General features: G+C 67.0%; 45 protein-coding genes and 2 pseudogenes (1 of these 47 cut by a window edge). 34 read left to right on the top strand and 13 right to left on the bottom strand.

The features are described 5' to 3' along the window. Window positions 1-1,812 carry the 3' portion of a RelA/SpoT family protein gene (locus tag AC1PK7_RS06295; protein WP_481100212.1) on the top strand. The gene continues 345 nt to the left of window position 1, outside the view, so the window shows 1,812 of its 2,157 coding nt (coding positions 346-2,157); its start codon lies beyond the left edge, outside the window; the stop codon is at window positions 1,810-1,812. Window positions 1,813-2,039: 227 nt separating this feature from the next. Continuing rightward, window positions 2,040-3,452 (top strand): hypothetical protein, encoded by a 1,413-nt coding sequence (locus AC1PK7_RS06300; RefSeq protein WP_481100849.1) that lies wholly within the window; start codon window positions 2,040-2,042, stop codon window positions 3,450-3,452. Window positions 3,453-3,671: 219 nt separating this feature from the next. Here AC1PK7_RS06300 and AC1PK7_RS06305 read toward each other — a convergent pair whose 3' ends face one another. Next, complete coding sequence (locus AC1PK7_RS06305; protein WP_481100213.1) at window positions 3,672-5,768, bottom strand: glycosyltransferase; 2,097 nt, start codon at window positions 5,766-5,768, stop codon at window positions 3,672-3,674. Window positions 5,769-5,861: 93 nt separating this feature from the next. On the opposite strand from AC1PK7_RS06305, the gene mrcB reads away from it, so the two are divergent. From mrcB to AC1PK7_RS06330, 5 genes are all read left to right on the top strand, one after another. Further along, complete coding sequence (gene mrcB, locus AC1PK7_RS06310) at window positions 5,862-8,294, top strand: penicillin-binding protein 1B (protein ID WP_481100214.1); 2,433 nt, start codon at window positions 5,862-5,864, stop codon at window positions 8,292-8,294. A 23-nt stretch (window positions 8,295-8,317) separates the two neighbouring features. Next, complete coding sequence (locus tag AC1PK7_RS06315) at window positions 8,318-8,839, top strand: tetratricopeptide repeat protein (RefSeq protein WP_481100215.1); 522 nt, start codon at window positions 8,318-8,320, stop codon at window positions 8,837-8,839. 179 nt (window positions 8,840-9,018) lie between these two features. After that, entirely contained in the window at window positions 9,019-11,028 is a 2,010-nt protein-coding gene (yoaA, locus tag AC1PK7_RS06320; protein WP_481100216.1) for a DNA repair helicase YoaA, read from the top strand. Between the two features lie 60 nt (window positions 11,029-11,088). Beyond that, window positions 11,089-11,793: a tRNA (adenosine(37)-N6)-threonylcarbamoyltransferase complex dimerization subunit type 1 TsaB gene (gene tsaB, locus AC1PK7_RS06325; RefSeq protein ID WP_481100217.1), complete on the top strand. Its 705-nt coding sequence runs from the start codon at window positions 11,089-11,091 to the stop codon at window positions 11,791-11,793. Continuing rightward, a complete protein-coding gene (locus AC1PK7_RS06330) occupies window positions 11,790-12,710 on the top strand; it encodes an ADP-ribosylglycohydrolase family protein (protein WP_481100218.1) in 921 nt (306 codons plus the stop codon). The genes tsaB and AC1PK7_RS06330 overlap by 4 nt, the downstream gene beginning before the upstream one ends. 59 nt (window positions 12,711-12,769) lie before the next feature. Here AC1PK7_RS06330 and AC1PK7_RS06335 read toward each other — a convergent pair whose 3' ends face one another. The 3 genes from AC1PK7_RS06335 to gshB form a co-directional block, all read right to left on the bottom strand. After that, a complete protein-coding gene (locus tag AC1PK7_RS06335; RefSeq protein WP_481100219.1) occupies window positions 12,770-15,769 on the bottom strand; it encodes a TonB-dependent receptor in 3,000 nt (999 codons plus the stop codon). A gap of 389 nt (window positions 15,770-16,158) precedes the next feature. Beyond that, the gene (locus AC1PK7_RS06340; protein ID WP_481100220.1) at window positions 16,159-17,040 is read right to left on the bottom strand and encodes an energy transducer TonB family protein; all 882 of its coding nucleotides are present in this window, start codon (window positions 17,038-17,040) and stop codon (window positions 16,159-16,161) included. After that, a complete protein-coding gene (gene gshB / locus AC1PK7_RS06345) occupies window positions 17,037-17,987 on the bottom strand; it encodes a glutathione synthase (RefSeq protein ID WP_481100221.1) in 951 nt (316 codons plus the stop codon). Before gshB ends, AC1PK7_RS06340 begins: the two co-directional genes overlap by 4 nt. 242 nt (window positions 17,988-18,229) lie before the next feature. On the opposite strand from gshB, the gene pilG reads away from it, so the two are divergent. From pilG to AC1PK7_RS06400, 11 genes and pseudogenes are all read left to right on the top strand, one after another. Next, window positions 18,230-18,631 carry a twitching motility response regulator PilG gene (gene pilG, locus AC1PK7_RS06350; RefSeq protein ID WP_003472648.1) on the top strand — a complete coding sequence of 134 codons (402 nt, stop codon included), beginning with the start codon at window positions 18,230-18,232 and terminating at the stop codon, window positions 18,629-18,631. Between the two features lie 17 nt (window positions 18,632-18,648). Then, window positions 18,649-19,011, top strand: a complete 363-nt coding sequence (locus AC1PK7_RS06355) for a response regulator (RefSeq protein ID WP_209029615.1) — start codon at window positions 18,649-18,651, stop codon at window positions 19,009-19,011. A gap of 1 nt (window position 19,012) precedes the next feature. After that, a complete protein-coding gene (locus AC1PK7_RS06360) occupies window positions 19,013-19,543 on the top strand; it encodes a chemotaxis protein CheW (RefSeq protein WP_010343241.1) in 531 nt (176 codons plus the stop codon). 40 nt (window positions 19,544-19,583) lie between these two features. Continuing rightward, entirely contained in the window at window positions 19,584-21,620 is a 2,037-nt protein-coding gene (locus AC1PK7_RS06365; protein WP_420009280.1) for a methyl-accepting chemotaxis protein, read from the top strand. Window positions 21,621-21,731: 111 nt separating this feature from the next. Beyond that, window positions 21,732-28,937, top strand: coding sequence for an Hpt domain-containing protein (locus AC1PK7_RS06370; protein ID WP_481100222.1), 7,206 nt, complete (start codon window positions 21,732-21,734; stop codon window positions 28,935-28,937). Continuing rightward, window positions 28,924-30,261, top strand: a complete 1,338-nt coding sequence (locus AC1PK7_RS06375) for a chemotaxis protein CheB (RefSeq protein ID WP_481100223.1) — start codon at window positions 28,924-28,926, stop codon at window positions 30,259-30,261. Before AC1PK7_RS06370 ends, AC1PK7_RS06375 begins: the two co-directional genes overlap by 14 nt. A 73-nt stretch (window positions 30,262-30,334) precedes the next feature. Next, the gene (locus AC1PK7_RS06380) at window positions 30,335-30,811 is read left to right on the top strand and encodes a chemotaxis protein CheW (RefSeq protein WP_019799106.1); all 477 of its coding nucleotides are present in this window, start codon (window positions 30,335-30,337) and stop codon (window positions 30,809-30,811) included. 363 nt (window positions 30,812-31,174) lie between these two features. Then, on the top strand, window positions 31,175-35,779 hold the full coding sequence (locus AC1PK7_RS06385; protein ID WP_481100224.1) for an RHS repeat-associated core domain-containing protein: 4,605 nt from the start codon (window positions 31,175-31,177) through the stop codon (window positions 35,777-35,779). A gap of 426 nt (window positions 35,780-36,205) precedes the next feature. Beyond that, a pseudogene (locus AC1PK7_RS06390) lies at window positions 36,206-36,655 on the top strand (isoaspartyl peptidase/L-asparaginase); the annotation flags it as partial. Between the two features lie 113 nt (window positions 36,656-36,768). Beyond that, window positions 36,769-37,587: an RHS repeat-associated core domain-containing protein gene (locus tag AC1PK7_RS06395; protein ID WP_481100225.1), complete on the top strand. Its 819-nt coding sequence runs from the start codon at window positions 36,769-36,771 to the stop codon at window positions 37,585-37,587. Window positions 37,588-37,589: 2 nt separating this feature from the next. Further along, window positions 37,590-38,021 carry a hypothetical protein gene (locus AC1PK7_RS06400; protein ID WP_481100226.1) on the top strand — a complete coding sequence of 144 codons (432 nt, stop codon included), beginning with the start codon at window positions 37,590-37,592 and terminating at the stop codon, window positions 38,019-38,021. A gap of 70 nt (window positions 38,022-38,091) precedes the next feature. Here AC1PK7_RS06400 and AC1PK7_RS06405 read toward each other — a convergent pair. Next, window positions 38,092-38,430, bottom strand: a pseudogene (locus AC1PK7_RS06405) (transposase); the annotation flags it as partial. Window positions 38,431-38,647: 217 nt separating this feature from the next. On the opposite strand from AC1PK7_RS06405, the gene AC1PK7_RS06410 reads away from it, so the two are divergent. The 5 genes from AC1PK7_RS06410 (at window position 38,648) to AC1PK7_RS06430 (ending at window position 41,818) form a co-directional block, all read left to right on the top strand. Further along, on the top strand, window positions 38,648-39,037 hold the full coding sequence (locus AC1PK7_RS06410) for a hypothetical protein (RefSeq protein ID WP_481100227.1): 390 nt from the start codon (window positions 38,648-38,650) through the stop codon (window positions 39,035-39,037). Window positions 39,038-39,117: 80 nt separating this feature from the next. Then, window positions 39,118-39,486, top strand: a complete 369-nt coding sequence (locus AC1PK7_RS06415; RefSeq protein ID WP_481100228.1) for a hypothetical protein — start codon at window positions 39,118-39,120, stop codon at window positions 39,484-39,486. A 58-nt stretch (window positions 39,487-39,544) separates the two neighbouring features. Continuing rightward, a complete protein-coding gene (locus AC1PK7_RS06420; protein WP_481100229.1) occupies window positions 39,545-39,928 on the top strand; it encodes an ankyrin repeat domain-containing protein in 384 nt (127 codons plus the stop codon). A 94-nt stretch (window positions 39,929-40,022) separates the two neighbouring features. Further along, on the top strand, window positions 40,023-41,084 hold the full coding sequence (locus tag AC1PK7_RS06425; protein ID WP_481100230.1) for a glycosylasparaginase: 1,062 nt from the start codon (window positions 40,023-40,025) through the stop codon (window positions 41,082-41,084). Window positions 41,085-41,098: 14 nt separating this feature from the next. Beyond that, on the top strand, window positions 41,099-41,818 hold the full coding sequence (locus tag AC1PK7_RS06430) for a copper homeostasis protein CutC (protein ID WP_481100850.1): 720 nt from the start codon (window positions 41,099-41,101) through the stop codon (window positions 41,816-41,818). 167 nt (window positions 41,819-41,985) lie between these two features. On the opposite strand, the gene AC1PK7_RS06435 is transcribed toward AC1PK7_RS06430, so the two are convergent. Continuing rightward, window positions 41,986-43,074, bottom strand: coding sequence for a sialidase family protein (locus AC1PK7_RS06435; protein WP_481100231.1), 1,089 nt, complete (start codon window positions 43,072-43,074; stop codon window positions 41,986-41,988). A 399-nt stretch (window positions 43,075-43,473) separates the two neighbouring features. Between AC1PK7_RS06435 and AC1PK7_RS06440 the strand changes: the two genes are divergently transcribed. The 5 genes from AC1PK7_RS06440 (at window position 43,474) to AC1PK7_RS06460 (ending at window position 46,646) form a co-directional block, all read left to right on the top strand. Continuing rightward, window positions 43,474-43,911, top strand: coding sequence for a discoidin domain-containing protein (locus AC1PK7_RS06440; protein ID WP_481100232.1), 438 nt, complete (start codon window positions 43,474-43,476; stop codon window positions 43,909-43,911). A 310-nt stretch (window positions 43,912-44,221) separates the two neighbouring features. Further along, the gene (locus AC1PK7_RS06445) at window positions 44,222-44,545 is read left to right on the top strand and encodes a hypothetical protein (RefSeq protein WP_420009291.1); all 324 of its coding nucleotides are present in this window, start codon (window positions 44,222-44,224) and stop codon (window positions 44,543-44,545) included. 46 nt (window positions 44,546-44,591) lie between these two features. Then, window positions 44,592-44,963 carry a hypothetical protein gene (locus AC1PK7_RS06450; RefSeq protein WP_481100233.1) on the top strand — a complete coding sequence of 124 codons (372 nt, stop codon included), beginning with the start codon at window positions 44,592-44,594 and terminating at the stop codon, window positions 44,961-44,963. Window positions 44,964-45,713: 750 nt separating this feature from the next. Beyond that, on the top strand, window positions 45,714-46,253 hold the full coding sequence (locus AC1PK7_RS06455) for a sigma-70 family RNA polymerase sigma factor (RefSeq protein ID WP_481100234.1): 540 nt from the start codon (window positions 45,714-45,716) through the stop codon (window positions 46,251-46,253). Window positions 46,254-46,412: 159 nt separating this feature from the next. Next, the gene (locus AC1PK7_RS06460; RefSeq protein WP_010343225.1) at window positions 46,413-46,646 is read left to right on the top strand and encodes a RebB family R body protein; all 234 of its coding nucleotides are present in this window, start codon (window positions 46,413-46,415) and stop codon (window positions 46,644-46,646) included. Between the two features lie 52 nt (window positions 46,647-46,698). Here the strand turns inward: AC1PK7_RS06460 and AC1PK7_RS06465 are convergent, their stop codons facing one another. Then, window positions 46,699-47,118, bottom strand: a complete 420-nt coding sequence (locus AC1PK7_RS06465) for a hypothetical protein (protein WP_481100235.1) — start codon at window positions 47,116-47,118, stop codon at window positions 46,699-46,701. A gap of 7 nt (window positions 47,119-47,125) precedes the next feature. Here AC1PK7_RS06465 and AC1PK7_RS06470 point away from each other — a divergent pair, with 7 nt between their 5' ends. The 5 genes from AC1PK7_RS06470 (at window position 47,126) to AC1PK7_RS06490 (ending at window position 50,466) form a co-directional block, all read left to right on the top strand. Continuing rightward, window positions 47,126-47,575, top strand: a complete 450-nt coding sequence (locus tag AC1PK7_RS06470; protein WP_244663461.1) for a hypothetical protein — start codon at window positions 47,126-47,128, stop codon at window positions 47,573-47,575. A 43-nt stretch (window positions 47,576-47,618) separates the two neighbouring features. After that, entirely contained in the window at window positions 47,619-48,191 is a 573-nt protein-coding gene (locus tag AC1PK7_RS06475; RefSeq protein ID WP_481100236.1) for a hypothetical protein, read from the top strand. Window positions 48,192-48,654: 463 nt separating this feature from the next. Further along, on the top strand, window positions 48,655-48,981 hold the full coding sequence (locus AC1PK7_RS06480; protein WP_010343222.1) for a RebB family R body protein: 327 nt from the start codon (window positions 48,655-48,657) through the stop codon (window positions 48,979-48,981). A gap of 69 nt (window positions 48,982-49,050) precedes the next feature. Further along, on the top strand, window positions 49,051-49,392 hold the full coding sequence (locus tag AC1PK7_RS06485) for a RebB family R body protein (protein ID WP_010343221.1): 342 nt from the start codon (window positions 49,051-49,053) through the stop codon (window positions 49,390-49,392). A gap of 216 nt (window positions 49,393-49,608) precedes the next feature. After that, the gene (locus AC1PK7_RS06490) at window positions 49,609-50,466 is read left to right on the top strand and encodes a Crp/Fnr family transcriptional regulator (RefSeq protein ID WP_209229658.1); all 858 of its coding nucleotides are present in this window, start codon (window positions 49,609-49,611) and stop codon (window positions 50,464-50,466) included. A gap of 163 nt (window positions 50,467-50,629) precedes the next feature. Here AC1PK7_RS06490 and AC1PK7_RS06495 read toward each other — a convergent pair whose 3' ends face one another. Continuing rightward, the gene (locus tag AC1PK7_RS06495) at window positions 50,630-51,016 is read right to left on the bottom strand and encodes a winged helix-turn-helix transcriptional regulator (RefSeq protein ID WP_481100237.1); all 387 of its coding nucleotides are present in this window, start codon (window positions 51,014-51,016) and stop codon (window positions 50,630-50,632) included. Between the two features lie 149 nt (window positions 51,017-51,165). Between AC1PK7_RS06495 and AC1PK7_RS06500 the strand changes: the two genes are divergently transcribed. After that, complete coding sequence (locus AC1PK7_RS06500) at window positions 51,166-52,173, top strand: zinc-dependent alcohol dehydrogenase family protein (protein WP_481100238.1); 1,008 nt, start codon at window positions 51,166-51,168, stop codon at window positions 52,171-52,173. A gap of 122 nt (window positions 52,174-52,295) precedes the next feature. On the opposite strand, the gene AC1PK7_RS06505 is transcribed toward AC1PK7_RS06500, so the two are convergent. The 5 genes from AC1PK7_RS06505 to AC1PK7_RS06525 all read right to left on the bottom strand — a co-directional run bounded on the left by AC1PK7_RS06505 (window position 52,296) and on the right by AC1PK7_RS06525 (window position 57,546). Beyond that, window positions 52,296-52,691, bottom strand: coding sequence for a hypothetical protein (locus tag AC1PK7_RS06505; RefSeq protein ID WP_481100239.1), 396 nt, complete (start codon window positions 52,689-52,691; stop codon window positions 52,296-52,298). Window positions 52,692-52,711: 20 nt separating this feature from the next. Next, complete coding sequence (locus AC1PK7_RS06510) at window positions 52,712-53,068, bottom strand: hypothetical protein (RefSeq protein WP_481100240.1); 357 nt, start codon at window positions 53,066-53,068, stop codon at window positions 52,712-52,714. Between the two features lie 760 nt (window positions 53,069-53,828). Further along, complete coding sequence (locus tag AC1PK7_RS06515) at window positions 53,829-54,179, bottom strand: SymE family type I addiction module toxin (RefSeq protein WP_481100241.1); 351 nt, start codon at window positions 54,177-54,179, stop codon at window positions 53,829-53,831. A gap of 320 nt (window positions 54,180-54,499) precedes the next feature. After that, window positions 54,500-55,651 (bottom strand): Shedu immune nuclease family protein, encoded by a 1,152-nt coding sequence (locus AC1PK7_RS06520; protein WP_481100242.1) that lies wholly within the window; start codon window positions 55,649-55,651, stop codon window positions 54,500-54,502. Between the two features lie 152 nt (window positions 55,652-55,803). Further along, window positions 55,804-57,546: a hypothetical protein gene (locus tag AC1PK7_RS06525; RefSeq protein ID WP_481100243.1), complete on the bottom strand. Its 1,743-nt coding sequence runs from the start codon at window positions 57,544-57,546 to the stop codon at window positions 55,804-55,806. Between the last annotated feature and the right edge of the window lie 125 nt (window positions 57,547-57,671).

The raw sequence follows: 57,671 nt of genomic DNA on the forward strand, positions 1-57,671 counted from the left end.
GCCGGGCGCAACAGCGAAGGCCTGCGCCGGCTGCTGCTGTCGATCGTGCAGGATCTGCGGGTGGTGCCGATCCTGCTGGCGCGGCAACTGGCGCAGATGCGCGTGGCCGACAAGGCGCCGGAGGCGCAGCGCCGCGCGCTGGCGCAGTTGACCCGCGACATTCACGCGCCGCTGGCCAACCGCCTGGGCATCTGGCAGCTGAAATGGGAGCTGGAGGACCTGGCGTTCCGGCACCTGGAGCCGGACACCTACCGGCGCATCGCCCGCGAGGTCGACGAGAGCCGGGTGGCGCGCGAGCGCTACATCGAGGCGGTCAAGAAGATCCTGTCCAAGGCGCTGGCCGAGCAGGGCCTGCGCGCGGAGATCAGCGGGCGGCCCAAGCACATCTACAGCATCTGGCGGAAGATGCAGAAGAAGCGCCTGGCCTTCGACCAGCTGTACGACCTGCGCGCGGTGCGGGTGATGGTCGACGACGTCGCCGCCTGCTATGCCGCGCTGGGCGTGGTGCATGCGCTGTGGGCGCCGGTGCCCAGCGAGTTCGACGACTACATCGCCCGGCCCAAGGCCAACGACTACCGCTCGCTGCACACCGCGGTGGTCGGCCCGGAAGGGCGCACGATCGAGGTGCAGATCCGCACCCACGACATGCATGCGCAGGCCGAGCTGGGCGTGGCCGCGCACTGGAAATACAAGGAAGGCGGCAAGGGCGCGGAGAAGGCCTTCGACCGCAAGATCACCTGGATGCGGCAACTGCTGGAACAGTCGCAGGACGGCGAGCAGGGCGGGCTGGCCGGGGCGCTGGACGCCGAGCTGGTCGAGGACCGGGTGTATGCGCTGACCCCGATGGGCGAGGTGATCGACCTGCCGCAGGGCGCCACGCCGCTGGATTTCGCCTACCACGTGCACACCATGGTCGGGCACCGCTGCCGCGGCGCCAAGGTCAACAACCGCATCGTGCCGCTGACCCACAAGCTGCGCAGCGGCGACCGCGTGGAGATCCTCACCGGCAAGGAGGCCGAGCCGCGCCGCGACTGGCTGCTGCCGGCCAACGGTTACCTGGCCAGCGGGCGCTCGCGCGACAAGGTGCGCGCCTGGTTCCACAAGCTGGACCGCGCGCGCAACGTGCAGGCCGGCAAGGAACTGCTGGAGCGCGAACTCAAGCGCCTGGGGTTGCAGCAGGCCGACCTGTTGCCGGCGGCGAAGAAGTTCCATGCCGACGGCGTGGAGGAGCTGTACATCCAGGTCGCGCTGGGTGACGTCGGCCCCAGCCAGGTCGGGCGCGCGCTGCACGAGGCCGAGCGCGCCGCGGCGCAGCCGGCGGCGCCGGCCATGCCGCGGCCGACCGCCCGCCGCACCGGCCTGGGCAAGTCCAAGTTCACCGTGCAGGGCGTGGGCAATCTGCTGGTGCAACTGGCGCGCTGCTGCCAGCCGGTGGCCGGCGAGCCGATCGCCGGCTATCTCACCCGCACCCGCGGCGTCACCGTGCACCGCAGCGACTGCGCCGCGTTCGCGCGGCTGGCTGCCAGCCATCCGCAGCGGGTGCTGCCGGTGGAGTGGGGCCAGGCCGGCGGCGGCTACGAGGTCGACGTGCTGGTGCGCGCGGTGGACCGGCGCTGGCTGCTCAAGGACATCACCAACCTGATCGCCCAGGAAGAGGCGCACGTGCTGGAGATCAACAGCGAGAACGTGCGCGACAGCGGCCTGGCGCAACTGCGGCTGCGGCTGAAGGTCGGCGACTACGGGCAGCTGTCCACCTTGCTCGGCAAGCTCGACGCGCTGCCGGGCGTGCACGAGGCGCGGCGGCTGGGCTGAGGGGCGGCGGCGCGGGGTCCTGAGGCGCGCCGGCGGCGGGGTCGCCCGCCGTGGCGATGGCCGGTGCCATGCACAGCTGTTCGTCATCGGGCCGACGCTAAGCTTGCGCGGTGAGCATGCCGCCGGATCAGGTCAGGGACGAACCCACGCGCAGGCAGCGGCCGGTGCCGCTGTGGCGTGATCGGCGTGTCTGGCGCTGGGCGCTGGCGGTGCTGCTGGTGCTGGGGATGGCCGTGGTGGTGTTCCGCCGCCCGCTGGCCGATCTGATCTGGCCGGAGACGCGCATCCAGCAGTTGCTCGACCAGGGCCATGCGGCGTTGCGCGCGGGTCGGCTCAGCGCCGCCGACGGCAGCGGCGCGCGCGAGCGCTTCGAAGCCGCGCTGGCGCTGGACAGCGACCGCATGCAGGCGCGCGTCGGCTTGGCCGCGACCGGGCGTGCGGCACTGGGGCAGGCGCGTGCGGCGCTGGCCGCCGGGCGCTATCCGCAGGCGCGCGAGGCGCTGGCGCTGGCGCGCGCGCTGCAGGTGCCGCGCGCCGATGCCGACCGCATCGAGGCGGCACTGCGCGCGCGCGAGGCCGCGCACGCCGGCATCGATCAATTGCTGCAGCGGGCGGCGCAGGCGCGCCGCGACGGGCATCTGGACGATGGCCCAGACGCGGCCCTGCCGCTGTACCAGCGGGTGCTGGAGTACGCGCCGGAACGCACCGCGGCGCTGGAAGGGCGCGAGGATGCATTGTCGGAACTGCTGCAGCACGCACGCGGCGATCTGGCGCGCGGCGACCTGGCCGCCGCCGCGGCGCTGGTGGAGCGCGCGCGTGGCTACGACCCCGGCCATGTCGACCTGCCCGAGACCCAGGCGGAACTGAACCGGGCGCTGGAGCGCCTGCAGTACGACGCCGAGCAGGCCCTGCGCCGGCAGCGCCTGGACGCGGCGGCGCGCGCCTTCGCGCAGTGGCGCGCGGCGGTACCGGATGCGGCGGGCGCCAGCGACGGCCTGGAGCGGGTGGCCGCGGCCTATGCGCTGCAGGCGAGCCGTGCCGCCGCCGATTTCCGTTTCGGCGAGGCCGAGCGCGCCTTGCGCAAGGGCCAGGCCCTGGCGCCGGACAGCCGCGCGCTGGCCGATGCGAAGCAGGCGTTGCAGCGCGCCCGGCAAAGCCAGGCCACGCCGCCTTCGCGGGTGTCGCCGGCCGAGCGCGAGCGGCGCCTGCAGCGTCTGCTGGCCGATCTGCAGGCCGCCGAGGCGCGCGGCGACTGGCTGACCCCGCCCGGCGCCAGCGCCTACGACACCTTGCTGGCGGCGCAGACCCTGGCGCCGCGCGATGCGCGGGTGCGCGCGGCTGAGCAGCGCGTGCTGGCGGCGCTGCGACGCTGTTTCGACGATGCCATGCGCGGCAATCGGGTGCTGGCGGCCAGCGCCTGCTACGACGCCTGGCGTGCATTGGCGCCGGGCGGCAACGGGCTGGCCACCGCCCGGCGGCGCCTGGCGCAGCGCTGGCTGGCGGTCGGCGACGAGCGCCTGAGCGGCGGCGATGCCGCCTTCGCACGGCAGGCGCTGCAGCGCGCCCGCGCGATCGACCCGGCCACCCCGGAACTGGCCGCCTTCGAGCGCCGTTTGCGCAGCCTCAGCCCTGGGCGTTAGTGCCTGCAGTACGGGTTAGGCTTTTCTGCTGGCTGAGGCTGCAATGCGTCGGGGCTGAAGCCCCTCCCACAGGTGCACTCGGACAGCTCATGTGTCGTGAACTTTTTACGGCGCGGGCGTTATCTGCTCAGCACGGCCCCAGGCAGTGGCGATGCTCGCAGCACCGTTGTGGGAGGGACTTCAGTCCCGACGCGATAGAAAACGGCGCGCTACCGCCGCTCAGGCCAGGAACGCCTCGCGCACCGTGGCGCGGGCGGCGTCCAGGGAGAAGTGGGTTTCGATGTTGCGCAGGCCGTTGTCGGCCAGCCGCTGCCACAGCGCCGGATCGGCGTACAGCTGCGCGATGGCGTCGGCGAACGCGGCGGGGTCGTCGGCGATCAGCACGTCCTCGCCGTCGCGCAGGTGCATGCCTTCCACCGCGCAGGCGGTGGCCACCACCGGTTGGCCATGGGCCATGCTGAGGTTGACCTTGCCCTTGACCCCCGCGCCGAACCGCAGCGGCGCCACGGCGATGCGCATGCCGTCCATGTAGGCGGCGATCTCGGGGACGTGGCCGAGCAGTTCGACGCCGGCGGTGGCCTCGCCGAGGCGGCGGATGTCCTCCGGCATGTCCGCGCCGATGCAGTGGAAGCGCACCTCCGGCAGGCGCAGGCGCACCGCCGGGAACACCTCCTGCAGGAACCAGCGCACCGCGTCCACGTTGGGCGCATGGCGGAAGCCGCCGACGAACACCAGGTCGCGGCGCTGCGCCCACGGCAGGCCGGGGCCGGCGACCTCGTGCAGGTTCGAGATCAGCGCCGTGCGCACCTGCGGCGCCTCGCGCTGCAACTGTTCGCGTTCGACCGCGCTGACCAGCACGGTCACGTCCACCTGTGCCATCACCTCCAGTTCGCGCGCGCGTGTGCGCTCGGCCTCGCGCAGCAGGCGCGCGTCGCCGGCGAGTTCGGCACCGCGGCGCTCGCGCAGGTAGTGCAGGTCCACGGTGTCGAACAGGCGCCGTGCCTGCGGCGCGAACCGGCGCAGCAGCGGCAGGCAGGCATGGGCGACGTGGTGGCGCACCAGCAGCACGCTGTGGAAGCGCGCGCCGTGCTGCTGCAGGAACCAGGTCAGGTTCTTCAGATACGGCGCGTACCACACCTCCACGCCGAGCCGTTGCAGGGTCTCGCTATGGCGGCTGGCATAGCTGCGCTCGCTGGGCACGAACACCACGTGCGCGCCCTCCTCGAGCAGCAGGCGGATCAGGTTGAGCTGGCGCAGCGAGGCGGAATCGCGGTCCGGCTGCGGCAGCGCTTCGTCCAGGATCAGCACCTGACGCTGTCGGCGATGCAGCAGCGCCGGCACCGGCACCTCGCCTGGAGCGAGGTGTTGCGGCAATACCTCGGCCCACTTGGCGGCGAAGACCGCACGGTTGCGCACCTGGTAGGCCTTGATGCCGCTGCCGGTATCGGTGCCGTTGCTGGTGCCCTCGTCGTGCACCACGCGGCTGGCCGGTTGCACCAGCGTGCGCAAGCCGGCGGCGCGTACCGCGAAGGCCAGGTCGGTGTCCTCGTAGTAGGCCGGCATGTAGCGCGTGTCGAAGCCGCCCAGCGCCAGGAAGCGCGCGCGCTCGATCGCCAGCGCCGCGCCGCTGCCGTAGTCGACGTCGCGCAGGTAGGCATAGCGCGGGTCGTCGGGCGACTCGAAGCGGCCGTAGCTCCAGGCGCTGCCGTCGGCGAAGACCACGCCGCCGGCATCCTGCAGGCGGCCGTCGGGATACAGCAGTTGCGCGCTGACCAGGCCGGCCTGCGGCAGTTGCGCGAAGGTGTCCAGCAACGCGTCCAGCCAGCCCGGCTGCGGCACCGTGTCGTTGTTGAGGAACACCAGGTAGCGGCCCTGCGCGCGCGCAGCGCCGTCGTTGCAGGTGGCGATGAAGCCGCCGTTGCGTTCGCGCACATGGTAGTGCAGGCCGACCACCTGCGGCAGCCACTGTGCCGTGTCGTCGCTGCTGCCGTCGTCGATCACCAGGATCTCGCAGGGCGCGGCCGGCGGATGTGCGGCCAGCGCGCGCAGGCAGGCGAGGGTATGCGCGACGTGGTTGTAGACCGGGATCACGATGCTGACCAGCGGCGCGGGACTGTTCGGCACCGCGAACGGCGCGAACGGCGCCGCTTCCACCGCGAACAGCGCGCGCTGCGGCGGCGGCAGCGGTTGCGCATGCACGCGCAGGCGCTCCCAGGTGCTGCGCCAGCCGCGCGTGCGCAGACTGGTCAGGCCGCGCCGGACCAGGCCGGCCAGGCGGTTCAGGGCGTAGCGCGCATTCGCCCACGACATCGACATCCGGGACCACTCCAACTTAAACGAAGAGGCCGTCGCGCCGCGCTGCCCGCTGGGCTGCGCTAGACTCGGCGGAATTTACATTCTCGCATTCCCGTGCCCCGACGCTACGACGATCACGACACCGACGATCAGGACGACGCCCTGGACAGCCCCGCCGCCGTATGGCGCAGGCGCCTGCTCACCTGGGGCCTGGCCGCCGCCGCACTCGGCCTGGGCTTCCTGATTCCGTACACGGTCTATCTGAACAAACAGGTCACCCAACGTTTCGGCGAACTGCGCTGGCAGATCCCCACCCGCGTGTACGCGCGTCCGCTGGTGCTGGCGCCGGACACGGCGATGGACCCGCAGACGCTGAAGACCGAACTGGATGCGGCCAGCTATCGCGCCGACGCCGGCGCCGAGCGTCCCGGCAGCTACCAGCAGGACGGCAGCCGCTTCACCATCGCTAGCCGCGGCTACGTCGACGTCGACGGGCGGGTCGCGCCGCGGCGCATCGAGGTCGGCCTGGCCGGCGGGCGCGTGGTGGCACTGCGCGATGCGCAGACGCGCAAGGCGCTCAAGGCCGCGCGGCTGGATCCGGCGCGCATCGCCACGCTGTACGGGCAGAAGCAGGAAGAGCGGCGCTTGGTGCGCGTGGACGAGGTGCCGGAGCTGCTGGTCACCGGCTTGCAGGCGGTCGAGGACCGCGACTTCAATTCGCACCACGGCATCGACCTCAGCGGCATGGTCCGCGCGGCCTGGGTGATGGTGCGCTCCGGCGGCAAGAGCCGGCAGGGCGCCAGCACCCTGACCCAGCAGCTGGCGCGCAGCGGCCTGCTCGGCATCGGCAAGGAACAGACCGTCACCCGCAAGTTCAACGAGATCCTGTACGCGCTGATCATGGAAGCGCGCTACGACAAGCGCACCATCCTCGAGGCGTATCTGAACCAGGTGTACCTGGGCCAGCGCGGCAGCCAGGCGGTGCATGGCGTGGCCTCTGGTGCGGAGTTCTGGTTCGGCCGCGAACTCGATGCGCTGGCGCCGGAGCAGGTGGCGCTGCTGATCGGCCTGGTCAAGGGGCCGTCCTACTACGACCCGCGGCGCTATCCCGAGCGCGCGCTGGACCGGCGCAACTTCGTGCTGGGCAAGCTGCGCGAAAGCGAGCTGATCGACGAGCCCACCTACCGCAAGGCGCTGGCCGCGCCGCTGGGCGTGCCGGCCGAACCCGGCCTGGTCGCGGCCAACCGCTTCCCGGCCTATGTCGACCTGGTGCGGCGCCAACTGGCGCGCGATTATCCCGAAAGCGCGCTGCAGGGCGCCGGCCTGAGCGTGCTCACCGGCATGTCGCCGTCGGCGCAGGCGTACGCCGAGGGCGCGGTGACCCGCACCATCACCTCGCTGGAGACCAACAAGAAGCGCCCGCCGCTGCAGGCCGGGCTGGTGCTCACCGACACCCACAACGGCGAGGTGCTGGCGGTGGTCGGCAGCCGCGACGTGGCCCAGCCCGGCTTCAACCGCGCGATCGAGGCGCAGCGCCAGGTCGGTTCGCTGCTCAAGCCGTTCGTGTACCTGCTGGCGCTGGCGCAGCCGGACCGTTTTTCGCTGGCCAGTTGGGTCGACGATACCCCGGTCACCGTGCAACTGGGCCGCGGTCGCACCTGGAGCCCGGGCAATTCCGATGGGCGCAGTCACGGCACGGTGCGCGTGGTCGATGCGCTGGCGCATTCCTACAACCAGGCCACGGTGCGCGTCGGCATGCAGGTCGGGCCGGAGCGGGTGGCGCAACTGGTGAAGGTGCTGGCCGGCATCGAGGCCGAGGTCAATCCCTCGCTGATCCTCGGCGCCACCGACCAGAGCCCGTACGCGATGGCGCAGCTGTACCAGTTCCTGGCCTCCGGTGGCGAGATCCAGCCGCTGCATGCGGTGCGCGGCGTGCTCGATCCGCAGGGCAAGCTGCTCAAGCGCTACGACAAGACCCCCGCGCCGGCGCAGGAGGGCGATTCCATCGCCGCCAACCTGGTCGGCATGGCGCTGCAGCAGGTGGTCAGCAACGGCACCGCGCGGCAGTTGCTCAGCGATGGCCTGGGCAAGCTGTCGCCGGCCGGCAAGACCGGCACCAGCAACGACGGGGTGGACAGTTGGTACGCCGGCTACACAGGCGATCACCTGGCGGTGATCTGGATCGGCAACGACCAGAACAAGCAGACCGGCCTGTACGGCGCCACCGGCGCGATGCGGGTGTGGTCGGGCATCTTCTCGCGGCTGCCGAGCGCGCCGCTGCAGGTGCAGGGCAAGGGCATCGACTGGCAGTGGATGGACCCGGTGGGGTACAACAGCACCGACCCGAGCTGCCCCGGCGCGCGCCAGTTCCCGTTCGTGGTCGGCTTCGTGCCGGCGTATTCCGCATGCACGCCGCCGCAGGCGCTGCCGGAAGAGGCCGCGCCCGCCGAGGGCGAACACCAGGGCGGCGGCTGGCGCAGCTGGTTCGGCCTGGACAAGAAGAAAGACCCGCCTGCCGACGCGGCCGCGCCGCCGCCGGCGCACTGATCCCCGGATTCCGGATACCGCTCATGACCCCACGTCTTCCCGCCATCGCCGCCCTCAGCCTGCTGCTCGCCTCCTGCGTCAGCGCACCGCCGCCGCCGTCCCCGGCCGCGCCGGTGGACACCACCACGCCGGCGCAGCGCCTCGCCGCGATCGACGCCAGCGGCGGTGCCGACGACACCGAACTGAGCGTGCAGCCGCTGCGCGATCCGGAAGTGGAGGACCTGCGCGAGAGCGCCAAGCGCAAGCGCAGCGCCGGCGATCTCGCCGGTGCCGCCGCGGCGTTGGATCAGGCGCTGAAGCTGGTACCGGACGACCCGGCACTGCTGCAGGACCGCGCCGAAGTGGCGCTGCTGCAGAAGGACGATGCGCAGGCCGAAGCCTTCGCCAAGCGCGCCATCGACCTCGGCTCGCAGACCGGCCCGCTGTGCCGCCGCCATTGGGCGACCATCGAACAGGCGCGCCTGGCCCGCGGGCAAAAGGAAAACGCCGCCTCGGCGCACGCGCAGATCGCCGGGTGCACGGTGCCGGGGATCAAGAGGTACTGAGGGCGGGGATTGGGGAGTCGGGATTGGGGATTGGCAAGAGCGCATTCCGCGCGTTGCAGGCTGAAGTCGCTGGTTGGCGTGTCCTGCGCCTGCTTGGCCGAGCGCACTGACCCGCGACGTGCACGCCTTGTGCTTTTACCAATCCCCAATCCCGACTCCCGAATCCCGGCACCACCCCAATGTCTTTAGCCCACGCAAGCACGGAAGCCCTCAGCGAAGGCGGGGCGCTTGCGCGTCAGCTCGATGCGTTCGTGCCGCGGCCGGCGCAGTTGCGGTTGACCGCGGCGATCGCCGAGGCGTTCGAGCAGCGCGACGTGTTGCTGGCCGAGGCCGGCACCGGCACCGGCAAGACCTATGCGTACCTGGTGCCGGCGCTGTTGTCGGGGCTGAAGACCATCGTCTCCACCGGCACCCGCGCGCTGCAGGATCAGCTCTACCACCGCGATCTGCCGCGGGTGCGGGCGGCGCTGGGCGTGGGCCTGAGCAGTGCGCTGCTGAAGGGACGCGCCAACTACCTGTGCAAGTACCGCCTGCAGCAGGCCCGCGGCGAGCCGCGGTTCACCGCGCGCGAGCAGGTGGCGCAGTTCCAGCGCATCGTCGCCTGGAGCGGGCGCACCCGCTTCGGCGACATCGCCGAACTGGACGCGCTGGCCGACGACTCGCCGCTGCTGCCGCTGGTCACCTCCACCGTGGACAACTGCCTGGGCACCGAATGCCCGTTCTGGGGCGAGTGCTTCGTGGTGCAGGCCCGGCAGCGCGCGCAGGCGGCCGACCTGGTGGTGGTCAATCACCATCTGCTGCTGGCCGACCTGGCGCTGAAGCAGGAAGGCTTCGGCGAGATCCTGCCCGGCGCGCAGGCCTTCGTGATCGACGAGGCGCACCAGTTGCCGGAGCTGGCGGCGAACTTCTTCGGCGAAGGTTTCGGCATGCGCCCGCTGCAGGAACTGGCGCGCGACTGCCTGGCCGAGAGCCGCAATGTCGCCGGCGCACTGGCCAGCCTGCAGGCGCCGGCGCAGGCGCTGGAACAGACCCTGCGCGAACTGCGTGCGGCGATGGAAGGGCTGCCGGCGCGCGGCACGCAGTGGCGGCTGCTGGCCAAGCCGCAGGTGCGCGATGGTTTCGATGCACTGCTGGCCGATCTGGCGCGGCTGCAGGAGCCGCTTGCGGTGCTGCGCGAGGCCTCGCCCGGCTTCGACGCCTGCGCGGCGCGCGCGCGTGAGCTGCGCACGCGGCTGGGCCGCTGGCTCGGCGAGGATGCGCCGATCCCGGATTTCGAAGCCGAACCGGAAGCGGAGGCGCCGTCGAACGATGTGCTGTGGTACGAGCTGACGCCGCGTGGCTTCCGCTGCCAGCGCACGCCGCTGGACGTGTCAGGGCCGCTTCGCGCCCACCGCGAGGCCTCGCACGCGGCCTGGGTGTTCACTTCGGCGACGCTGGCGGTGAAGGGCGAGTTCGAGCACATCGCCACCCGCCTGGGCCTGCGCGATCCGATGACCTTGCTGCAGCCCAGCCCGTTTGACTGGGCGCGGCAGGCACTGTGCTACCTGCCGGCGCTGCCCGATCCGGCGGCGCGCGGCTTCGGCACGGCGCTGATCGCGGCGCTGCAGCCGGTGCTGGAGGCCTCGCAGGGCCGCGCCTTCCTGCTGTTCGCCTCGCACCGCGCGCTGCGCGAGGCGGCCGAGGCGCTGCGCGACGGGCCCTGGCCGCTGTTCGTGCAGGGCGAGGCGCCGCGCGCGACCTTGCTCGAGCGCTTCCGCGCCTCCGGCAACGGCGTGCTGCTCGGCTCGGCCAGTTTCCGCGAGGGCGTGGACGTGGTCGGCGATGCGCTGAGCGTGGTGGTGATCGACAAGCTGCCGTTCGCCGCGCCCGACGATCCGGTGTTCGAGGCGCGCCTGGAGGCGATCCGCCGCGACGGCGGCAATCCGTTCCGCGACGAGCAGTTGCCGCAGGCGGTGATCGCGCTCAAGCAGGGCGTGGGCCGCCTGATCCGCAGCGAGCGCGACCGCGGGGTACTGGTGCTGTGCGACCCACGCCTGCTGTCCAAGTCCTACGGCCGCACCTTCCTGGAGTCGCTGCCGCCGTTCGCCCGCACCCGTGACGTGGAGGACGTCCGCCAGTTCTTCGCCGCCGAAACCCCGCCGCCGGGCGATAATCCCGAGGCCGCGACGCCACCGGCCACGTCAAACTAGCCGACGCGCCGCCTTTGCTTTTCCGATTCCCCAATCCCCATTCCCGATTCCCAGCCCCCAATGAATCTCCTCGCCTTCGAAACCTCCACCGAAGCCTGCTCCGTCGCCGTCATGGTCGGCGACCGCGTGCTGGAGCGCTTCGACCTGGCGCCGAGGCGGCACGCCGAACTGGCGCTGCCCTGGGCCGAGCAACTGCTGGCCGAGGCCGGCATCGGCCGCCGCCAGCTCGATGCGGTGGCCTTCGGCCGTGGCCCCGGCGCGTTCACCGGCGTGCGCCTGGCGATCGCTGTGGCACAGGGCATCGCCCTGGCCCTGGACCTGCCGGTGCTGCCGGTGTCCACCCTGCAGGTGCTGGCGTTGCGCGCGACGGCCGATGCGCCGCGGGTGCTGGCGGCGATCGACGCGCGCATGGGCGAGGTCTACACCGCGGCCTACGCGCGGCAGGCCGACGGCGGCCTGCAGGCGCTGACCGCCGAGCAGGTGCTGAGCCCGGAGGCCTTCGTGCTGCCCGAGCCTGAAGCGGCCTGGGCCGCGGTCGGCACCGGGCTGGCCGCGGTCGATGGCACCCTGCAGCGGCGCTTCGGTGCGCACTGGCGCAGCGCCGACCCGCAGGCGCTGCCGCATGCCGCCGACGTGCTGACCCTGGCCGCGGCCGCGTACGCGCGCGGCGAAGGCATCGCGCCGGAGCGCGCCGAACCGGCCTACCTGCGCGACAACGTCGCCCTGACCCTGGCCGAGCAACAGGCGCAGCGGGCCGCACGATGAGCGGCGGCGTGACGCCCGGCGACCGCTTCCGCGGTTGCCTGCTCGGCTTGGCAGTGGGCGATGCGGTTGGGACGACGCTGGAATTCAAGGCACCCGGCAGCTTTGTGCCGATCGACGACATGGTCGGCGGCGGCCCGTTCGAGCTGCAGCCGGGGCAGTGGACCGACGACACCTCGATGGCGCTGTGCCTGGCGCACAGCTTGCTGTACCGGCAGGGCTTCGACGCCGCCGACCAGATGAACCGCTACTGCAACTGGTACCGGCACGGCTATCTGAGCAGCACCGGCACGTGCTTCGACATCGGCAACACCGTGCGCGCCGCGCTGGAGCGGTATCTGCAGGGCGGGCCGGCGTTCAGTGGCAGCGACGATCCGCGCGCGGCCGGCAACGGCGCGCTGATGCGACTGGCGCCGGTGGCGATGTTCTACGCGCAGCGCCCCGACGAACTGGCCGCGCGTGCCGCCGACAGTTCGCGCACCACCCATGCCGCCGCCGAGGTGCTCGACGCCAGCCGGCTGTTCGCGTTCCAACTGCGCGCCGCCTTGCTCGGCGAGGACCGTGCGCAGGTGCTGCAGCCGACCGGTGCGCCGCCGATGCAGACTCCGGCCCTGCGTGCGCTGGTCGACCGCGACCATGCGGCGGTGCCGGCGGCGCAGATCCGCGGCACCGGCTACGTGGTCGATGCGCTGTCGGCGGCGCTGTGGTGCTTCGCGACCACCGACAATCTCGCCGATGCGGTGCTGCGTGCGGCCAATCTCGGCGACGACGCGGATACCACCGCAGCAATCTGCGGCCAGCTGGCTGGCGCGTTCTACGGCCTGCATGGCATTCCCGCGGCATGGCGCACGCGGGTGCAGGATGCCGCGGAGATCGTGGCGCTGGCCGAGCGGCTGTACGCCGCCAGTGTCGCCGGTTGAAGGCTGCCGCGGACGCCGGCCTTGCGTGGCCGGCGTCCTTGGCGTTGCTGTGAAGCGGATCAGTAGTCGTAGCTGACGCTCAACCGCAGCGAACGCGGGGCCTGGCGCAGCAATGCCGCGCCGTACACCGGGTCCGCGTTACCCGGGTCGGATTCCGAGTACGGATACTTCCACAGCGTGGCCTGGCCGTTGAAGACGTTGAACACGTCCAGGCTGAAGGCCAGTTTGCGGTCGGCGTAGGCCGGCCGCCACGACACGCCGAGATCCAGTTGCTGCAGCCACGGCAGACGACCCTGGCTGCCCGGAGGCGCCGGCTGACCTTCGTAGTAGTGATAGGCAATGCCATAGCCGGAGGGGTCAGTGTGGTCGGGGCCATAGGAGCCGAGCGCACTGAACGGCGAACCGGAGATCAGCTTGAAGTTGGCCGACACCAGCCATGCGGGGTTGATCTGGTAGTAGCCGTAGAACTTGAACTGATGGGTGTGGTCGTTGCTCTGCGGGCCGTTGGTGTGCTCCATCAACTGCGCGAAGTCCCAGGCCTGGGTGGTGGACACCGCGGTCTGGCCGATGCCCGACAGCAACTGGCCCTCGGTGGTGCCGTAGCTGCGCGACCAGGTGTAGTCGAGACGGCCGTACCAGCGCTGGTCGAACGGATGCTCCAGCGACAGGTTGAGCCCGTAGTAATTGCGCTTGAACGCCGGGAAGCCGAACTGCGCATTGGTCAGCGGCACCTTGACGTAGTTGCCCGAGGTGTCGACCAGGGTGAAGGTGTTGGCCCGGCCCGGGTTGATCAGCCAGCAGCTGACCGGATTGCTGGCCAGGGTCACCGTGTGCCCTTGCGCCGCGGCGGCGGCGAACACGGTATCGCTGTCGCAGTAGTCGTCCACGCCGCTGCGCAGGACGCGGTAGGTGCCCTTGGCGCCGTAGACCCAGCTGTCGCCCCAGGCCTTGGTGAAGCCGAGGATGAACTCGTCCTGGAACGAGGGCTTGATGCCCTGCGTGGCGACGGTTTTGGGATCGGGCAGGATGCCGTAGTTGTTGTTGGACGAGACCGCGCCGGAGATCTGGGTCAGGCCGGTCGGGTAGCCATTGGCGTCGATGCCGCCGTAGGTGTAGTAGGTCGAGGTGGCCAGGGTGGCGCCGGCGGCGTTGAACGCCGGATTCAGCGGCAGCGCCAGGTAGTAGCGGCCGACGTTGCCGTAGACCTTGAAGCGCGCGTCGCCGTCGACGTCCCAGCTGAAGCCCAGCCGTGGCGCCCATTGCCCGCTGGTCTGCTTGATGTACGGCGCGCCGTCGCGGTTGTAGTTGGTGAACTGGTCCAGGCGCAGGCCGAGGTTGAGCAACAGCCGGTCGTTGACCTGCCAGTTATCCTCCACATATTGCGCGCGCTGCGCCGAGCGCACCGAGGCCAGCGCGCTGTAGATGTACTTGCGCACGTAGTAACCGTCCTGGCCGTTGGGATAGCCGCCGGTGGCCGGCACGCCGAGCCCGGTATTGATCGGCACGTTGGGGTTGGCCTGGCCGTAGATCCAGTAGTAGCCGTCGCCGGAGGCCACCGAACCGCGGTTGAGCGCGCGCGCGTTCTGGTTGTCGATGCCGACGGTGATGCTGTGCGCGCCGATGGCGTAGTTCAGATCCAGGCGCAGGTTGTCGGTGCGGTTGCCGCGCGCCGGGTCGACCAGCAGCGAGGTTGTCTGCGCATTGGTGATAGGGGTGCCGCCGGTGTAGGCCGGGTTCTCGAACGAAGTGCCGCTGAGGTAGGTCAGCGCGCCGTTGTAGCTGGGATTGCCGGTGTAGTCGTCGGTGCGCTGCTGGCCGTACTGGGCGCTGAAGGTCAGGCGGTCGGTGAGATAGCCGGTGTACTTGGCGGTCCACAGGTCGCCGCCGGTCTTGGTGGTGTTGGCGTCGCCGCGCAGGCTGCCGATGTCGTAACCGCTGTAGTCGTAGTACTTGCCGCGGGTGATGTAGCGGCTCGAGGCGCCGGTGATCTCCAGCAGTTGGTTGTCGCTGATGTTCCAGTCGAGCTTGGCGTACCAGCTCGGCCGGCGGTACTGGTAGTCGTAGTAATAGGTTCCCGGGGTGGTCTCGCGCGCGCCGTAGAACCTGTCGCCGTCCTGGCGCTGCAATTCGTAGGCGCCGAAGAAGAACAGCTTGTCTTGGATCAGCGGGCCGCCCGCGTAGATGCTCTGGGTGCTGAGCGTGGAACCGCTCTTGCTGTCCGGCCGGTACAGGCTGCCGTCGCCAGGCGAGTAGACGTCCTTCTGCGAGGAGCGCAGCCCGTCCGGCTCCCAGGTCGCCTGGCCGCCGAAATGCCATTCGTTGCTGCCGCGCTTGCCGACCGCGTTGATCACGCCGCCGTCGGAACGCCCGTACTTGGCGCTGTAGCCGCCGGTGTAGACCTCCAACTGGTCGATGCTGCCGTAGGGCAGGGTCAGTCCGCCCAATCCGCGCAGTGGGTCGGTGGTATTGAAGCCGTTGATGTAATAGGCGTTCTCCGCGGCCGAAGAGCCGCCGAAGCTGAGCAGCTGCGCGCCGGTCGGGCCGATGTAGGTACCGCTGCCGCTGTTGCCGGCCACGCCGGGCGCCAGTTGCGCGATCGCCTCGGCCGAGCGGCCCAGTGGCAGCCGTTGCAGCTGTTCGGCATTGATCACGGTGCGCGAGTCCACGCTGCTCACGTCGATCGCGGCGGCGGCGCGGTCGGCGCTGACCTGGACACCGGCCAGGCTGGTGGTGGCGGGGCTGAAGGAGACTTCGGTGACGCCGCCGACGGTGAGGCCGACGCCGTCGCGGCTGCCCAGCACGCTGCCGTCGGCGCCCTTGGCGATGATGGTGTAGGTACCCAGCGGCAACTGGCCGACGCTGTAGCGGCCGCGCGCGTCGACAGTGACCTCGCGGCTGAGGCCGCTGTCGCTGCGGACCAGGATGCGCTGGGCATCGGCCGGCGCCTGGCCGGCGACGGCACCGGTGGTGGACTGGGCCTGGGCCGGCGGCAGGGCGAGTGCGGCACTCAGTGCCAGGGCGAGCAGGGCGGGCCTGCGAAGAGAACGATGGTTGTGCATGTAGGGGTGGCTCGGGTGGTGGTGGGGCGGGGGGCACGCCGCGCCGACTCGAATCCGCCCGTCCTGGATGATGCGGTGTGCGCGGTAACGTTCCCCCGCTCCATTAACCTTAATGGGCCGCCATCACAGAAATGCCGCGTCGTTATGTCGGCGGCACCAATGGTTATGTCGTTCGCTGTCGGGCTTCATGGCGGCCGTACCCTCACCCCAACCCCTCTCCCGGTGGGAGAGGGGCTAGTGCGCTTCCTTCTCCCCTCGGGAGAAGGTGCCCCGCAGGGGCGGATGAGGGTCCGGGCGAAGCCTCGTACCCCACAAACATCGCGAGACGCTGCGCGCCGACCCTCACCCCAACCCCTCTCCCGGGGGGAGAGGGGCGATCTGCATGCCGCTCAGCGGTCGTCGACCAGGCTGCCGCCGGGCAGGAACACCCAGGTGCGGGTGACCTGCAGGATGTCGACGTTGTCGTCGGTGCGCGGCAGCGGCGGGAACGGCTGCGCCAGTTGCACGATCCGCAATGCGGCGGCATCGAGCATCGGCACGCCGCTGGAGCGCAGGATGCGGCTGCTTTCCAGGCTGCCGTCGCGACGTACGCCGACGCTGATCACCACCTGGCCGCCGAGCCGGCGCCGCCGCGCTTCGTCGGGATAGTTGAGGTTGCCGACGCGCTCGGCGCGGTCGACCCAGGCGCGCAGGTAGTTGGCGTAGGCGTATTCGCGGGTGCTGGCGGAGACGAACTTGCGGTTGGGGCGCTTGGCGTACTGCTCCGAGCGCAGGTGCACCTCGGCGGCCAGCCGCGCCATCTCGGCATCGCGCTGTTCGCGCTGGGCGTCCACCGGCCGTTGCGGATCGTCGGTGCGCGGCTGGGTCTGCGCCATCGGCAGCGGGTGCTCGCCGCGCGCGCTGCTGACCACGCGCGGGGTCGGTTCCGGCGCGGCGGCCGCGGTCTGCGCGCGCAGCGCCTGCGGGGCCAGGCCGTCCTGGCGCTGCGGTACCACGCCCGGCTGGCTGTCGCGCGGGCGCTGCGGTGTGTCGTGGTCGCCGCCGCCCTGCTGGTTGGCCTGGGCCAGGAAGTCGGCCTGCTTCGGCGTCAACGGCGTACTGGTCTGGCTGAAGATCACGTCCAGCGTCGGCACCAGCGGTGCGTCGTCGTCGATCGCAAAGCCCACGCCGAGGATCACCAGCCCGTGCACGATCAGCGACAGCACCAGGGTGGCGCTGAGCCGTTCGCGCTCGCCGATGCGCGGCGCGGGCGTCGCGGCGGCCGCGCTCATCGCGCCGGGTAGGCCTCGATGGCGTCGAACAGCAGCCCGGCGATGTTGAGCCCGAACTGCGCGTCCAGTTCGCGCACGCAGGTGGGGCTGGTGACGTTGACCTCGGTGAGGTAGTCGCCGATCACGTCCAGGCCGACGAAACGCATGCCGCGCCGCTTCATCTCCGGGCCGACCTGGGACGCGATCCAGCGGTCGCGCTCGCTCAGCGGGCGGCCTTCGCCGCGGCCGCCGGCGGCCAGGTTGCCGCGGAACTCGTCGCCCTGCGGAATCCGCGCCAGGCAGTAGTCCACCGCCACGCCGTCGACCAGCAGGATGCGCTTGTCGCCGGCGCTGATGTCCGGGATGAAGCGCTGCGCCAGGGCCAGCTTGCGGCCGCCGTCGGTCAGCGTCTCCAGGATCACGTTGAGGTTCGGGTCGCCGGTGCCGCTGCGGAAGATCGAGCGCCCGCCCATGCCGTCCAGCGGCTTCAGCACCGCCTGGCCGTGTTCCAGCACGAAGGCCTTGAGCGTGGCGGCGTCGCGGCTGACCAGGGTCGGCGGGCAGCACTGCGGGAACAGCAGGGCGGCCAGCTTCTCGTTGAAGTCGCGCAGGCCCTGCGGGTCGTTGACCACCTGCGCGCCGGCGCGCTGGGCCACGCTGAGCACGTGGGTGTCGTACAGGAACTCGGCATCGAACGGCGGATCCTTGCGCATCAGCACCACCTGCCCGGGGCCGAAGGTCAGTTCGGCGAAGGCGTCCAGCTCGAACCAGCCGGCTTTGTCGTCGCACACCCGCAGCGGCGCGGCCTGGGCCAGCGCGCGACCGTCGCGCAGGGTCAGCCCGCCGGGGCGCACGTAGTGCAGGCGATGCCCGCGGCGCTGCGCTTCCAGCAGCATCGCGAAGGTCGTGTCTTTGGCGATCTTGATGCTGGCGATGGGATCCATCACCACGATGACATCGAACGGCATGGGGGCACCTGTGGGGCTGAGCGGAAGATGGTAGCGGGTCGGCGGGGGCGCCGCGCACCGGGTGTCCGGCGCGGTCGCACGGTGTCGCACGTGATCCGCCAAACTGTGACATAGTTTGTGCTGTTACGCGGTTCAACGCGGACCCGTCGCGGCGGCCTTGACAGTCGCAGCGGGTCTTGGGATACATGTCGTTTCGCAGCGAAGCCGGATCCGATGAAGCGTCGCGCGCTTGGGGGCAAGTGATGAGTGAAAACACGACTGCGGGTGGGGAACTCGCAGGCTTGCGGGTGATGGTGATCGACGATTCGAAAACAATCCGTCGTACCGCCGAAACGTTGCTGAAGCGAGAAGGGTGCGAAGTGGTGACGGCGACCGACGGCTTCGAGGCCCTGGCCAAGATCGCCGACCAGCAGCCGCAGATCATCTTCGTGGACATCATGATGCCGCGGCTGGACGGCTATCAGACCTGCGCGCTGATCAAGGGCAACCAGCTGTTCAAGGCCACGCCGGTGATCATGCTGTCCTCCAAGGACGGCCTGTTCGACAAGGCGCGCGGGCGCATCGTCGGGTCCGAGCAGTACCTCACCAAACCCTTTACACGCGAAGAGCTGCTGGGCGCGATCCGTACATACGTCAACGCCTGACCAGGGGGAAAGGCAGCATGGCCCGTATCTTGTTGATCGAGGACTCACCGACCGACCGGGCGGTGTTCACGCAATGGCTGGAAAAAGCCGGGCACCAGGTGCTGTCCACCGACAATGCGGAGGACGGGATCAAGCTGGTGCGCGAGCAGGCGCCGAGCCTGGTGCTGATGGACGTGGTGCTGCCGGGCATGAGTGGCTTCCAGGCCACCCGCGCGCTGTCGCGCGACGAGGCCACCCGCCACATCCCGGTGCTGATCATCAGCACCAAGAGCATGGAGACCGACAAGGTCTGGGGCATGCGCCAGGGCGCCACCGACTACATCGTCAAGCCGCCGCGCGAAGACGAGCTGATCGCCCGCATCAAGCAACTGGTGGGCTGACGTGCGCTCGCCCTTCGACATTCTCGAAGCCTACGAGCGGCGCAGCCTGGCGCACGCCGTGCAGATGCCCGAACGCGCCTTCGACGACGACGTCTGGCGCGGCGTCGGCTACCGCGTCGGCACGCGCCACCTGGTCTCGGATTTTCGCGAAGTGGTGGAAATCGTGCGCATGCCGCCGGTCACCCCGGTGCCGGGCGCGCAGCCTTGGCTGCTGGGCGTGGGCAACCTGCGCGGCAACCTGTTCCCGGTGGTCGACCTGAAGCAATTCCTGGAAGGCGAGCGCACCGCGCTGCAGGAAGGCCAGCGCGTGCTGATCATGCGCCAGAGCGGCGGCGACGTGGCCCTGACCATCGACGAACTGTTCGGCCAGCGCAGCTTCACCGAGGCGCAGGCGGTGGAGCCGGGCGATCTGGCCCAGGGCCGCTACGCGCACTTCATCGACCGCGCCTTCCGCGGCGACGCCCAGGACTGGGGCGTGTTCTCGCTGTCGCTGCTGTCGCGCACCCCCGAATTCCGGCAAGCCGCCGCCTGAGCGCGCGCGCTGCCTCCGCATCGAAGACCGAGGTCGCATCATGAGTACTGCTCCGGACGCCCGCAAGGCCAGCAAGCTCGGCAGCGTGGGCACGAGTTTCTGGCTGGGCCTGCTGGCATTGTCGCTGGTCGTGTTCGGCGCCAACACCGGCGTGGCCACCTGGCAGGGCAACCGCCTGGCCGGCGCCAGCACCGGCGCGGCCGACCTGCAGGTGCTGTCGCAACAGCTGGCCAACCAGGCCCGCGACGCGGTGTCCGGCAACGCCGAGACCTTCAAGCAGTTCAAGCAGACCAAGGCGAAGGTGGAGAGCACCGTCGCCGAGCTCAACGCGCGCTATGCCAACGAGACCAACGTGTCCGGCCCCCTGCAGGCCCTCGACGCCACCTGGGCGCCGCTGGCCAAGAACGCGCAGCAGGTGGTGGACAGCGAACCGGCGGTGCTGGCGCTGGCCGGCAACGCCGACCGCTTCGTCGGCGGCGTGCCGCAGCTGCAGGCGCAGTTGAACGAGGTGGTGCGCGCGATGACCGTCGGCGGCGCCCCCGCCGCGCAGATCTACAACACCCTGCAGCAGGTGGTGGTGGCGGGCACCATGGCCCGCCGCGTCACCGAAATGCGTGCCGGCGGCCGCGGCGCGGCCAGCGCCGGCGACGCGCTGGCGCGCGACGCGGTGGTGTTCGGGCAGATGCTCGAGGGCCTGCGCAACGGCAACGAGGAACTGGGCATCGCCCCGGTGCGCAACGCCGCCGCGCTGGCCGCGCTGGAGCAGTCGCAGGCGCAGTGGGCGGAAATGAAGAAGGACCTGGACGCGCTGCAGGCCAGCTCGCGCAGCCTGTTCGCCGCGCAGTCCGCCGCCGCGGCGCTGACCGCCGGCTCGGGCAAGATGCTGGACGACAGCAAGAAGCTGTTCGATGCGTTCTCCGCATTCGGCTCCACCCGCGACACCCGCCCGTTCCCGAACTTCTGGCTGGGTGTGGTGTCCGGCCTGCTGGCGCTGCTGTCGATCATCGGCTTCGTCTGGACCACGGTGCGCAGCCGCAGCCGCGAGCAGGAAATCCGCCTGCAGACCCAGGTGGAATACAACAGCCGCAACCAGCAGGCGATCATGCGCCTGCTCGACGAAATCAGCTCGCTCGGCGAAGGCGACCTGACCGTCAAGGCCTCGGTCACCGAGGACATGACCGGCGCCATCGCCGACGCGATCAACTACGCCGTGGACGAACTGCGCCACCTGGTGACCACCATCAACGACACCTCGGCCAAGGTCGCCGTGTCCACCGAGGAAACCCAGGCAACCGCGCGGCAGCTGGCCGAGGCGGCGGGGCACCAGGCCGAGCAGATCGGCTCGGCGTCCGAGCGCATCAACGAAATCGCCGCCAGCATCGAGCAGGTCTCGCGCAACTCCACCGAGTCGGCGGAAGTGGCGCAGCGCTCGGTGGTGATCGCGGCCGAGGGCGCCGGCGTGGTCCGCGAGACCATCCAGGGCATGGACCAGATCCGCGACCAGATCCAGGAGACCTCCAAGCGCATCAAGCGCCTGGGCGAGTCGACCCAGGAAATCGGCTCGATCGTGGAACTGATCAACGACATTTCCGAGCAGACCAACATCCTGGCGCTCAACGCGGCGGTGCAGGCCGCCTCGGCCGGCGAGGCCGGCCGCGGTTTCGCCCTGGTCGCCGACGAAGTGCAGCGCCTGGCCGAACGCACCTCCGGCGCCACCCGCCGCATCGAGGGCCTGGTGCAGACCATTCAGGCCGATACCAACGAGGCGGTCACGTCGATGGAGCAGACCACCTCCGAGGTGGTGTCCGGTGCGCGCCTGGCCGAGGACGCCGGCACCGCGCTGACCGAAATCGAGCGCGTGTCCAACGCGCTCAATACCCTCATCAAGAACATCTCCATCGCCGCGCACCAGCAGTCGGCGGCGGCGATCGACATCACCCAGACGATGGACGTGATCCGGCAGATCACCGGACAGACCTCGCAAGGCGCGGGACAGACCGCCGAATCGATCGGCCGCCTGGCGCAACTGGCGGCGGACCTGCGGCGCTCGGTCGCCGACTTCAAGCTGCCGGCGTAAGCGGGCCGGAACCGGGTGGAAGGAAGCGCACATGACGTACCGTGAACAACTCCCGCACTCCGTCGCCGCGCTCGCGCGGCACGGCGCGTGCCCGGCCGCGGGGACGCGGCGATGAGCGCGCTGCGCGATGCGATGAGCCATGCCGCGCTGGGCTGGGTCAAGCCGGAACTGGACGAGACCCTGCGCCAGGTCCGCGGCGAGATCGAAGCCTTCGTCGAGGAACCGGCCGACACCGGCCGCATGCGTTTCTGCGCCGGCTACCTGCACCAGGTGCAGGGCACCTTGCGCATGGTCGAGCTGTACGCCCCGGCGATGGTCGCCGAGGAACTGGAACTGCTGGCGATCGCCGTGCAGAACGGCCAGGCGGCCGACCGCGACGAGGCCTGCGCGACGCTGATGCGCGGCACCGTGCTGCTGCCGGACTACCTGGAGCGCCTGCAGGACGGCCATCGCGACATTCCGATCGTGCTGCTGCCCTTGCTCAACGAGATCCGCGCCGCGCGCGGCGAAGCCGGCCTCAACGAGGGCGCGCTGTTCGCGCTGGCGCCCGACGCCGCCGCTGCCACCGAGGCCGAACTGGACCATGCGCGCGGCAGCCTCGCCGGGCGCAATCGCGAACTGCTCGACACCGTCGGCACCGCGATCAAGGAAGAACTGCTGCGGGTCAAGGACGCGCTGGACCTGCACCTGCGCACCGGCGGCGACGTCGCCGCGCTGCAGACCCAGGTCGACGAATTGGGCAGCGTCGCCGACACCCTGGGCGTGATGGGCCTGGGCGTGGCGCGCAGCGTGGTGGTGCAGCAGCGCGATGCGCTGCGCAGCATCGTCGACGGCGCGCGTGCGGCCGACGAAGGCCTGCTGCTGGATATCGCCGGCGCGCTGCTGTACGTGGACGCCTCGCTCGACGACCAGGTCGCCTACCTGGGCGCCGGCGGCGACGTGCACGACGATGCCAGCGCCGCCGAGGCGCGGCGCACGGTGGAAGTGCTGGCGCACGAGGCCATCGCCAACTTCGGCAGCGCCCGCGAGCACTTCGTCGCCTTTATCGAGACCAACTGGGACCACGCGCGCCTGGACGAAGTGCCGCGCCTGCTCGGCGAGGTCGCCGGTGCCCTGCGCATGCTGGAACTGCCGCAGCCGGCCGACTACCTGGAGGGCGTGCGCCGCTACGTCGCCACCGAACTGATCGGCAAGCGCCGCGTGCCCAGCGGCCGCCAGCTCGACACCCTGGCCGACGCGATGGCCAGCCTCGAGTACTACCTGGAAGCCTTGCGCGAGCGCCGCCCCGGGCGCGAGGAGATCCTCGACATCACCCGCAGCAGCCTGGAAGCGCTGCGTTACTGGCCGCTGCCCGACACCGCGCCGGCGGCGCCGGGCGTGTTGCCGAGCGCAAGCGACTCTGCTGAATCGGCCGAGGCCGCGCCGCCGGTGGTTGCCGATCGCATGGCCGAACCTGCGTCGTCACCGTCCATCGCCCCGCCGGCCGTGCCAGCCTGGGATCTGGCGCCGGCCGAGACCGCGCCGGAGACGACGTCGCGCACGGAGGACACGCCGTCCGCACCGCAGGCGCCGCAGTGGAGCCTGGCGACAGACGAGCCCGACACCGCCGCCGAACACGCCTCCGCGCCCGCCGACGCTGGCCACGAGCACGAGCACGAGCACGAGCAGGAACGTGTCGCCCCATCGCAGGCGCTCAGCTTCGATCCGGTCGCGGCCGAACAGGACAGCTGGACCGGCAGCGTCGAGCCGCTGCACATCAGTCTCGATTCCCTGGTGCTGGAACAGGATGCGCTGCGGCCGGAGACGCCTCCGACGTTCGCGCGGGACGACGATGCGGCAGCCGCGCCCGCCGCCGAGGTCACCGGCTTCGATCCGGTGGCCGCCGAGTACCACGACGAGTCGCAGGCCGATGGCCCGGCTGCATTCGCCGAGCTTGGCGAACACGAGGATCCCAACGTGATCATCGTCGACACGCCTGCTGCGGCAGAAGACACCGACGCCGCCACGCCGCCGCTGGTCATCGAACTGGAAGACGCGCCGGCATTCGCCGACGCGCCGAACACGACGGCCGACGAGGTACACACGCTCGACTGGCACGCCACCACCGCCGCGCATGACGAGGAAGCCGCGTCCGCGCTGCCGTGGGATGCGGATGCGCTGGCCGACGCGGGCGCCCACATTGCGCACGGCGAGCGCCTCGACGCGGCAGGAGAGGCTGAGCCTTTCGAGGACACCGCTGCCGACGCCGAAGACGCCGCGCACGCGAGCCCGACCGAGACCGCGGAGGTCGCCGCCAGCGACGCCGCACATGAGGCCGATCCTCACGCTTCCCTCGATGACCAGGCGCATGTCGATGCCGACCTTGCCGCCATCGGCGAGGAAGCGCACACCGATGCCGTGGCCGATGCGCCGTCGGCGCCGGAGCATGCCGCGCTGGAGTCCGAGGAACCTGCGACGCCCGAACCGGCGCCCGAACACGCGGCCACCGCTGCGCCGGTGTCGGACGCGGAGGCCGCGTTCCTCGCCGACCTGGAGGCTGCCGCTGCGCAGTTCGATGTCACCTCGGCCGCGCGCAGCGGCGAGCCCGCGGCCGCAACGCCTGCCAGCCCGGAGGCGAGTGCCGCGCCTGCCGCCGCGCCGCCTGCCGCCGAGGCCGGCTTCATCGACGGCGATGGCGAGATCGACGAGGAAATCCGCGCCGTGTTCCTCGAGGAGTTCGACGAGGAACTGGTCAATCTCGGCACATTGCTGCCGGCCTGGCGTGCCGCGCCTGCCCATACCGAAAGCCTGCGGCCGATCCGCCGCGTGTTCCACACCTTGAAGGGCAGCGGCCGCCTGGTCGGCGCGCGCGTGCTCGGCGAGTTCAGTTGGAAGATCGAGAGCATGCTCAACCGCGTGCTCGACGGCTCGCGCCCGGCCAGTCCCGCGGTGGTGGCGATGGTCGAGCAGGCCTACGCGGTGCTGCCGCAACTCAATGCCGCGCTGCGCGGCAACGGCACGGTGCAGGCCGACCTGGACGCGATCCAGACCGTGGCCGAGCGCATCGCCGCCGGCGAGGACGCGTTCTATTTCGCCACCCCGCAGGCGAGCGCCGCACCGCGCGCGGGGACGCCGGCGTCGGTGGACAGCGTGCTGCGCGAGATCCTCGAAGCCGAAGTCGCCACCCATCTGGAGACCGTGCACGCCTGGCTGCAGGACGCACCGCAGCCCGCGACCGAAGCGCTGCTGCGCGCGGTGCACACCATGAGCGGCGCGTTCGCGATGACCGACGTGCCGGAGATCACCGCGGTCACCGGCCCGGCCGAGAGCTACGTCAAGCGCGCCTTGGCGTCCGGCAGCGTTCCGACCGCCGAAGGCGTGCGCGCGCTGGAGGAGTCGGCGCGCGCCGTTGCCGACACCATTGCGGAACTGCAGGCGCCGTCGCCAGTGATTCCGCCGTTCACCGAGCTGTCGCAGCGCCTGCGCGCACTGGTGGAGACCCTGCCGGAAGTGCAGTGGCCGCCGATCGCGCACGACGAGGACGACGAAGACCTGTCCGCGTCGGCACCGGCCGAGGCCGGCCTGGACGAGCAGGCCGTGCAGGCGGTGGAACTCACCGCGGCCGACGATCTGTCGGCGTTCCTCGGCGATGCCGCGCATCTGCACGAGACGCTGCCAGCGGACGAGGCGGCTGGCCAGGCAGGCGAGGGCGACGTCGATCGGCAGGCCGCCGACGTCCACGCGGACGCGGCATCTGCGCCGTCTTCGGAAGAGGCCTTGGCGTCGGCGCAGGACGCGACCGCGGTCGAAGCGTTGGCCGCATCGCAGGATGCAAGCCATGTCGAGGAACAAGCGGCCTTGGCGCAGGACGGCCAGCTCGACGAGCTGACCGTGGATGCGCCGCTGAGCGCCGAGCAGCTGTCGGACGATCCGGCACCGGCTGCGTTGGAGACGGAGACGCATCAGGACGCAATCGGCGACGCGATCGCCGTCGATGCCGCGGCCGACACGACGGCGGACGCGCAGGACGTCCAGGCACCGTCGCACGAGAGCGAAGCGCACGATTCCGAGGATCGCCAGGTCGAGGGACACGCCGACGCGACGCAGGACGTGTCCGTCCATGCGCAGGATGTCCAGGCATCCGATCATGCGGCAGCCGACGGCGCTGCCGAAGGCCACGCGGCCGGCGCGCACGCGGACGACACCCAGGATGACGCCGAGCATGCGCACGATGCGCAGGCGCCAGATCACATGGCAGTCGACGGCGATGCCGCGGACCAGGCGACCGAAACGCCGGCCGACGATATCCACGATGCACATGCGCAGGAACCGCAGGCAGCGGATGACGAGGTCGCGCACGACGCCGCAGACGCGCCCGCCGACGATGCCTCTGAAGCGCACGAGCAACAGCTCAACGAGGACGCCCCTGCGATCGGCTTGCACCAGCAGCCGTTGGCGCCGTCGAGCGGCTGGCGCCACGACGGCGTGGCCTCGGCCAACGACGATACCGAGTCCGCCGCCGAGCACGGCGACGCGACACCGGATGCCGCAGCGCATCCGGAGGACGCAACGCACGAGGGCGATGCGGCGTCTCTCGCCACGGAAACGGTGGGCGAACACACCGACGCCGAAGCGGATGCGGAACACGTCGCGCCGACCGGTGGTGCGGGGGATGGCGCGCCGCACGACGCCGCCGCCGAAGCGGAGCACGCCGCACACGCGACGCCGTCCGACGGCGAAGCGGCGTCGGACGCACATCCATCCGACGAAGCGCACCACGCGCCCGAGGACGCCGTCGAGCAGAACGACACGGCCACGGCGGCCGATACCGACACGGCGTCCGTTGGCGATATCCACGAAGAACACCACCAGCACGCGCCGGAGGCCACCGCATCCGCGCCGGACGACACCGACACAGCGCAGGCCGCGGCCGATCCCGCGCGGACCGATCTGTCGGCCGTCGATCTCGGCCCGCTGGACTTCGCCGACCTCGATCGCGAACTGGTCGATATCTTCGTCGACGAAGGCAAGGACCTGCTCGACCACTGCGACCGCCTGATCGCCGAGTTGCGCGCCGCGCCGCAGGACCGCGAAGTGCTCGGCGGCCTGCAGCGCGATCTGCACACGCTCAAGGGCGGCGCGCGCATGGCCGGCATCAACGCCATCGGCGATCTCGGCCATGGCATCGAGTCCTTGCTGGAGGTGGTGGCCGCGCATCGCACCGAACTCGACCGCCAGGACGTGCAGTTGCTGGAGCGTGGCTTCGACCGCCTGCACCAGTTGCTGACCCTGACCGGCAACCACCGCGCGGTGGCGATGCCGCAGGACCTGATCGGCGCGTTCGACGCGCGCACACATGGGCAGGCACCTGCCGCCATCGGCGATGCCGACACCGCCGCCGCGGCGCCGGTCGCGGCGACCGAGGACACGCAGGCTGCCGCCGCCCTGGCGGCCGTGGCGGCGCCGTTGTCGGCACCGCTGCCGGTGGAGGGCACGCTCGACGAAGAGTCGACGATCGCCCGGCCGATGCAGGAACAGGTACGCGTGCGCGCCGACCTGCTCGACCGCCTGGTCAACCATGCCGGCGAAGTGGCGATCTACCGCTCGCGGCTGGAGCAGCAGCTGGGTGCGTTCCGCGGTGCGATGGCCGAACTGGACCGCACCAATGCGCGTCTGCGCGACCAGTTGCGGCGCCTGGACCTGGAAACCGAGGCGCAGATCGTCGCCCGCTACCAGCGCGAACAGGATCAGGCCGAGCAGAGCTTCGACCCGCTGGAACTGGACCGCTTCTCCACGCTGCAGCAGCTCAGCCGCGCGCTCAACGAGTCCGCGGCCGACCTCGGCGGCCTGCAGGGCGTGCTCGACGACCTGGCGCGGCAGTACGACGGCCTGCTGCAGCAGCAGTCGCGCGTCAGTTCCGAGTTGCAGGACGGGCTGATGCGCGCGCGCATGGTGCCGTTCGATGGCCTGGTGCCGCGGCTGCGGCGCGTGGTGCGCCAGGCCGCCAGCGAGACCGGCAAGCAGGTGCACCTGAGCCTGGAAGGCACCCACGGCGAACTCGACCGCAACGTGCTCGACCGCATGGTCGCGCCGCTGGAGCACATGCTGCGCAACTCGGTCGCGCACGGCCTGGAAACGCCCGAACAGCGCCGCGCCGCAGGCAAGGCGGAGGAGGGCAACATCGCCATCCGCCTGCGCCGCGAAGGCTCGGAAATCGTGCTGGAAGTGGCCGACGACGGCGCCGGGCTCGACCGCGAGGCGATCCGCCGCCGCGCCGAGCAGCGCGGGCTGGTCGCCGCCGACGCGGTGCTGTCCGACGACGAGCTGGATGCGCTGATCTTCGCGCCCGGGTTCAGCACCTACGACCAGGTCAGCCAGCTGGCCGGCCGCGGCGTCGGCATGGACGTGGTGCGCAACGAAGTGCGCCAGCTCGGCGGCTCGGTGGACATCCACTCGGTGCGCGGCCAGGGCGTCACCTTCACCCTGCGCCTGCCGCAGACCCTGGCGGTGACCCAGGCGGTGTTCGTGCAGATCGGCGACACCACCTTCGCGGTGCCGGTGGCCTCGGTCAGCGGCATCGGCCGCATCGGCCGCGAGCGCTTCGAGGCCGGCACCGGCGGCTACCGCTACAGCGGCGAGGAATACGCGCTGCACGACCTCGGTTCGCTGGTCGGGCAGGCGCCGGCGCGCGCCGAAGGCCAGGCGCAGGTGCCGCTGCTGCTGGTGCGCGCGGGCGATCTGCGTGCGGCGGTGGCGATCGACCAGGTGCTCGGCAACCGCGAAATCGTGGTCAAGCCGGTCGGCCTGCAGATCGCCTCGGTGCCTGGCATCTACGGCGCCACCATCACCGGCGACGGCCGCGTGGTGGTGATCCTCGACATCGCCCCGCTGGTGCGTCGCTTCCTGGCGCAGCCGCAGCGGCCGGTGGTGGAGGCCGCGCCGACCGAGCAGCGGCGCGTGCCGCTGGTGATGGTGGTCGACGACTCGCTGACCATGCGCAAGGTCACCGGCCGCGTGCTGGAACGGCACAACTTCGACGTAGTGTCCGCGCGCGACGGCGTCGAGGCGCTGGAGCGCCTGGAAGAGCGCGTGCCCGACCTGATGCTGCTGGACATCGAGATGCCGCGCATGGACGGCTACGAACTGGCGACCGCCATGCGCGCCGATCCGCGCTACGCCGCCGTGCCGATCGTGATGATCACCTCGCGCAGCGGCGAAAAGCACCGCCAGCGCGCCTTCGAACTGGGCGTGCAGCGCTATCTCGGCAAGCCTTACCAAGAGTTGGATCTGATGCGCAACGTCTACGACCTGCTGGGGATCGCCCGTGTTCGCGAATGACGGCGACGCCACCTCCACGCCGGTCGCGTTGCTGGCCCGTCCCGGCAAGGCGCGCGAGCGCCTGCGCGAAGCGCTGCACCTGGTCGGCGCGGCGATCGTGCTGGAGGACGACCCCGGTGCGATCGACGCGCAGACCCTGTCCGACGCCGGCCCCAGTGCGGTGCTGATCGCGCTGGAGCCGGCGATCGAGGACGCGCTGGAGCGGCTGGATGCGGCGCTGGCGCTGCCCGGCGTCACCGTGATCTTCGACGAGGCCGAACTGGCCGCGCGCCGCGAAGGCTGGGAAGCGCAGCGCTGGGCGCGGCACCTGGCGGCCAAGCTGCAGGGCCATCAGGACGTGCTGCCCCCCGGCCGCGAGACCGAGGCCGGCCTGCAGCCGGAGCCGGGCCTGCCGGCGACGCCGGCGCAGTTGCACGACGACGCGCCGATCGGCCTGCACGTCGACGAAGCCGCCGGCTTCGCCGAGGCCGCGCCGGAAGACGGCATGTATGCCTGGCAGCCGCCGGCCGACGTCGCGCCCGGCTTCGAGGAGCTGCAGTTCGCGCGCGCCGAAGCCGCTGCCAGCGAAGCGTCTGCGCAGCCGGCTGTGCCGCACGTCGATGCGACACCGGCTGCGCCCGCCGCCACACCCGCCGCGCTGCCGGCCAGTGCCTGGTCGCTGGTCGACGACGACGCGCCCTTGCTCGCCGCCGCGCCGCGCGCGCCGCAGCACATCCCGCAGTTCTCCACCGAAGGCCTGTCGCTGGTCGCGCTGGAGTCCGAGGAACCCGCGGCCACGAGCGGCGCCGGTGCAGGCGCCGCTGCACGCGGTGCGGTGCTGGTGATGGCCGGCATCGGCGGCCCCGACGCGATCCGCCGCCTGCTCGCCGCGCTGCCGGAGAGTTTCCCGCTGCCGCTGCTGGTGCAATTGCGCCTGGATGGCGGCCGCTACGGCAATCTGGTCAAGCAGATCGCGCGCGTGTCCGCGCTGCCCGTGCTGCTGGCCGAGGCCGGCGAGCCGGTCGTTCCCGGCAACGTCTACATCCTGCCCGACGACGTCGGCGTGCACGGCACGGCCGGCCTGCGCTTCGTCGCCCAGGACGCCGGCGCCTCCGTGGTCGCCGGCCTGCCGGCCGCGCACAGCGCGGTGCTGCTGCTCAGCGGCAGCGACCCACAACAGGTGGAGGCCGTGCTGGCGCTGGCCGCGCAGGGCGCCTGGGTGGCCGGGCAGTCTGGCGATGGCTGCTACGACCCCGCCGCCGGCGCGCACCTGATCCTGCAGGGCCATCCCGGCGGCGATCCGGCGCAACTGGCCCAGGCCTTGACCGCGCGGTGGAGCGGCTGAACGAGGCGGCACACGCCATCCACCGCCGCGCCCGCATCGCGCGTTTTTTCCGCTTTCAGGACGAAGTCACTCCATGAGCAGCTACGCCAGCAACGACGAAATCCGCGGTGTCCTCATCCTGGCTGGCAGCGAGCGCGTGCTGCTGCCCAACGCCACCATCGCCGAAGTGATGTCGCGCGTGCCGGTCGAACCGCTGCCCGACGCCCCGCACTGGCTGCTTGGCCAGATCGCCTGGTACGGCTGGAAGGTGCCACTGGTCTCCTTCGCCCGCCTGACCGGCCTGGGCGCCGAGATCGTGGCCGCCAACAACAAGATCGTCGTGCTCAAGGCCCTGGGCGGCAACCCCGACTTGCCGTACGTGGCGCTGCTCACCCAATCCTTCCCGCAACTGATCTCCGTTCCCCGCGACGGCCTGCTCGCCGACGCCTCCGAAGAAACCCTCCCGCCCGGCGTGCACATGCGCGTGCTGCTGGGCGAGCAGAGCGCGTTGCTGCCGGATCTTGAGGCGATCGAGGGGATGGTGGTGGAGCGGTTTGCGGTGGTCATCTAGATCGGCAGCAGTCTTGCAACGGCCTTGCTTATGACTGCGTACCGCAATCATCCTGGTCGATGCTATGCGCGCTTGAGCGAAGACCGGCTCGGTTTGTTGCCAGTGGGTAGGGTCATCGTCTAGCATCACTTCTCGTAATGACAAGGATGTCGTATGCGCAACGTGCGTGCACCCGTTCGCTGTACTGCGTCGCTTAGGGATGACGCGACCGCCCGCTCTTTGGCATCCCCACCCGTTTGTTTCTCCGATAACACTGCCGAGCCCTTGGTGGCGCGCTGTTGCGCGTCCATTGGCCTCTTGCTGGACAGGCAACTGGTAGCCGCTGACTCGATTGGCTTGATCGACTTCTTGCAAGGACGCGCGATGAACATGATGCACCACGAACGTACCTCCAGCGGCGCCACCCGCCTCGCGCTGGTAATGGCGCTGTTCTTTCTGTTCATGGGTTCGGCGTTCGCCGGGACAGAAGGGAAGAAGCAGCAGTTCCTGGTCCGCGATGAGGAAGGGAATTCCCATGGTGTCTACTACACCCAAGCAGCTGCGGAGGCAGCGATCAAGGCAATTCCTGGGCCTCAGGACATGGAGGATGTGTACCAGTACGTCGATACGATCAAGGACACGGTAGTCCAGGAAAATGGGACATCCGTGATCACCTATTGGATGGGTCGTACCGAAGCCAAGGACGAAACCTGGACATATGACACTTGGCACGCGTCCAAGATCCCGACCGAAGAGCAGGCTGCGGCCGTACTTGCACAGGAAATCAGTGCTACCAGACCCAGTTGCCCTTCGGCCTCGGTTGCGCCGGAAGGGCCATGGGAAATGTCGTTCGGTCCATATCCCGAGTATGACGCCGGCATTGAAGCCCAAAGCAGGCGGTATAGCGTTCGGACGTACTATGACGATTGCAGCGGCCCTAACGAATACACCACATTCATGGGGCGTACGCGTCGCTCCGAGTGTCCGAAACCCTACGCCACCTGGCACATCAGCGACCAAGGCTGCACGAATAAGGACTTCTTCGCCACCATCGAAGTCTCGACGTTGCAATGCGAGACGCAAAATGGTGGCAACTCCGGAATGCGGGGCAATCCCTGCGACGTCAAAACCGGCGAAAAATTCCAGACCGAGCGCGACCTGGATCTAGGCTGGATCAGCCTGACGCGCTACTACCACTCCGGCATCGCACTGAACACGGGTGGATTCGGCCCTGGCTGGACCTTCTCGCACAGTCTGCACCTCACCATCCAGGGCGATACGCTGGGCCTGATCGAGGGTAGTGGCTATGCCGTGCCGTTCCGCAAGAGCGGTTCGGAGTATCGCGCAGCCAATGCCTCGGGCGAACGCATCGTCGCCAATGGCGACCAGTGGGTCCTGTATCGCGAGGATGCGATCTACACCTTCGATGCCAAGGGCAAGCTGGTCTCGCGCATGGCCGAGGATGGCAGTGGGTTGGTGTATGGTTACAACACGCGTGGGCGCTTGCAGAGCATCGTCTCGCTGCAGGGGCGCTCCATCGAACTGGTGTATGCCGACGACAACGACGACGCGCTGATCACCGGCATCGTCTCCGGTGGGGTGCAGCTGGCCAGCTACGGCTACGACCAGCGGCGCCTGATGAGCGTCACTTATGCCGACGGCAAGAGCCGGATCTATCACTACGAGGACACGCGCTTCCCGCGCCACCTGACCGGCGTGACCACGGAAGATGGCCAGCGCTTCAGTACCTTTGCCTACGACGAGGTCGGCCGGGCGATCTCCAGCCAGCACGCCGGTGGCATCGACGGCATCACGTTGTCTTACTCGGCTTCCGGCACTCGTGTCACCGATGCGCTGGGTGATGTCAACGATTACACGATGACCGAGGCGGGTGGTGCCTCGCCGAAGGTCGCCACTGTCGCCAGGGCCGACGGGACGCTCCAGTACAGCTACAACGATCAGTCCAGCGACTTCCGCCGCCGGCTCAGCAGCGTCACCGATCGCCGTGGCATCCAGACCCAGCACAGCTATGCCGAAGCGACCGAGAACGGTGTCGCGGTGAACATCCACACCGTACGCGAGGCGGTCGGGCAACCCCAGGAGCGCACGACGACGACACGTACGGCGGCTGGCAGCAATCGCCTGCTGTCGGTGCAGACCGGCGGGCGCACCGTGTCCTACAGCTATAACGATCGCCTGCAGCCGGTGCAGATGACGAGCAGCGACACGGCTTCAGGCAAGCAGCGCACTATCACCTACAGCTACTGCGAAGCGTCTGACGTAGCCGCGACCGACAGCACCTGCCCGATCCTGGGCCTGCCCAAGTCGGTCGACGGCGCGCGCACGGATGTCAACGACATCACCCGTTTCACTTACTACCCCACCGACGACAGCACCTGCGCCACATTCCCGACCAGCTGCCCGCACCGCAAGGGCGACCTCTGGAAGGTGACCAATGCGCTCGGCCAGGTCACCGAGTACTTGGCCTATGACGGCGCCGGCCGCGTGCTGTCGGCGAAGGATGCCAACGGCGTGGTCACCGACTACACGTACCACCCTCGCGGCTGGCTGACCGCCAGCAAGGTACGCGGAGCCGACGACAGCAGCGAGAGCGATGACCGCATCACCGCGATCGACTACTGGCCGACCGGCCTGGTCAAGCAGGTGACCCAGCCCGATGGCGCGTTCACCCGCTTCACCTACGACGCCGCGCACCGGCTGACCGATATCGCCGACAACGCCGGCAACACTATCCACTACACCCTGGACAATGCCGGCAATCGATCCAAGGAAGACACCAAGGACGCCTCGGGCACGCTCAAGCGCACGCTTTCTCGGATCTACAACCAGCTTGGCCAACTGGCGACGCAGGCCACCGCGCAGGGCGATCCGACCGACTTCGGCTACGACGGCAACGGCAACACCAAGACCGTCACCGACGCGCTCGGTCATGCCACCCAGAACGACTACGACCCGCTCAATCGCCTGGCGCGCACGCTGCAGGACGTGGGCGGCATCGCCGCCGAGACCAAGTTCGGTTACGACGCCCTGGACAACCTGATCAAGGTCACCGACCCCAAGGGCCTGGACACCACCTACGCCTACAACGGCCTGGGCGACCTGACCAAGCTCACCAGCCCGGACACCGGCAGCACGACCTACACCTACGACAGTGCCGGCAACCGCGCCACCCAGACCGATGCGCGCAACATCAAGACTAGCTACGGCTACGACGCGCTGAACCGGCTGACCCAGGTCACCTATCCGACCACCAGCCTCAACGTCAGCTACACCTACGATGTCAGTCAGAGCACCTGCGCCAGCGGCGAGACCTATGGCGTCGGCCGGCTGACCCGGATGCAGGACGGCAGCGGCAGCACGGACTACTGCTATGACCGCTTCGGCGATCTGGTGCGCAAGGTGCAGACCACCAACGGCAAGGTGTTCGTGGTCCGCTATGCCTACACCAAGGCCGGGCAGCTGAGCCGCCTGACCTACCCGGATGGGGCGGTGGTGGACTACGTGCGTAACGCCCAGGGCCAGACGACCGAGGTCGGCGTGACCCCGCCTGGCGGCACCCGTCAGGTGTTGCTGAATCAAGCCACCTACTATCCGTTCGGCCCGGTGGCCGGGTGGACCTACGGCAACGGCCGTCCGATGCAGCGCGTGCTGGACCAGGACTACCGCCCGCTGGCGGTCAACGACACCCGCAGCGATGGCCTGGCGGTGGGCTTTGCCTTCGACCCGGTCGGCAACCTCAGCGCGCTGACCGCACCGGGCAACACCGCACCGGTCATCAAACTGGACTACGACCCGCTGGGCCGGTTGACTGCGTTCAAGGATGGTCCGACCGATACGGTGATCGACGGCTATACCTACGACGCCACCGGCAACCGCCTCAGTGCCAAGGTCAATACCACTACGCAGACCTACAGCTATCCGACCACCAGCCACCGTTTGAGCAGTGTGGCCGGTACCGCGCGCAGCTATGACGCGGTCGGCAACACCACCGCGATCGGCGGCACGGCCGTGCAGTACGTATACGGCGCCAATGGCCGGCTGACACAGGTCAAGCGCAGTGGCACCACCGTGGCGAACTACGCCTACAACGGCCGCGGCGAGCAGGTGCGGCGAGTGGGCAAGACCAACGTCTACACGCTGTACGACGAGAGCGGCCACTGGCTGGGCGACTACGACAACAATGGCGCGGTCGTGCAGCAGGCAATCTGGCTGGATGACCTGCCGGTGGGCGTGCTGGCCAAGACCACGCCGCGCTACGTGCAACCGGACCATCTGGGCACCCCCCGCGCGGTGATCGACCCGGGCCGCGACGTGGCGATCTGGCGTTGGGACCTGAAGGGCGAGGCCTTCGGCACCACCGCCCCGGACCAGGACCCGGACAAGGACGGCACTGCCTTCGTGTTCGATATGCGTTACCCGGGGCAGCGCTACGACGCGCTGAGTGGGCTCAATCAGAACTACTTCCGCGATTACGAGCCGGGCACTGGGCGGTATGTGCAGAGTGATCCGATTGGGCTACAAGGCGGCATCAATACATATAGCTATGTTTTTGCCAGTCCATTTATTCACAGAGACACTTATGGATTGGATGGCGGCTTGGTATGTGGCCCAGCTGATGAATCTGACGCGGATTGCAGTCGGACTGCGCCAGGTGCCTGGGTAAAGGCAAAGCCTCCTGCTGAATTTAGGGTTAGGTATCATGAGAAAAAGACGCTGACTAGAGACGAGGCTGATGCCATTAATCAGCTTAATGGGCGTGTTGGCTCACTGATCTGTGGCGCTGTTGGTGTCATGACTACGCGAGCAGGCCCCTGGGCTGGCTTAGGCATTGGACTTGCCTGCGGTGAAGCTATGTCTCAAGCTAAGGATCCAGTTCATGAGGGCGATATTTTGCATACTGATGTGGATATTTGCCCTGATGCTAGCGGGAACAATGATAAAACAAGAGTTTGGGTCGAATACAAGTAAAGGAGCGGCGAATGTCAAGAAAAATTCTAATAGATTCGTTGTTCGTTGCTTTTTGTGTTGCGCTTGCTCACTACCTTGAAATTTTTGGAAATTACAAAAAATTAATAATTTTCTTCCTATCATGTATGGCAGTTTATTTTATTTCAAAGTTTTTGATTGGGCGTCTTTACGGAAAGCCTAATGGTATTGGGTAGATGAATAAAATTTTGACTTGAAAATTCATGCGTGAGCAGGTAGGCGGCATCTATTCTTTAGGGGGTACTTTTCCGACAGGATTTCGACATGCTTCGATGCAATCCTGGCGGAGCAAGCTGCCAAGCCATCTCCGTAATACCGAGCAGGCCATTCAATCCCATCCCACTCTGCCGCAAGATGTAAGGCTAAGCGCGTACCAGCCCGCGCGCGCGCCCAACGCCGGAGCCTTCCATGCCGCAACGCCGTCACTTCCTGAAAACCGCCGCCTTCGGCGCCCTGGCGGCCGGGTTGGGCGGTGTGCTGCCGGGCGCACACGCCGCCGTGGCCAAGGCGCAAGCCAAGGCCGGCGTCGGCCCCTTGCCACACGGCGCAGCACGGGTGATCTCCACCTGGGACTTCGACGTCGCCGCGAACCAGGCGGCATGGTAGGTGCTTTCGCGCGGTGGCGCGGCGCTGGATGCGGTGGAGGCTGGGGTGCGGGTGCCGGAGGCGGATCCGGACAATCACACGGTGGGGCTGGGTGGGTATCCCGACCGCGATGGGCGGGTCACGCTGGATGCCTGCATCATGGATCACACCGGTGGCTGCGGGTCGGTCGCGGCGCTGGAGGACAGCGTGCATGCCATCACGGTGGCGCAGCGGGTGATGGAGAAGACGCCGTATGTGATGCTAGTCGGCGAGCGCAGCGGCACCACTGTGGCTAACTACGCCTGCAACGGCCGTGGCGAGCAGGTGCGGCGGGTGGGCAAGGCAAGACCAACACCTATGCGCTGTACGACGAGAGCGGCCATTGGATGGGGGACTACGACACCAACGGTGCGGTCGTACAGCAGGCGATCTGGCTGGATGACCTGCCGGTGGGCGTGCTGGCCAAGACCACGCTGCGCTACGTGCAGCCGGACCACCTGGGCACCCCACGCGCGGTGATCGACCCGGTTCGCGACGTGGCGATCTGGCGCTGGGATCTGAAGGGCGAGGCCTTCGGCGCCACCGCGCCGGACCAAGACCCGGACAAGGACGGCACCACCTTCGTGTTCGATATGCGTTTCCCGGGCCAGCGCTACGACGCGTTGAGTGGACTCAACCAGAATTACTTCCGTGACTACGAGCCCGGTACGGGGCGGTATGTGCAGAGTGATCCGATTGGGTTGGAGGCCGCAGTCAGTACGTACGCCTATGTCGGAGGGAATCCGATCAGCTTCATTGATCCGTTCGGATTGCGCGCACTTACGGATTGCGAGAAAGGCATCATCGGCCCCCAACTTCCAAACGTGAAGCTCGACAAGATTGATGTCCAGGAAGGGATACCGAGAATTGCACAAGCGCTCGGTGCCGGTCGTGCAGACGCATGGACATTCAAGAACACGGTCTATCTCGGCGTTCCGGATGCTCCTGACACGAAAGAAGGCATCACCCTTTTGGCGCATGAGATAACGCATTCTGATCAATATCGATCCATGAGTCTTCTCGGTATGGGCTTGTCCTACGGCGCCATGCACCTGATTTTCGGTTATACGAACAATCCATTTGAAATTGATGCGCGTGCGAAAGCTAGCGAGGTTCGCGCGCAATTGGATAAGGCAGGAGGCAGCCCATGTGGATGCGGGAAATAGCCTTGGCCGCGCTGCTCTGCGCGCCATCAGCTTGCACCTCCGCAGATCGAGGAAGTGATGGCTTTGTGGAACTTAGAGCGCTAGATGACGCGAGCCGAAATTCGGCGTGTTTGGCCTTATCGGATGAGAAGAAAATCGAATTGTTCTTTGAAGCGCAGCAAAGGCATCACGAGTATTTTGGGTTTGATCAATGCTTCGCTTCATCATCGACTGCATTTATGGCCGCTCTTAAGAGCGAAATCGTAAAGCGGGGAACTGTTGAAAGCGCGAGGCACTACATCATGGTACTCGGAATTTCGCGGCAGCAAGGCAAGACTTCTAGCGAGGAAATTAAAGCTATGGAGTTGGCGCAGTTGTGCAAGAGCCTTGCCAATGCGAGTCCATCAGGAAATCCATCGCAGTGCGTCAAGATGGCCGAAGATTTATTGCACTGAAATTTATCAAGGCGAAATAACCCCACCAGAAGCCCCGCTCATCGCGGGGCTTCTTCTTAGAGTCGCTAAAAAACTCAGGAAGAATCCGCAGGCAGATGATCGAGCAGGCAATCGAGAGCCACGCCAGATGGATATCGATTCGACGTTCGAATCGGATGCGCAGTTTGCCCATGCCTGCGAACCAAGCATGAGTGCGCTCCACGACCCAGCGACGGCGCCTCAGCCGGTCGTTGCGCTCGATCCCCTTGCGAGCGATACGTGGCGTGATGCCCCGCTCCTTGAGGTGATGGCGGCAACGGTCGATGTCGTAGGCCTTATCAGCGTGCAGCTTGCCTGGCCAACGTCGTGGACGCCCTGGCTTGCCGGCGATCGGCGGCAAGGCATCGACCAGTTCCTCGAAGACCACCGAGCTTTAGTTGTATATTTTTGTGACAATCGGGATGGCCGTAGTCTCAATAACTGCTCTAATGGTGATCAGCAGTCGGCACTAGGTTATGGGCGAGGTGCTACCTTGTCTGAAGCAAAGAGAATGGCTGAAAAAAATGCCAAGGATAATCTTGGTGCAAAATCAACGCGCCATGTTCAATGTCGTTGTACAGGGCCTAAAGGAGATAGGATGATTTCGCATGGATAAGGATTATGAACAATTACTGCTGGCGGAGCCAAGTGCCTTATTGAGCGTGGTGAGTATGCTGGCGCTTATGAAAAGCTCGCTGAGCTCGTGGTCAAGGAGAATCCAGAGGCTCTTGGTTGGTCAGTCCGATAGCCAGGCTGCATATTGGTATAAGGCGGCTGCCGAGAGCGGTAGTGACTCTGCGAAGCTTCATTATGCAATCGCCCTCTTGGATGGTGTCGGTGTGGCTAAGGATACTGATGCCGGATTGAGGTTAATGCAGGAGCTTCTAAATTCTGGAAATGGAGAGGTAGAAGGAATTTTTCCTGAAATTTGGCGATCGTTTTCCTGGGTTGCTAATAAGAGGGGCTTAAGTGGCGCGGCATCTCGGAAAATTCATTGATTTTGGTGGGGTATGGCGCCGGAGTGTGTTTTATAGTTTTATGCTGAATATTTTGATGCGAATGGCTCGCGGGAATCCTTGTGCTACGTATTGAATTTCGTGACGATTTTAGGGGCGAAGATGTGCTGATTATCATGGGGGAATCCGGTGATATGCATGCGATGAGTGAAGCCCTGTACGCATGGAGCGCATGTCCAGACGATACGCTTGTGTCCTCAATGGTGCCCGCATGTGAGGGGGTGAAAATCACGTTGCAGGCACACGGCTCATCGTGCGCGTCAACAGCGAGCGATTCCTCTGCTGGGGTCATCTGGCGCATCGGCGAGGATGCTGCCCGTCATCTTGCCGACCTCATCGACCAACTCTCCCGGCATCCACGGCCAGCGCATCTCTATCTTGATTTTGAGGGCTATGCGCGGACCGTCATCATTTCGATGGATGAGTATTGATCATCGGGCTTTACATTGAGCAGTGGAAACTTTGTGGTTATGAGTGTGGGTGTGGTAAATGAATGGCTCAGATAATTTGGAGGCTACGCTTTCCGCTTTCAGGCAGCTGGCAATGTTCGAGGATTGCGAGGTAGGCGGGCCTGAGAGCCCTGTGATGGATGGCGATACGCCATTGCACGTTGCGGCAATGGAGGGTGATCTTAAGGTGGTCGAGCTTTTTATCCCGTTCGTAAAAAACATCGACCTCAGGGGTGGCATTGGTTCTTCTACTCTCCACTATGCTGTCAGATGGGGCCATCCTGAGGTTGCGAAGCTTCTTTTGAGGCATGGCGCAGAGATCAACTTGCGGGACGACTATGGGGACACGCCCTTGAGTTTGATGAAAGGCCAGGCCTGCTTCCACGCAATTCTGCAGGAGCAAGCGGGCCAAGCTGCTTCGTAACACCAAGCAGGCCATTCAATCCCTTCCCACTCTGCCGCATGATGTAAAGCTACGCGCGCCCCTCCCGCGCGCCCTCCCAACGCCGGAGCCTCCCATGCCACAACGCCGCCACTTCCTGAAAACCGCCGCCTTCGGCGCCCTGGCCGCTGGGTTGGGCGGCGTGCTTCCTGGCGCACGTGCCGCAGCCAAGGCATCTGCCAAGACCAACGTCGGCCCCTTGCCACACGGCGCAGCACGGGTGATCTCCACCTGGGACTTCGGCGTCGCCGCCAACCAGGCGGCATGGCAGGTGCTGTCGCGCGGTGGCGCGGCGCTGGATGCGGTGGAGGCCGGGGTGCGGGTGCCGGAGGCGGATCCGGACAATCACACGGTGGGGCTGGGCGGGTATCCCGACCGGGATGGGCGGGTCACGCTGGATGCCTGCATCATGGATCACACCGGTGGCTGCGGGTCGGTCGCGGCGCTGGAGGACATCGTGCATGCGATCTCGGTGGCGCGGAGGGTGATGGAGAAGACGCCACATGTGATGCTGGTCGGCGATGGCGCGCTGCAGTTCGCGCTGGCGCAGGGGTTCGAGCGCACCAAGCTGCTCACGCCCGAATCGGAACAGGCGTGGAAGGAGTGGCTGAAGACGTCGCACTACGCGCCCGAGGCCAATATCGAGAACCGTGCCTATCGCCGCGGCACGCTGCCCGGTGGCAAAGACAACCACGACACCATCGGCATGCTGGCGCTGGATGCGCACGGCAATCTGTCCGGTGCCTGCACCACCAGCGGCATGGCCTGGAAGATGCACGGGCGGATCGGCGACAGCCCGATCATCGGGGCGGGGCTGTACGTGGACAACGAGGTGGGCGGGGCGACCTCCACCGGCGTCGGCGAGGAGGTGATCCGCAACGTCGGCAGTTTCGCGGTGGTGGAGATGATGCGGCAGGGCAAGAGCCCGGCCGAGGCCTGCCGCGAGGTGGTGATGCGCATCGTGCGGCGCAAGCCGGAACTCACCCGCGATCTGCAAGTCGGGTTCCTGGCGATGAACAAGCGCGGGGAGGTCGGTGCGTTCGCGATCCAGCCCGGTTTCAGTTATGCGGTCTGCGATGCGCAGCGGCAGGATCTGCTGCTGCCTGGGCAGAGCCATTTCGCGGCGCCGGCGGCATGAGCGGGAGCGTGCCGATGGGCTTGGAAGTGGCCGCCGATGCGATCGGCTCTGCGCTGGCCGCGCAGGATGGCGGGGCGATGCGGGTGGAATTGTGCGGCGGCCTGGATGGTGGTGGGCTGACGCCGTCGTTCGGCACGCTGGGGGCGGTGCGCGATCGGTTGCGCATTCCGCTGTACGTGTTGATCCGTCCGCGGGTCGGCGATTTCGTGTTCGACGTGGCGGAGGTGGAGGCGATGCGTCGCGACGTGGAGCAATGCGTGCGCCTGGGCTGCGACGGCGTGGTGCTCGGCGCGCTGACCGCGGACGGCGAGGTGGACACGGCGACGATGCGCGAGCTGATCGCCGCGGCCGGGCCGCTCGGGGTCACCTTCCATCGCGCCTTCGATGTCAGTGCCGATCCGCGGCGTGCGCTGGAGGATGTGATCGCGCTGGGCTGCGAGCGGGTGCTGACCTCCGGTGCGCGCGAGACCGCGGAAGAGGGTGCCGACCTGATCGCCGAGCTGGTGCAGCAGGCCGGCGCGCGCCTGAGCGTGATGCCGGGGTCCGGCGTCACCGAAGCCAACCTGGCGCAGTTGCGTGCGCGCACCGGCGCGCGCGAGTTCCATGGCTCGGCGCGTGGGCCGCTGGCGTCGCGGGCGACGTCGCCGCATCCGCATGTGCGCAGCCTGGGCGGCGACCGCATGCAGACCGATGTGGCGCGGGTGCGGCGGATGGTGGCCTTGCTGGCGGAGTAGGGCGCCGCCGATGCGTGGCGAGCATCGGATCGCAGCGGTGCGGCGGATGGTGACGAGATTCGCGCGTCGCGGCTGAAGCCGCTCCTACGCGGGGCGGCGGTTTGGGGGAGGCTCCACCGCGCAGACCACCGCTGATGGGTGGTGCGGGGCGCGCTAGCGTAGCGCGGTCAGCGTGACGCGCCCGCTGCGGGCGTGCCGCTCAACCGCTTCGGATCCAGCACCACGTGCTTGATGCGCGCGCGCTTCCAGGTGTAGCTAATGTGCACCTGGCCGTCGCGGGTCTGGATCACCGCGGGATAGGAGAACTCGTCCTTGGGGCTGTCTTCCAGGGTCAGCACGCGGGTCCAGTGCTGGCCGTCATCGGACAGTGCCACGGCGAGCACGCCGCGGCCGTCCCACCAGTCCTTGCCGGCCTCGGTCGGGTTGTAGACCAGCAGCGAGCGGCCGTCGGCCAGCACCACGGCGTCGGTGCCGGAATTGGGATTGGCCAGGTCGAGCAGGGTCATCGGTTCCCAGGTGCGGCCGTTGTCGCGCGACCAGGTGCTGAACACGTGGTTCTGCTGGCTGCGGCCCACCGCCTGCAGGCGGCCGTCCTTGTGCAGCAGCACGCTGGGCTGGATCGCGCCGATCCTGGTCGGGTCGTTCATCGCTGGGCCGCGCGTCCAGTGCGCGCCGTTGTCGTCGGACCATTCCATGTGCGCCACCCAGCCGGCGTCTTCGCTGCTGCTGGGGCTGAGGATGCGGCCGCTCGGCAACTGCACCGGCTTGTTCTTGATCGGGCCGAGGATGCCGTCGGGCAGACGCTCGGGCGTGGACCAGTGATGGCCACCATCACTGGACGTGGTCTGCATGCCCCACCAGCGCTTCGGGTCCGGACCCACCTTGTAGAACAGCCGCAGCGGCCCTTGCGCAGGCTGGAACAGCACCGGATTCCAGGTCGGCAACGGCTTGCCCTGCGGCTGCGCGCCGTCGGCCACCCGCTGCGCCGGTTGCCAGCCGTGCGCGTCGCGACGCGCCACCCAGATGGCGACGTCGTCGGCGCCCTCGTGGCGGCCGCCGAACCAGGCCGCGAGCAGGCCGTCGCGGGTTTCCACCAGGGTGGAGGCGTGGCACTGCGCGGTCGGCGCCTGCGCGTTGACGAATTCGCTGTAGACGATGGGCGAGGGCGGCACGTGCGGCGGGGCGACGGCGGCCGGACCGGCGATGGCGCGCACCGCGAACAGCGACAGCAGGGGGAACAGCGAAGGCGACATCATGTGGTACGGTCCTGGCCCGCAAATGGGGATACCTATTTATCATCAATTAAATACCATATGCTGACACCATCGTTAGCGCCGCCTGCTAGCCCACCGACGATTGCGCGGATCCGCCCGGACCGTCCGCTCTCTCCGCTCCGCTGGCTGGCCGCATTCGTCCTGACTGTGTGGCGGCGCCGCCGCTGCTCGCCGAGTCTTCGCCGGCACCGCGCTGTTCGAGTACGGCGACGTGCGTTGGGTCGGCAGCGAGGCCGGGTGATAGAGGGCGAGAACTGGAACACCATCGATCGCCAGGGCGAGCTGCGCTGGCGCCCGGTCGAGTGGACACGCCGCTGCGCAGGCTGCAGTGGTTCTGGCATCCGAACAGCGATCAGACGCTCAAGAGCGTCGACGAGCCTGGTGCAGATCTGGGAAGACAGCGTCGGCCGCAGCGGCCAACTGGTGCTGGGCATCGCCCCGGACAAGCGCGGCCTGCTGCCCGAGGCCGACAGCGGCCGGAGGAAATGGGCCAGGCGCTGCAGGCGCTACGGCGCCGACCGCAACCTGGTGCGCGGCCGGCTCAAGAACGACGACGGCATCGCCGCGGCGGTGGACGGCGACCGCGACATCTTCTGCAGCGCGCCGGACGACGCGCACCACGCCGCGCTGGAGCTGCAGTTCAAGCAGCCGGTGACCTTCGATACGGCACTGTCGATGGAATGGCGCAACGATGGCCAACGGGTGCAGAAGTACGCCGTGGAAGTGTTCCGCGACGGCGCCTGGGTCAAGGTGGCGCAGGCGATCGGCCACATGAAGATCGATCGCTTCCCCACGGTCACCGCTCGCGCGTGCGCCTGAACATCCTGTCCAGCGTCGATGCCGCGCACATCCGCGCGTTCCAGCTGTTCAACGTGGGTGCTGCCGTGACGCCTTGATCCGCACGCCGCTGCCCACGGCGGCGTCCATCGCAGTTCACACGCCATCGGCTGCACCGTTCTTGACGGGAGCGGCCGATGGCGTTTCTGGCGTACGCAACATCGCCATCGGCAACCGGCAGCGGCGACGTAGCGGATGCCGCTGTCCAGGCGCGAAGGCTGCCGGCGCATTGACGGCGCAGCAGCGGTGCCCGTGCAGTGCGGGCACCGCCATCTAACAGGAGCGTAAGCAAATGAACGGCGATGGGATGTTTTCGGCAGGCACCGCCTGCCAGGAGGGCGGCCGTTTCGGGACGGGCGAAGGCGATCCGCTTTGGGACGATGGCAATGGCTGGAGCGATGAACCCGTGGCCGACGGCAGCGGCCCATGCGTCATCACGCTGTTTCGGACGCAGACGACGCCGAGTGGCAACGGGGGTCTGCGGAATGAAGAAGGACTCACGATGGAAATGCTGTCGCCACGCCGGGGCGATAGCGATGCTGCGCTGCGCGGCGTACTGAACGACCCACGCCTGCTGGCGTTGATCTGGCTATCGCGGCTGCCCCGCGGCAGATGAGGTCGGCGGGTTGTATCCACTCCGTTCCATTCACGGGAGCATGACCATGGCTTACGAAGACGATTTCTACATCCGCGGCAACATCATCGGCTACACCGGCGCGCTGAACAATGCGCCGACTGTGTATTTCGCCAAGGTATTTTCCGACGTTCTGTTGGGGAAGAAGATGTTCGAGTTCGGGCGGATCACGCAGGATCATCCGCACCGCGACAATATCGGACGCAACAAGGTTCGCTATGCGCGCGATTACGCCATCTACAATCTCCAGTCGGATAACGAGGAATATGCGGCCGAGTTCTATCAGGGCGATATTCGCCACAGAAGCCGGAATCCTTTCATCCAGGTGCACGAAGGCGATCCGGCGATGGACGCATTGGCCGCCGCGATCGCCAAATTCCCGGATCGGAAGCCGAAATAGCGCCTCGGCGCGTTGAGCGGATGCGTCGGTGCCTGCTGGGATGTCACGTTTGTCGCATTCGCCAGGTCCGCGCTAGGCCGCGTATCGGCGGAGAGCTGGTCTTCGCCGCGCCCAACTCGGTTTCCCTTGTGCTGTTCATTGCACGCCGTGTCGGCGCTCGCGAAGACCGCCAGGCATCGCGATCTGCCCGCTGCGCCACTGTGGCGGTGCGGAACCAGGGCTTCATCCATCGTGGAGTAACGCCATGCCTAACGGTGAGGTTGGATCGAGATTGCGTTCTGCATCGATCGGGCTGCGCAGGCGACTGCGGTGGCGGGCGCGCCTGCGCCAGGGTGTGTGCGTGACCCTGGCCTGCGTCGCGGTGGCCTTGGCGCCGTCGTGGGACGCACGCGCCGCGCCGCCGCAGTCGCAGGCGCGCCTGCACGCTCGGCTGGGCTGAGCGACCAGAAGGTGCTGGAGGCGCTGATCAAGCTGTTGCGCTGAGCCGCTCGCAAGACACGATTCGGGCCCGCTGTCCGTGAAGCGGGCCCATTTTTTTGCGCGACTGGCCCACATAACCGCAGCGCCGCCGCTTTAGCCGTATGCAGGCGTAGACAAAGCGCGCGCGCACGCCACATGCCGTGCGGCTGCGCGTGCATTGCGCCCGCGGTTGTCACCCAGGGAACAGCTATTGCCGCCGACCGCCACAGAGACTCGTCGCACAACCGGATTTCGGAGCATGCGATGGAGATGGCAAAGGAAAAGGCAGGCGTGACCGCCAAGCGATTCGTGGAGGCCGACGAGATGTTCACCCGCGCCTGGCGCGCGACGCTGCCGGACCTGCGGCGGCGCGCGCTGCGGCTGGCCAACGGGCGTGCGGACGCGGCCGAGGATCTGCTGTCGGATACCGCGGTGAAGGCGCTGCTGTTCATGCGCCGCTCGCCGGAGGCGATGACCGACCCGCAGGGATTCCTGTTCGTGGTGCTGCGCCACGTGTTCCTGGACCTGGTGCGGCGGCGCCGCGGCGGCGGCGAACCGCTGGACCGCCCATCCGAGGCTAAGGAAGTGGACTCCGTGGCCGATCAAGCAATGACCGCCCTGCAACGCGCCGAGCTGGAGGAGCAGATGGAGCGCGTGGTGGCGGCGGTGGCGGCGCTGAGTCGGGAGCAGCGCCGCCTGTTCGCCTATCGCTTCGTCGAGGAATTGCCGTATCCGGCCATCGCCAACCTGCTGCGCATCAACCAGCCGCTGGCGCGCAAGCGCGTGGAACTGCTGCGCAAGCGGCTGCGGCTGGCGATGGTGGCCGAATGAGCGCGTCGGCTGCTGTTTCACAAGCCGCCCACGGCGGCGTTTTCCCTCCACGCCGGGCCGTCCAGGGCCGCGGCATCGCGGGCGCCGCGGCGGGGCGTGGCACCGGCCATCCCCGTCGCGGCGCCTCCCCGGCAGGCGACTCACCAAGGAACCAGGCTCATGGCAGACAACACGCTCGTCAATTCGCAGATCACCGACGCGGTCACCCAGACCAACGTCAAGGTGGTGGCCGAGGCGCCCGCCCAGGCGATCGCCTCGCTGTACCAGGTCTCCAGCCACTCCACCGGGCTGGCGTTGCAGAACGCGGTGCACAGCCAGCAGGCGCTGAACCAGGTCTCCAACGCCGTGGTGTCCAAGGCGGTGGCGCTGATCATGGCGATCGGCGAGAAGTGATGCAGCGCCGTGGCCCGCGCCGCGGCGGCTGAGGCGGGCACCGATCCATCCATCAGGAGAGTGGCATGTGGCCTTTCGCAAGCAAGAAACCCCCGGGATCCACGACGGCCGCGGCGCCGGCCAGCGCGGCAACGGCGCCGGCATCCGCCGCGGCTGCGGCGCAGCCGCCGGACGCGCCTGCGGCGGCAGCGGTGACGACCGACGCAGCGCCAGCGCCCTCGGCTGCGGTGCGTGACACAGCAGCACTCACTACGGCTGCGGCGAGCGACCCGTCCGCCGCAGCGCTGGCGAGCGACAGCGCGCCGGCCGCTGCTGCCGCAGGCGCTGCCGCGCCCAACACAGCCGAGTCCAGCGCCGACGCCGCAGCAGCGGCAGGTGGCGATGGCGCCGCGCCGCCCACGGCATCGCCTGCGGCCGCGGTCTCTCCGCCGCCACCGCCACCGCCACCGACGTCCATGTTGAGGGCGCTCAACACGCACATGCTCGCGCAGGCCTCGGCGGCCAGCCCGGCCAGCGATGCGCTCAACAGCAAGATCGTGCAGGCCGTGCAGCTCAGCAATGCCGAGACCATGGCCTACGCGCCGTCGCAGATCGTGGTCGGCTCGAACATGCTGATCAGCCAGGCCTCGGGCCTGATTGCGCAATCGGCGGCGGTGTACTTCGACGGCGTCAGCAAGATGGCCTTGGCCAGCCAGGGCGTGCTGCTCAAGCAGATGACCGAGAACCTAGCCGAGAACAAGATGGAGCAGGCCGCCGAGGATGCGCTGGGCGTGCTGGCCACCGACGTGCTGGTCGGGGCCGCCGCAGCGGTGGCGGCTGCTGCCGGCGCGCTGGAGGCCGAGTCCGCCGGCTTCGCCATCGACAAGATCGACCAGAGCATCGCCAAGTACGCGGACCTGATGCGCGGCCGCAAGTCCGCGTCCACGTAGGCCGCTCGCACCACCGGTTTCACCACACGCACAGGGGAGCACCATGCAAGACAACCAAGCATCCGATTTCGCCACGCTGCGCCAGTTCGCCGAGAAGTGGCTGGGCCGTCCACTGGTCGGCGCCGAGGAGGAGCAACTGCGGCGCTTCGCGTCGGAAACGTCCGCACCGCCGGCAGTGCCTGCCGCCGAAACAGTCGGCACTTCGCCGTCGCTGATCGATGCCGAGCGCGAGCGCGTGAAAGGCTTGATCCAGCAGATGCAGCAGACGATGCAGAACAGCCGGGGCGCGCTGAACGGCGCCACCGCGGCCAGCGAAGCGGCGGTGCTGAAGGCAATCCAGTCGGCCGACTCGCTGGGCCAGTTGCGGCCGAACCAGTTGCGGCCGCCGCAGAGCGGCGAGGGCGGCAGCAACCAATTGGTGATGTCGCAGATCGCCGATCGCCTCGCCAATCTCGTGCAGGCCGAAGTGCGCGCGTGCTTCGAGCGTGAGTTCGGCAGCCTGGCCCAGCAGATGCAGGCGGTGGTGGAGGCAGCGCGTGCGCAGGGACTCATCGCGGCCGAGTCGGCCGCACCGGCCGCGGCGCCGCAAGCGCCATCGCCGCCTCCGGCTGCCTGAGCCGTTCCGCTGCACGGCGTCGCCTTCGCGTATCCCACGCGGAGGCGTGCGCCGTGTGCGCGTGTCTGCTGCGCACGAACGTATGCGTGTCGCGTGGCGCGTGTCACATACGTCGGCTGTGCCGTGCGGCGTATGCCAGGCCCTGGCGCCACGTCCCGGCAGCGAACGCAGCTGCGCACCATCGGTGATGCAGTCGGTGTCATGTCGCCCGGACATCGTCCGTTCGCCTGCGGTACGGGTGAATCGCACTGCATGGCGGCGGAGGCAGCGAGGCGGCCTGCGCCGCAGTGGTTGCAACACGCATCGGTCGAGGTCGCGGCGTATCGCGGTCGGTGTTCCCGCGTCGCGCGCGCATCGCAACGACGCCGGCGAGACAAACGCCGCACCGGGTTTCACAGGTTCTGCACTGTCCCGTTTTCAGAGATCGTACGGCGTGGGCCGTACCCCAACCAGGAGCGAACACATGGCATTTCCCACCGCGGTCAACGACCAGATCACCGATGCGGTCACCCAGTCCAACGTGAAGGTCATCGGCGAGGCGCCGGCCTTTGCGATGGCGTCGATCTACCAGAGCATGGCGCACTCGACCGGCATCCTGTTCGAGAACGCCGTCTCCGCGCAGCAGCAGCAGAACACCCTGGCGCAGGCCGCGGCCAACCAGGGCGTCATGCAGATCTACAGCCTCGACTCCACCGCCGCCGCCGGCGCCACCGAGAAGGTCGCGCAGACCGGCGTGTCCGACAACCTCACCAGCCTGCTGACCGTGCTCAACGCGTTCAAGCAGTCGTAAGCCACGCGCGCTAACGCCGCCGCCAGGCGGCGCTAGCCATGCAACTCCCTTCCTAACGAGGACCGTTCCATGGCCTATCCCACCGCAGTCAACAACCAGATCACCGACGCCGTCACCCAGTCCAACGTCAAGGTCATCGGCGAAGCGCCGGCGTTCGCGATGGGCTCGATCTACCAGAGCCTGGCGCACTCCAGCGGCATCCTGTACGAGAACGCGGTCGCCGCGCAGCAGCAGCAGAACACGCTGGCGCAGGCGGCGAACAACCAGGGCGTCATGCAGGTGTACAGCCTGGACACCACCGCGGCCGCGGGCGCGTCGGAGAAGATCGCCCAGACCGGCGTGTCGGACAACCTGACCAGCCTGCTCACCGTGCTGCAGGCGTTCCAGGGTTCCCCCTACAGCAAGGGCTAAGCCCGCAAGGCACGACGTCACGCGGCTGCGTGGCGCCGTCCGGCTGGACGCGTCGCTCCGGTCCCGACACGGGCCGGAGCGACGCCATCACCACGCGGCCATTGCCGCCCTTTGATGACCCACTGCACTCGAACGGCACGCGCCTTGGCTGCCTGCCGCGACAGGGTGCGTTCGAGGCCCTGGCGCCACGCCCCCTGCGCCCAGGGAAGGGGAACTATGGACCTTCCTGCAATCGCCGATTTGCAGCGTGCCGACCGCATCCTGCCGGCCGACGCCAGCGACGCCCCGCCCGCGGATGCGGCCGGTGCGCGCCATCGCCCGTTGCTGGAGCGCTCGGCCGTGTTCCAGGGCATGCCGGCGTCGGCGCTCGATTACCTGCTCGCGCACGCCAGCGAATGCGCCCTGGATTCGGGAAGCGTGCTGTTCTTCAAGCACGATCCCAGCAGTTTCGTCGGGGTGGTGGTGCAGGGGCGCCTGTACAAGGTGCTGTACGGACCCGATGGGCAGGAGTTGATCGTCGGGACCATCGAGCCGGGCGGGCTGGTCGACGAACAGGCCTTGCTGGAACAGCATGGACGCAGCTTCACCGCCATCGCCTTCGGCCCGAGTTGCGTGCTGAAACTCGCGCGCCGCCATTTCGCCGCGCTGATGACGGTGCCGCTGTTCCAGCAGCGGATCGATGCGCTGCTGCGTCTGCGCCTGCGGCAGACCCTGGACAGCCTGGAAAGCATCTGCCTGCACCGCCTGGAAGTGCGCCTGGCGCGCTACGTGCTGCATCAACTCGAACTGCAGGCGCCGCATGCGGGCGGCGGCGATACGGTCGCGCTCCCGCCGAACCAGAGCATCCTGGCGGCGATGCTCAACGCCAGCCGCTCCAAACTCAATGCGCAACTGCAGCGCTGGGTCCGCAGCGGCCTGGTCAGCCGACGCCGCCACCTGTTGCGCGTCCACGACCTCGGCGCGCTGTATGCCAAGGCCAGCCTGCAGGGCGCGGCGGCGATGTCGGTGTCGGACGGCGAGGACACGCCGGCGCGTGCCGCCTGTCCGCCGTGGACCGATCGCCGCGCCGACTGAGGCTGCTACTCAACTGATGAGGGATCGAACGCCTGCCGCGCGTTCGCCGCACGCGCCGTGTGGGATCGCAACGCAGTCCTGACCTGAGCGGCTTGCGGTCATGCGATACCAACGGCACCGACACCAGTGCTCGACCCGTTCCCGAGGAGCGCTTACGCGACCATCAGCTCGCCACTGTCTCGCCACGCACGCAGTCCGGTGCCGCGGCCGGTGCGCGCGACGGTTCGCTGCTGCGATACGCCTCGCCCCATTCGCGCAGGCTGATCAGCACCGGCGCAAGGGAGTGGCCCAGCGGCGTCAGCGCATATTCGACCTTGGGCGGCACCTGCGGATAGACGTGGCGCACGATGACGCCGTCCTCCTCGAGCTCGCGCAACTGCAGGGTCAGCATGCGCTGCGTGGCGTTGGGCACCAGGCGCGTCAGTTCCATGAAGCGCTTCTTGCCGGAGAGCAGGTGGAACAGGATCACCGGCTTCCACACCCCGCCGATCACCGAAAGCGTGACTTCGACCGCGCAGCCGCTCTTGCCATCCAGACGTTTCAGACGCATGGTCGTTGTACCTACAAAATTGATAGTACCTGCGAAAATTGTACGTTCTTGCGATGCAGGAAGTGCATCCCGACAATGCCTGCAACGCGGTTTCGCTGCAACTGACGCGGCGCTGCCCCTCGCCACTTTCCCCCAAGGATGTCTTGCCCATGAAAGCCATCACCCTGCGCCAGCCCGCTGGCTTCGAGAACCTCCGCCTCGTCGATCTGCCCGATCCCGGCCAGCCGGGCCCCGGCGAACTCCGCGTGCGCGTGCATGCCAGCTCGCTCAACTTCCACGATCTGGGCGTCGTGACCGGCCGCATGCCCAGCGCCGACGGCCGCATCCCCATGTCCGACGGCGCCGGCGTGGTCGAGGCGGTGGGCGAGGGCGTGGACGAGTTCGCCGTAGGCGACGCGGTCGTCTCGACCTTCTTCCCGACCTGGCTGGATGGCGGCCCGACCATCGCCGATTTCGCCACCGTGCCCGGCGACGGCGTCGACGGCTATGCACGCGAATACGTCGTTCGTCCCGCGCACTGGTTCACGCACGCCCCGCGCGGCTACAGCCACGCCGAAGCGGCGACGCTGACGACCGCGGGGCTCACCGCGTGGCGCGCACTGGTGGTGGACGCGCGGCTGAAGGCCGGCGACACCGTGCTGGTGCTCGGCACGGGCGGCGTGTCGATCTTCGCCCTGCAGTTCGCCAAGCACATGGGCGCCACCGTCATCGCCACCTCGTCCTCCGACGAAAAGCTCGCGCGTGCGCAGGCGCTGGGCGCCGATTTCACCATCAACTACCGCCGCGACACCGACTGGGCGGCCAAGGTGCTCGACTACACCAACGGCCGCGGCGTCGACGTGGTGATCGAAGTGGGCGGACCGGACACGCTGGGCCAGTCCATCCGCGCCTGCCGCATCGGCGGCCACATCGCCCTGATCGGCGTGCTGACCGGCATTGCCGGCCAGGTGCCGACCGTGGCGCTGATGCAACGCCACCAGACCCTGCAGGGCCTGATCGTCGGCAGCCGCAGCCACCAGCGCGACATGGTCCGCGCCCTCGACGCGACCGGCATCAAGCCGGTGGTCGACCAGACGTTTGCGCTGGCAGATATCGCCGATGCGTTTGCGCACCAGGCGGCGGGGAAGCATTTCGGGAAGCTGTGCTTGTCGATCTGACGCGGCTAACAAACCTACTGCGCAGTCATCTGGTGACTGCGCGCCATGTTCTTGCCATTTCTGCTGCGGGAGCGCCATCGCGTAAGTGTCGCCACGAAACGGCGTCGGCTGGGCCTGCTTGGCTAGTCGCCCCCCACAAAGTAGACCATGCGCCAGCCTTGGTCCGTCTTGGAGAATCCTGCGCGGTAGTCGATACCGGCGTGCGTCGGGCATTGAATCAGGTTCTTGTCGACATACCCGCAGGCGTGCGCCGTGAGCCGGGCAAGCGTGCGCAACTCGGATGGCGACGTGCGCCAGCTCTGGATGGCCTGGTCGGCATCGCCGTCCCCACCGAAGCTCCAGACGAATTCCTGCACCATGAGCCCGCGAAGGGACTGCAGATCGCGGTGCGCCGCGGCCCGATGCACGGCGGCGATGACCGCGCTCGCGTTCTTCGGGAGCTTGGGATGCGGCGTACCGGCGAGAGCGCCGATCGGCGACAGCAGGGCGAAGCAGAGGGCGGCTTTCAGGATCGTCATGGGAGTCGCGCCGTGTGTCGTCATGGTTTCGCGAGCGCAGCGCCGCACTTCCGGCATTCCGTGCGCGCCTGCCGATGGCCTTGTGGCGCGTTGAGCGCCGCACAGGCGTCGCAGAAGCGCGTCAAGTGAATGCTCTGCCAGAGGCCGTAGCCCACGACGGCGGCCGCAAACACGAGAAACAGGGGCGGGGCGCCGGTCGCCCAGAAGAAGACCAGCATCAGTCCATTCGTCGCGATGCTGCCAACAATGAGGACTCGTCGCTTCAGGGGCGCATTCTTGTTGAAGGTGAAGAACGCCAGCGCCACAAGCCCGATCGCGGCCCAGAAGCCGAAGAGGTAGGGATAGAGGTCGTTCAACTGTTGGGGCGTGAGGTGCATGGATGTCCTGTCCGGATGTAGATGTGCTGGTCGGAGTCTAGGGCCTGGGGAAATCAGGTGCGCGACAGTATGCGGTGCGATGTCCTGGTGTCATCGCTTGGAAGCTGTAGGCCCGGGCGCGCAATCAGGTGCCAACGACTAACGGAAGCGACTAACGGGGTCAGGTTCACTCATCGAATGAGTTTGATTCTTTGCGCGGGTGGCATGCGGGCCCCATGCATGCCAATCACCGAATCTTGGCTTGGACCTTGTGTTTCATTAAGGAAGTCAACCTGACCCCGTTACTCCGTTACTTGGAGCTTCCCTAACGTCTGAGTCAAACCGCGCCGCGCGGCGTCGTTAGGCATCAAACTCATCCATCAGAGGGGCGGGGCGTGGGCCACGGTAGTCAGTGCCCGAAATAGGCACAGCACGCCATCCGACGAAGGCGCCAAGCGTCACGTGCTGAAGTTGAGCGACACATCCTAGGATGGTGCTAGGCTCGTCTGTGTCGTACAGAAACACCAGCATCCCGTCATGGGCATCGATGGCAGCTAGCTTGTCCCGATCCAGTGCGTAGTAGCTCCTATCTCCGTTGCCCGCCCAGCCGCAGGCATTGAAGTCGCACCAGACGAACGGCATGTGCTGAGTTGGTAACTGACCTTCCATTTAGTGCCTAACTCCTAGAACAGGGGCAGAGTGTACTTCCCTGCTTAGGATCAGGAGGTACGATGGAATGGCTCGTTCTCAGTGACCCTGTGGTGCCTAGTGGAAGGCCGCGTCATTCCTTGCCTGCCACGCTCACCACCAGTTCGCCGTCGCGCACCTGCACGCGCAGCGTACTGCCGATGGTGAAGCCGAGTTCTTCCATCCAGCGGCCGCCCAGGCGCAGCGCGGGCGTGCGCTTGCCGTTGGCGGAGTGGCCGCAGCCGACGGTGCACTGCTGTGGCGGGCGTGGGCGGCGGGGCGGTCGCGAGGCGCGTGCAAGATCGGCGGCGTTGGCGGCGGCGACCTGTTCGGGCGTCAGCATGGGGATGAGCGACGACTCGACGATCGTCCACTGCGGGCAGTGGCGATGCTTGTGCGACTTGCGCTTGCAGGGAGCGGTGGGGCAGGGTGACGGTTGACGCATGACACAGCCTCCTTGGCAGACAGGAACCCGCGCCGAACGGCGACGGGATGTCGGGAGGTTAGAAACCGCACACAGCCGGCGGGCTTATTTCCCCGAAGGGTGTTGTATTCGCCGCCCTCCCGACGCAGACAGCGCGTCGGAGTGTGCCTGCGAGCAGGCACAAAAAACCCACCGGTTGACGGAGGTGGGTGCCGCTGTGTGAGGAGTTTCTACGCTCCTTGGAGGGGATGGTGCTACTGGTTTTTGGGGATGTCAACTGGTTTGGGGTGAAGAGCAATGACACTTTCTAAGTAAACCTGACCCGGTTATCTCGTGCAACTCTAGCTTTCACCTGCAGTGACAATGTGTCTCGCGCGCTCGTAGAGTTCGTCGAAAGTAACAATCTCCGGCTGGTGTAGATTGCGCCGATAGAGCTCAAAGGAGCGAAGCTTTGCCTCGTTGACGCCATGATCCTCTACAAACTCGCCTAAGCTACCCACGACAACGAACGATTTAGGCGAGAAGTTGAACGCTTCCTCAGCCGTGGGAAATCCCTTCTTGTCTGGCAGGGGTAGCTTGCCAAAAATTGTTTCCGACGCATAGGAAACAGTGCCTTGTATTTGAGCGACGGCGCCGGATAGATGCTGTGATGGCGACCAGCAGCCATTACGATATTGGGTTTCAAGTAGTCGGGTCTTGTGTGTCTTGATTTCGACGAAGCACAGCGTTGAAGCGATTGCTCGGCTTCTCAGAAGAGCATCTACACGTTTTCCGGGTTGCCCGATCCGATAGCCGTGGACAACCTGTTCAAGCTTTCGCTCATTTAGCTCGGATGAATATATGTAACTCAAGCCGTAGCCAAATATCCATGAATTAGCTTCGAAGAACTGCTGCCATAGAGCCTCGTCCTTGCATCTTTTTCGTCGCTTTAAGTCTTCAAAGTATTCGTCATTTTCAAGCAAGTTGGCAAATACTTCTAGTTGTCTCTTCCGATAGCCAATTGCTATCAAGTCGCTCTTGGTGACGGAGTTGCGCAGAGCTTCGGCAATTAGTTCCTCATTGTTGGTAACGAGTTGCTTAGCTTGCTGCGAAGTAAGTGCTATCTTTCGTAACTCTTCGTCGGTTATATTTACTGCACTACCATTTTTAAAATTAATCGATTGAATGTTGGCTAAGAACTCACAAAATCGGCCGATCTCTTCATCGACAAAAGAGAAGCCTACGCCGTATGGCATGCCAGTTTCTGAGTCAAACTTTTGGATCGTTAGGACAAAGACGCCACGATTATCCTCCAAAAATTTTGCTTTGATACACGTCTTCGCATCCGGCTTTGCGCGGATTACAGTTTCGCCTCGCTCTTTCGCATAATCATAGCCGTCAATTGACGGCAGGACCTTAGACGCAATTCGAATTCTGACGTTCTTGTCGCCGAATGCGGGCAGCGACGGACTGATGTAGGTCTTGCCTGGCTTCGGATTTTGGTAGTTGTCCATGGTCAAGGCAAAAGGGTCGGTCTCACTTATCGGTTAAGTTGGATGTTTTAAACAGGCTGTAATTCCCGGCTGATGCGTAACTTAGCCTAGGCTTGGGCCGTGCGGTGTGTCAGGTTCACTTTGAAAGTCAATCTGATCCCGTTCTTGGGGTATTAGGCGGCGCCCTGTTCACGTACCGCGTTCAATTCATCTTTCAAAGGAACTATGGGTGAATAGAGTCTGTGAAAGGCTTTTCCGATGGCGCCGGAAAAAAGTTCGAGGGTCGGTCGTCTTAATCCACTCTGCAAGATATGAGTAACAGCTATGCCGGGGTAGGGGTCAATATAGTAGATCCTCTGTATTCCAAGTTGATATGCCTTCTTTGAACAGAGCTCGCACGGAGCAGCTGTAGTGAACAGAAATCCGCCTTCAAGCGTTGCGCTATGATGTCTAGCAGCTTGCAAAAACGCATTTTCTTCGGCATGTAAGGAACGAGTATGAACTTGATTCCTTTCGCTTTTAAGAGAGTTGTACTCTGATTTGAAGCAGAAAGGTATATGCCTCCCGCACGCTGTAAGCGCATCGTACCCCTTACTGGAAATCGTTAGGTGTTCTTTGAAGTCTTGGCTGACTTCGTATTCACTGTAGGCCCGCAGGTCTTGAGCAGTCAATAGATCAGTCCGACTGCGAAGGTTGCACGGAACTTGGCCAAGTGCGACGTCATTCCATCCCAATGATCGTATTGAGAAATCTGGCCCTGTTACTACCGCGCCAACTTGTCGCGATATGCAGCCTGAGTTTAGCTTGGCTGTATAAGCAACTTGCATACAGCGCTCAACGTGGCTTGGTGTGACGATTCCAGGGCGCCGAATAAGACTTACGAATTTCAGAACCTGCCAAGCCAATTCGCTGAATTGATCGGCAGCACTTTTTGCATCAGGATTGCTTACATATAGATCCGCATGCTGTAAACAACCCTGAATATCCTGAACGGTGAAAAACTCAGGCTCATTCAGGTCGTGAGGCTCATACTCAATTTTGTCTAGTTTTTCAATTTCTTCATCGGAAAATTTAAGTTTTCTCAGTCGGCTTCTTCTTTGTTCATTCGGGGCGGAAACGGCCATCAAGAAGAATGCCGCATAGCGATCCTGGAAAAAGATGGCTTCTAGTGGATTCCTAATTGCGTCAATGACAATGAATGTTTCTTTTCCTGCTGCCTTTTGGCAGCGACGCATGATTTTCAGCACGCTATTTATTTTTTGAGCTAGCGTGAAAAACTTTCCATTGATCAATGTGCTATTGAATGGGCTGCCAGATAGTCGGATATTTGTGCCAACTCGCTGATAGAGGCGCACAAAATCACTTTCGCCGAGTTCATTTCTTATTTGATCGGCCAGTGATGGAAGTTTTGTTGCATAAAAATTAATGGCTGATTCTGCTTTTTCTTTCTGGTCTGGGGCGGTTAGTTCCACCTTTCTTGAATCTAAGGTTGCGTCAGATATTTCCTCTGCGAAATCTTTAAAATCCGTATGCACTGAAAATATTCCATTTAAAACATCTCCCATCCTGTTTGTCTTGGATTCGCTTATGTCGAGCTCTTTTTCACTGTAGGATTTCAAGTCCTCGATGTTCTCTGCCAGCAAGAGGGTAATGATGCTTCGGACTTGGATCAGTGAGAAGGGCTTCCAGTTTTTTGTTATCCAATTGCCTATGATTCTGCGCTTCCTCTTCTCGTTATCGAGATCATCCGAGCCGATGTTAAGAGAGTGTTTAGGGTTCTTGTCACAGAGAATTTTAGCAACAGTGCTGCAGCCACTTCCGGTTCTTCCAGTCAACCCTATCACAACGAAGTCTTCTTCGCGGCCGTAGAGCTTGTCAACGGCAGATGCTAAATATTTCGAATTGGAAGATTTCATGGATTCCCCGTATAAGATGTGTGGCGCAACTGCGTTTGACTAAATTTAGATGGGAATGGAGGGCAAGGTTGCTTGGGTCATGCTTTTTGCGGCAGCAGGATTTTCTGTTGCCTGCATATAAATCC

This window comes from Xanthomonas sp. NCPPB 3174, from assembly GCF_056725205.1.

Coding starts and splice junctions, on each gene's coding strand:
- AC1PK7_RS06305 (WP_481100213.1), bottom strand. CDS start 5,768: ATGTCGATGTCGTGGGCGAATGCGCGCTACGCCCTGAACCGCCTGGCC.
- AC1PK7_RS06370 (WP_481100222.1), top strand. CDS start 21,732: ATGAGCGCGCTGCGCGATGCGATGAGCCATGCCGCGCTGGGCTGGGTC.
- AC1PK7_RS06495 (WP_481100237.1), bottom strand. CDS start 51,016: ATGCGTCTGAAACGTCTGGATGGCAAGAGCGGCTGCGCGGTCGAAGTC.
- AC1PK7_RS06510 (WP_481100240.1), bottom strand. CDS start 53,068: ATGCACCTCACGCCCCAACAGTTGAACGACCTCTATCCCTACCTCTTC.
- gshB (WP_481100221.1), bottom strand. CDS start 17,987: ATGCCGTTCGATGTCATCGTGGTGATGGATCCCATCGCCAGCATCAAG.
- AC1PK7_RS06380 (WP_019799106.1), top strand. CDS start 30,335: ATGAGCAGCTACGCCAGCAACGACGAAATCCGCGGTGTCCTCATCCTG.
- AC1PK7_RS06420 (WP_481100229.1), top strand. CDS start 39,545: ATGAATGGCTCAGATAATTTGGAGGCTACGCTTTCCGCTTTCAGGCAG.
- AC1PK7_RS06505 (WP_481100239.1), bottom strand. CDS start 52,691: ATGACGATCCTGAAAGCCGCCCTCTGCTTCGCCCTGCTGTCGCCGATC.
- AC1PK7_RS06500 (WP_481100238.1), top strand. CDS start 51,166: ATGAAAGCCATCACCCTGCGCCAGCCCGCTGGCTTCGAGAACCTCCGC.
- AC1PK7_RS06525 (WP_481100243.1), bottom strand. CDS start 57,546: ATGAAATCTTCCAATTCGAAATATTTAGCATCTGCCGTTGACAAGCTC.
- AC1PK7_RS06450 (WP_481100233.1), top strand. CDS start 44,592: ATGGCTTACGAAGACGATTTCTACATCCGCGGCAACATCATCGGCTAC.
- AC1PK7_RS06385 (WP_481100224.1), top strand. CDS start 31,175: ATGAACATGATGCACCACGAACGTACCTCCAGCGGCGCCACCCGCCTC.
- AC1PK7_RS06355 (WP_209029615.1), top strand. CDS start 18,649: ATGGCCCGTATCTTGTTGATCGAGGACTCACCGACCGACCGGGCGGTG.
- AC1PK7_RS06480 (WP_010343222.1), top strand. CDS start 48,655: ATGGCATTTCCCACCGCGGTCAACGACCAGATCACCGATGCGGTCACC.
- AC1PK7_RS06340 (WP_481100220.1), bottom strand. CDS start 17,040: ATGAGCGCGGCCGCCGCGACGCCCGCGCCGCGCATCGGCGAGCGCGAA.
- tsaB (WP_481100217.1), top strand. CDS start 11,089: ATGAATCTCCTCGCCTTCGAAACCTCCACCGAAGCCTGCTCCGTCGCC.
- AC1PK7_RS06445 (WP_420009291.1), top strand. CDS start 44,222: ATGAACGGCGATGGGATGTTTTCGGCAGGCACCGCCTGCCAGGAGGGC.
- AC1PK7_RS06490 (WP_209229658.1), top strand. CDS start 49,609: ATGGACCTTCCTGCAATCGCCGATTTGCAGCGTGCCGACCGCATCCTG.
- AC1PK7_RS06315 (WP_481100215.1), top strand. CDS start 8,318: ATGACCCCACGTCTTCCCGCCATCGCCGCCCTCAGCCTGCTGCTCGCC.
- pilG (WP_003472648.1), top strand. CDS start 18,230: ATGAGTGAAAACACGACTGCGGGTGGGGAACTCGCAGGCTTGCGGGTG.
- AC1PK7_RS06395 (WP_481100225.1), top strand. CDS start 36,769: ATGGGGGACTACGACACCAACGGTGCGGTCGTACAGCAGGCGATCTGG.
- yoaA (WP_481100216.1), top strand. CDS start 9,019: ATGTCTTTAGCCCACGCAAGCACGGAAGCCCTCAGCGAAGGCGGGGCG.
- AC1PK7_RS06435 (WP_481100231.1), bottom strand. CDS start 43,074: ATGATGTCGCCTTCGCTGTTCCCCCTGCTGTCGCTGTTCGCGGTGCGC.
- AC1PK7_RS06485 (WP_010343221.1), top strand. CDS start 49,051: ATGGCCTATCCCACCGCAGTCAACAACCAGATCACCGACGCCGTCACC.
- AC1PK7_RS06430 (WP_481100850.1), top strand. CDS start 41,099: ATGGGCTTGGAAGTGGCCGCCGATGCGATCGGCTCTGCGCTGGCCGCG.
- AC1PK7_RS06520 (WP_481100242.1), bottom strand. CDS start 55,651: ATGGACAACTACCAAAATCCGAAGCCAGGCAAGACCTACATCAGTCCG.
- AC1PK7_RS06335 (WP_481100219.1), bottom strand. CDS start 15,769: ATGCACAACCATCGTTCTCTTCGCAGGCCCGCCCTGCTCGCCCTGGCA.
- AC1PK7_RS06425 (WP_481100230.1), top strand. CDS start 40,023: ATGCCACAACGCCGCCACTTCCTGAAAACCGCCGCCTTCGGCGCCCTG.
- AC1PK7_RS06365 (WP_420009280.1), top strand. CDS start 19,584: ATGAGTACTGCTCCGGACGCCCGCAAGGCCAGCAAGCTCGGCAGCGTG.
- AC1PK7_RS06460 (WP_010343225.1), top strand. CDS start 46,413: ATGGCAGACAACACGCTCGTCAATTCGCAGATCACCGACGCGGTCACC.
- AC1PK7_RS06470 (WP_244663461.1), top strand. CDS start 47,126: ATGCTCGCGCAGGCCTCGGCGGCCAGCCCGGCCAGCGATGCGCTCAAC.
- AC1PK7_RS06515 (WP_481100241.1), bottom strand. CDS start 54,179: ATGCGTCAACCGTCACCCTGCCCCACCGCTCCCTGCAAGCGCAAGTCG.
- AC1PK7_RS06330 (WP_481100218.1), top strand. CDS start 11,790: ATGAGCGGCGGCGTGACGCCCGGCGACCGCTTCCGCGGTTGCCTGCTC.
- AC1PK7_RS06410 (WP_481100227.1), top strand. CDS start 38,648: ATGGATAAGGATTATGAACAATTACTGCTGGCGGAGCCAAGTGCCTTA.
- AC1PK7_RS06475 (WP_481100236.1), top strand. CDS start 47,619: ATGCAAGACAACCAAGCATCCGATTTCGCCACGCTGCGCCAGTTCGCC.
- AC1PK7_RS06300 (WP_481100849.1), top strand. CDS start 2,040: ATGGCCGTGGTGGTGTTCCGCCGCCCGCTGGCCGATCTGATCTGGCCG.